This window comes from Janthinobacterium sp. J1-1 (assembly GCF_030944405.1).
GTDB lineage: Bacteria > Pseudomonadota > Gammaproteobacteria > Burkholderiales > Burkholderiaceae_D > Janthinobacterium.
Map to the genome: position 1 here is coordinate 6,484,547 of NZ_CP132339.1, position 57,671 is coordinate 6,542,217.

Annotated in this window: 33 protein-coding genes (2 of these 33 running past the window's edge); 9 read left to right on the forward strand and 24 right to left on the reverse strand. The window is 62.0% G+C overall.

From position 1 onward, the window contains the following. The 15 genes from Q8L25_RS29655 to Q8L25_RS29725 form a co-directional block, all read right to left on the reverse strand. Nucleotides 1-719: the 5' portion of a hypothetical protein gene (locus Q8L25_RS29655; protein ID WP_308922804.1), read on the reverse strand. The gene continues 43 nt to the left of window position 1, outside the view; only the first 719 of its 762 coding nucleotides appear in the window; it begins with the start codon at nt 717-719; its stop codon lies off the left edge, out of view. Nucleotides 720-1,090: 371 nt separating this feature from the next. Next, nucleotides 1,091-2,923 (reverse strand): translational GTPase TypA, encoded by a 1,833-nt coding sequence (gene typA, locus Q8L25_RS29660; protein ID WP_308922805.1) that lies wholly within the window; start codon nt 2,921-2,923, stop codon nt 1,091-1,093. A 222-nt stretch (nt 2,924-3,145) separates the two neighbouring features. Continuing rightward, nucleotides 3,146-4,015: a tRNA pseudouridine(55) synthase TruB gene (truB, locus tag Q8L25_RS29665; protein ID WP_374694332.1), complete on the reverse strand. Its 870-nt coding sequence runs from the start codon at nt 4,013-4,015 to the stop codon at nt 3,146-3,148. 68 nt (nt 4,016-4,083) lie between these two features. Then, nucleotides 4,084-4,506 carry a 30S ribosome-binding factor RbfA gene (gene rbfA / locus Q8L25_RS29670; RefSeq protein ID WP_308922807.1) on the reverse strand — a complete coding sequence of 141 codons (423 nt, stop codon included), beginning with the start codon at nt 4,504-4,506 and terminating at the stop codon, nt 4,084-4,086. A gap of 116 nt (nt 4,507-4,622) precedes the next feature. Beyond that, nucleotides 4,623-7,484, reverse strand: coding sequence for a translation initiation factor IF-2 (gene infB / locus Q8L25_RS29675; RefSeq protein ID WP_308922808.1), 2,862 nt, complete (start codon nt 7,482-7,484; stop codon nt 4,623-4,625). Between the two features lie 46 nt (nt 7,485-7,530). Continuing rightward, nucleotides 7,531-9,096: a transcription termination factor NusA gene (gene nusA, locus Q8L25_RS29680; RefSeq protein WP_308922809.1), complete on the reverse strand. Its 1,566-nt coding sequence runs from the start codon at nt 9,094-9,096 to the stop codon at nt 7,531-7,533. Next, nucleotides 9,093-9,581 carry a ribosome maturation factor RimP gene (gene rimP / locus Q8L25_RS29685; protein WP_065307322.1) on the reverse strand — a complete coding sequence of 163 codons (489 nt, stop codon included), beginning with the start codon at nt 9,579-9,581 and terminating at the stop codon, nt 9,093-9,095. The genes nusA and rimP overlap by 4 nt, the downstream gene beginning before the upstream one ends. 344 nt (nt 9,582-9,925) lie before the next feature. Further along, entirely contained in the window at nt 9,926-12,040 is a 2,115-nt protein-coding gene (rluB, locus tag Q8L25_RS29690; protein WP_308922810.1) for a 23S rRNA pseudouridine(2605) synthase RluB, read from the reverse strand. Further along, on the reverse strand, nt 12,033-12,821 hold the full coding sequence (gene scpB / locus Q8L25_RS29695) for an SMC-Scp complex subunit ScpB (RefSeq protein WP_308922811.1): 789 nt from the start codon (nt 12,819-12,821) through the stop codon (nt 12,033-12,035). Before scpB ends, rluB begins: the two co-directional genes overlap by 8 nt. A 402-nt stretch (nt 12,822-13,223) precedes the next feature. Next, nucleotides 13,224-14,243: a glucokinase gene (locus Q8L25_RS29700; RefSeq protein WP_308922812.1), complete on the reverse strand. Its 1,020-nt coding sequence runs from the start codon at nt 14,241-14,243 to the stop codon at nt 13,224-13,226. A gap of 308 nt (nt 14,244-14,551) precedes the next feature. After that, nucleotides 14,552-15,514: a VTT domain-containing protein gene (locus Q8L25_RS29705; RefSeq protein ID WP_308922813.1), complete on the reverse strand. Its 963-nt coding sequence runs from the start codon at nt 15,512-15,514 to the stop codon at nt 14,552-14,554. Between the two features lie 26 nt (nt 15,515-15,540). Further along, the gene (locus Q8L25_RS29710; protein WP_308922814.1) at nt 15,541-17,232 is read right to left on the reverse strand and encodes an ABC transporter ATP-binding protein; all 1,692 of its coding nucleotides are present in this window, start codon (nt 17,230-17,232) and stop codon (nt 15,541-15,543) included. A 9-nt stretch (nt 17,233-17,241) separates the two neighbouring features. Beyond that, nucleotides 17,242-18,354: an ABC transporter permease gene (locus Q8L25_RS29715; protein ID WP_308922815.1), complete on the reverse strand. Its 1,113-nt coding sequence runs from the start codon at nt 18,352-18,354 to the stop codon at nt 17,242-17,244. Between the two features lie 9 nt (nt 18,355-18,363). Beyond that, on the reverse strand, nt 18,364-19,302 hold the full coding sequence (locus Q8L25_RS29720; protein WP_094445700.1) for an ABC transporter permease: 939 nt from the start codon (nt 19,300-19,302) through the stop codon (nt 18,364-18,366). A 28-nt stretch (nt 19,303-19,330) separates the two neighbouring features. Continuing rightward, nucleotides 19,331-21,154: an ABC transporter substrate-binding protein gene (locus Q8L25_RS29725; RefSeq protein ID WP_308922816.1), complete on the reverse strand. Its 1,824-nt coding sequence runs from the start codon at nt 21,152-21,154 to the stop codon at nt 19,331-19,333. Nucleotides 21,155-21,499: 345 nt separating this feature from the next. Between Q8L25_RS29725 and Q8L25_RS29730 the strand changes: the two genes are divergently transcribed. The 4 genes from Q8L25_RS29730 to Q8L25_RS29745 all read left to right on the forward strand — a co-directional run bounded on the left by Q8L25_RS29730 (nt 21,500) and on the right by Q8L25_RS29745 (nt 30,566). Beyond that, nucleotides 21,500-21,751, forward strand: coding sequence for a hypothetical protein (locus tag Q8L25_RS29730; RefSeq protein ID WP_308922817.1), 252 nt, complete (start codon nt 21,500-21,502; stop codon nt 21,749-21,751). Between the two features lie 18 nt (nt 21,752-21,769). Beyond that, nucleotides 21,770-24,565: a TonB-dependent receptor gene (locus Q8L25_RS29735; protein ID WP_308922818.1), complete on the forward strand. Its 2,796-nt coding sequence runs from the start codon at nt 21,770-21,772 to the stop codon at nt 24,563-24,565. A 140-nt stretch (nt 24,566-24,705) separates the two neighbouring features. Beyond that, nucleotides 24,706-27,375: a TonB-dependent receptor gene (locus Q8L25_RS29740; protein WP_308922819.1), complete on the forward strand. Its 2,670-nt coding sequence runs from the start codon at nt 24,706-24,708 to the stop codon at nt 27,373-27,375. A 347-nt stretch (nt 27,376-27,722) separates the two neighbouring features. After that, a complete protein-coding gene (locus Q8L25_RS29745) occupies nt 27,723-30,566 on the forward strand; it encodes a TonB-dependent receptor (protein ID WP_308922820.1) in 2,844 nt (947 codons plus the stop codon). 78 nt (nt 30,567-30,644) lie between these two features. Here Q8L25_RS29745 and aroG read toward each other — a convergent pair whose 3' ends face one another. Continuing rightward, nucleotides 30,645-31,709 carry a 3-deoxy-7-phosphoheptulonate synthase AroG gene (aroG, locus tag Q8L25_RS29750; protein WP_308922821.1) on the reverse strand — a complete coding sequence of 355 codons (1,065 nt, stop codon included), beginning with the start codon at nt 31,707-31,709 and terminating at the stop codon, nt 30,645-30,647. A 116-nt stretch (nt 31,710-31,825) separates the two neighbouring features. Then, entirely contained in the window at nt 31,826-32,119 is a 294-nt protein-coding gene (locus Q8L25_RS29755) for a hypothetical protein (RefSeq protein ID WP_308922822.1), read from the reverse strand. A 291-nt stretch (nt 32,120-32,410) separates the two neighbouring features. Here Q8L25_RS29755 and Q8L25_RS29760 point away from each other — a divergent pair, with 291 nt between their 5' ends. Beyond that, entirely contained in the window at nt 32,411-35,056 is a 2,646-nt protein-coding gene (locus Q8L25_RS29760; protein WP_308922823.1) for a TonB-dependent receptor, read from the forward strand. Nucleotides 35,057-35,276: 220 nt separating this feature from the next. Further along, nucleotides 35,277-38,150 carry a TonB-dependent receptor gene (locus Q8L25_RS29765; protein ID WP_308922824.1) on the forward strand — a complete coding sequence of 958 codons (2,874 nt, stop codon included), beginning with the start codon at nt 35,277-35,279 and terminating at the stop codon, nt 38,148-38,150. 269 nt (nt 38,151-38,419) lie between these two features. On the opposite strand, the gene tldD is transcribed toward Q8L25_RS29765, so the two are convergent. Genes tldD through Q8L25_RS29780 form a run of 3 tightly spaced genes read right to left on the reverse strand, consistent with a single transcriptional unit; the run spans nt 38,420 to nt 44,911 of the window. Next, nucleotides 38,420-39,880: a metalloprotease TldD gene (gene tldD, locus Q8L25_RS29770; RefSeq protein WP_308922825.1), complete on the reverse strand. Its 1,461-nt coding sequence runs from the start codon at nt 39,878-39,880 to the stop codon at nt 38,420-38,422. A gap of 20 nt (nt 39,881-39,900) precedes the next feature. Continuing rightward, nucleotides 39,901-40,698, reverse strand: coding sequence for a carbon-nitrogen hydrolase family protein (locus tag Q8L25_RS29775; protein WP_308922826.1), 798 nt, complete (start codon nt 40,696-40,698; stop codon nt 39,901-39,903). A 31-nt stretch (nt 40,699-40,729) separates the two neighbouring features. Continuing rightward, nucleotides 40,730-44,911 (reverse strand): YhdP family protein, encoded by a 4,182-nt coding sequence (locus tag Q8L25_RS29780; protein WP_308922827.1) that lies wholly within the window; start codon nt 44,909-44,911, stop codon nt 40,730-40,732. Nucleotides 44,912-45,181: 270 nt separating this feature from the next. Here Q8L25_RS29780 and glnE point away from each other — a divergent pair, with 270 nt between their 5' ends. The 3 genes from glnE to Q8L25_RS29795 all read left to right on the forward strand — a co-directional run bounded on the left by glnE (nt 45,182) and on the right by Q8L25_RS29795 (nt 49,303). Then, nucleotides 45,182-47,938, forward strand: a complete 2,757-nt coding sequence (glnE, locus tag Q8L25_RS29785) for a bifunctional [glutamate--ammonia ligase]-adenylyl-L-tyrosine phosphorylase/[glutamate--ammonia-ligase] adenylyltransferase (RefSeq protein WP_308922828.1) — start codon at nt 45,182-45,184, stop codon at nt 47,936-47,938. A gap of 95 nt (nt 47,939-48,033) precedes the next feature. Continuing rightward, on the forward strand, nt 48,034-48,507 hold the full coding sequence (locus Q8L25_RS29790; RefSeq protein ID WP_308922829.1) for a cache domain-containing protein: 474 nt from the start codon (nt 48,034-48,036) through the stop codon (nt 48,505-48,507). Between the two features lie 31 nt (nt 48,508-48,538). Beyond that, entirely contained in the window at nt 48,539-49,303 is a 765-nt protein-coding gene (locus tag Q8L25_RS29795) for a YoaK family protein (RefSeq protein WP_308922830.1), read from the forward strand. 49 nt (nt 49,304-49,352) lie between these two features. Here the strand turns inward: Q8L25_RS29795 and Q8L25_RS29800 are convergent, their stop codons facing one another. The 4 genes from Q8L25_RS29800 to tkt form a co-directional block, all read right to left on the reverse strand. Beyond that, a complete protein-coding gene (locus Q8L25_RS29800) occupies nt 49,353-51,359 on the reverse strand; it encodes a S9 family peptidase (protein WP_308922831.1) in 2,007 nt (668 codons plus the stop codon). Between the two features lie 115 nt (nt 51,360-51,474). After that, a complete protein-coding gene (locus Q8L25_RS29805; RefSeq protein ID WP_308922832.1) occupies nt 51,475-54,252 on the reverse strand; it encodes a TonB-dependent receptor in 2,778 nt (925 codons plus the stop codon). 585 nt (nt 54,253-54,837) lie between these two features. Beyond that, the gene (gene gap, locus Q8L25_RS29810; RefSeq protein ID WP_308922833.1) at nt 54,838-55,848 is read right to left on the reverse strand and encodes a type I glyceraldehyde-3-phosphate dehydrogenase; all 1,011 of its coding nucleotides are present in this window, start codon (nt 55,846-55,848) and stop codon (nt 54,838-54,840) included. Nucleotides 55,849-55,939: 91 nt separating this feature from the next. Continuing rightward, on the reverse strand, nt 55,940-57,671 hold the 3' portion of the coding sequence (gene tkt, locus Q8L25_RS29815; RefSeq protein WP_308922834.1) for a transketolase. It continues 266 nt past the right edge of the window; only the last 1,732 of its 1,998 coding nucleotides appear in the window; its start codon lies off the right edge, out of view; the stop codon is at nt 55,940-55,942.

Consider the following 57,671-nt stretch of genomic DNA (forward strand, 5'->3'; position numbering starts at 1 on the left):
GGAGACTTACTAATATCAAGCTCGCGCTCCTTTCGTGCTAGCGCCTTATTCAGCTGAAAAACCTCTGATGGTGTGCCTACAACTCGCAAAACCATGGTAATGCCAGTCAAACCACCAGCAATATTACTCGTTACAATATCACCTGCAAGCACATCGAAAGCTTTGTGAGCGCGGAGTACTGCACCGGCCGCTTCCATGTGACTCACCACATCCTTATCAGACAAACCAGCACTCTCCATTATGGCCGCAGCCTCGCTAATCAATCCTTCAGGCATGGCGGAAATATCCAAACCCATCTCACGAGCACGCTTTAATTGATCGTTTATCATTTTGAAGGCTCCTATTTCCATCCCGGTAAGAACTCCGGTCTTGAACTCACCATTCTCTGGCTGAAGAACCTCCACAAGTATATCTAGAGCTTGGGTATAGCAACCAAGTGCAGATAGCGAAGAACACCAGTTCAGTAAAAAGGTAAGTTCACGGGAAAGCTTCAATGCTCTGTTGAAACAAGCATTTACCTCTGCTATGTCACCTGTGGTTGCATATAGCATACCCATGACAGCCCAACCGCTTGCGGCATCAACGGCAAGCAACTTCTCGCAATCACGCTTCAACTGCCTCCACGCAAACGTGTTTGGATCAGCGTAACATCCAGTGGACCGGAGTACGTTGAGGCTATCAATCAGTTCGTTGGTTTTGGTGAGTGGTTGCGCGGACATTTCATCTATTCTAATCGTTCAGCCGTGCTAACGCCGCACGACTTACATCTGTTTACCTGTTTCCAACCGATAATAACAGAAGTTAACTTCAACCGCTCACCTCAGGTCAAGATTCGATGAGAAGTAGCGACGAAACGACGGCGATTTTGGGTTACGTCTTAGCAAACCGTCCCATACTAAATTTTCATTGACCCGTCTTACCTCACCTAGTCTACCACCTATGCGTCCGGAAGAACAAGACGGATGAAGTCATGGTTGCCATGAAAACAGGGCTGCAAACGACAAACCCGCTGCGCGCATCACCGGTTAGTGTCATGCGGCGCAGCGGGTTTGGATGCAGCATGGCCCACAGGCCATGCTCGCACTACATATTACGCGTCACGCGACGCTTTTTTACGCTCGTGCTCTTTCAGGAAGCGCTTGCGCAGGCGGATCGATTTCGGGGTGATTTCGACCAGTTCGTCGTCCTCGATGAATTCGACCGCGTATTCCAGCGACATCTGGATTGGTGGTACCAGGCGTACCGCTTCGTCGGTACCCGACGAACGCACGTTGGTCAGCTGCTTGCCCTTGATCGGGTTGACGACCAGGTCGTTGTCGCGCGAGTGGATGCCGATGACCATGCCTTCGTAGACTGGATCGTTGTGCGACACGAACATGCGGCCGCGGTCTTGCAGTTTCCAGATTGCGTAGGCGACAGCGGCGCCGTCATCTTGCGAGATCAGCACGCCGTTGCGACGGCCGGCCATTTCGCCACGGCTGTTGTCGACGGCTGCGTATTCGTGGAACACGTGGCTCATCAGGCCGGTGCCGCGGGTCAGGGTCATGAATTCGCCCTGGAAGCCGATCAGGCCACGCGCCGGGATCAGGTACTCGAGACGCACGCGGCCCTTGCCATCCGATTCCATGTTCTGCAGGTCGCCACGACGACGGCCCAGTTCTTCCATCACGCCGCCCTGGTTGGCTTCTTCCACGTCAACCGACAGGTTTTCAAACGGCTCCTGGCGCACGCCATCGACCATCTTGAACACCACGCGTGGACGCGATACGGCCAGCTCGAAGCCTTCGCGACGCATGTTTTCGATCAGGATGGTCAGGTGCAGCTCGCCGCGGCCCGATACTTCGAAGATCGTGTCGTCGTCGGTTGGTGCAACGCGCAGAGCGACGTTGGCTTTCAGTTCGCGGTCCAGACGGTCACGCAGCTGACGCGAGGTCACGAATTTGCCTTCGCGGCCAGCCAGTGGCGAGTTGTTGACCATGAAGTTCATGGTCAGGGTCGGCTCGTCGACGGTCAGCATCGGCAGCGCTTCCGGGGTATCCGGTGCGCACAGGGTCGAACCGATGCCGATTTCGTCGATACCGTTGATCAGGCAGATGTCGCCGGCAACGGCTTCGTCAACCAGCACGCGCTCCAGGCCCTTGAAGTTCAGCACCTGGTTGATGCGGCCTTTGACTGGCGTTGCGCCTGGGCCATTGATGACCAGCACGTCCTGGCCGACCTTGACAGTACCGCGGTTGACGCGGCCAATGCCGATCTTGCCGACGTACGACGAGTAGTCCAGCGAGGTGATCTGCATCTGCAGCGGGCCTTCCGGATTGTCGTCACGGACTGGCACGTGTTCCAGGATGGCGTCGAACATCGGCTTCATGTCGCCGCTGCGGATATCTTCCGTCAGGCCGGCGTAGCCGTTCAGGCCCGAAGCGTAGACGATAGGGAAATCGAGTTGTTCGTCGGTCGCACCCAGCTTGTCGAACAGTTCGAAGGTCTGGTTGATGGCCCAGTCCGGACGTGCGCCTGGACGGTCGATCTTGTTGACGATGACGATAGGCTTCAGACCCAGTGCCAGCGCCTTGCGCGTGACGAAACGGGTTTGTGGCATCGGGCCTTCTTGTGCATCGATCAGCAGCAATACCGAGTCAACCATCGACAGCACGCGCTCCACTTCGCCGCCGAAGTCGGCGTGGCCTGGGGTGTCGACGATATTGATGTGGGTGCCTTCGTACTCAACAGCGCAGTTCTTCGACAGAATCGTAATGCCGCGCTCCTTTTCCAGGTCGTTCGAGTCCATGACTCGGGTGTCGACCGCTTGGTTTTCACGGAAGGTGCCGGACTGGCGCAGCAGTTGATCCACCAGCGTGGTTTTGCCGTGGTCAACGTGGGCGATGATGGCGATATTACGAATTGCGCGTTTTGTAGTAGACATGGTCGTTATATTTGCTGAAAAACTGCAGGGAGCGTACGGGGTGTACGGTGCGTTTCGATACTGGCTGAAACTGGAACCGCGTAGTATAGCATGTTGCGTTGCGGCGCCATTTAAAATTGCTGGCGGGTCCAGGCTTCAGGAATGGTTGGGTTAAAAATGCAACATAACCCATTAACGGCTGGGGTCGGACCCTGAGGGTCCGACCCCGGTACTTGCTTCGGGTTACTGGTGCGCGGTAGCAATCAAGCGTTCCGGCGCCAGGATGCTGTACTCCTGCAACTGGCCCGTGCCCAGCAGTTTGGCGTCGTGATATACGCGCACCCTGCCCGGTTCGGCTGGCACGACGACCTCTTCCTTGCCCAGCGCAATACGCTGGCCGTGCAAAAAGCGCTTGGCCAGTTCCTGCGTCAATTGCACCGCCGGAAAACTCGACAGCAAGGCGTCGACCGGAGCGAGCAAGCTCAACGGTTCGGCATGCGCCGTCAGTTCGTCCAGCGTAATCACGCCATCGAGCGTCAGTTCGCCCACCTGCGTGCGGCGCAAGGCGTTCAGGTGTGCGCCGCAACCCAGGGCATTGCCGATGTCTTCGCCCAGCACGCGGATATAAGTACCCTTGCTGCACATCACCGACAGTTTCAGGAACGGCGCTTCGTAGCTGAGAAACTCCAGCTTGTGGATGGTCACCGGGCGCGCCTCGCGTTCCAGGGTGATGCCGGCACGCGCGTATTCATACAGCGGCTTGCCGTCGCGCTTGAGGGCCGAGTACATCGGCGGCACCTGCAGGATGTCGCCGCGGAACTGCGCCAGCACGGCGTCGATCTGCTCTTGCGTGACGTTCACGTCGCGCGTTTCCAGCACGGCGCCTTCGGTGTCCCCGGTATCGGTGGAGACACCCAGGTGCACCAGCGTTTCATAGGTCTTGTCGGCTTCGAGCAAATCCTGCGAAAACTTGGTGGCCTCGCCAAAGCACAGCGGCAGCAGTCCGGTGGCGAACGGGTCGAGCGTGCCGGTATGGCCCGCTTTCTTGGCGTTCAGCACGCGCTTGGACTTGATCAGCGCATCGTTGCTGGACCAGCCGACCGGCTTGTCCATCAGCAGCACGCCGTCGACCAGGTCGCGTACGCGCTTGATGCCGGGTGGTCGTTTCGGTCCCGCCACGTTTATTGCTCGCCTGCTTTATCTTCCGGCTTCTCGTCCGGTTCGGCGTCCGCCGCGCGGGTGGCGTTGGCCTTGTCGATCAGCAGCGACATTTCCATGCCGCGCGAGGTCGAGCTGTCGTGCACGAAATGCAGCATCGGCAGGGTGTGGATGTGCAGGCGCTTGCCCAGCAGGCCACGGATGAAGCCAGCGGCGGCCATCAGGCCTTCGGTGGTGTTCTTGATGGCTTCCTTGCTGTCTTTCAACATCGTGAAAAACACCTTGGCGTGCGCGTAGTCGGGCGTGATCTGCACTTCGGTAATGGTGATCATCGTGCCAACGCGCGGGTCTTTCAGTTCGTAGGCGACGATTTCGGCCAGATCGCGCTGGATCTGGTCTGCCACGCGCAAGCCGCGCGCCGGCATGGTTTTGCTATGTTTGGCCATGATTATGGTGTCCTAAGTGCCGCAGGGCGCATGGATCAAACGGTTGCCCGTTGACCAATGCGCCCCACGTGTTGTGCGCGGACAGGGTGCTGTCCGCGCGATTGTTCTTGCTGTGATTACAGGGTACGAGCGATTTCCTGGACTTCGAACACTTCCAGGGTGTCGCCAACCTGGATGTCGTTGTAGTTCTTCAGCGACAGGCCGCACTCCAGACCGGCGCGGACTTCTTTCGCGTCGTCCTTGAAGCGTTTCAGGGACTCGATCTCGCCACTCCAGACCACGATGTTGTTGCGCAACAGGCGGACCGACGAAGCACGCTTGACGACACCATCGGTGACCAGGCAACCGGCAATCGCGCCGACTTTCGAGACCAGGATAACCTGGCGGATCTCGACCTGGCCGATGACCGTTTCGCGTTTCTCTGGTGCCAACATGCCCGACAACGCCGAACGGATCTCGTCGATCGCATCGTAAATGATGTTGTAGTAGCGAATGTCCACGCCGTTCGACTCGGCCAGCTTGCGTGCCTGGGCATCAGCACGGGCGTTAAAGCCGATGATGACCGCTTTCGAGGCGACCGCCAGGTTGACGTCCGATTCCGTGATGCCACCTACCGCCGCGTGAACAACTTGTACGCGCACTTCGGAGGTCGACAGTTTCTGCAACGAACCGACCAGCGCTTCCTGCGAACCTTGCACGTCGGTTTTGATGATCAATGGCAAGTTTTTCACTTCGCCTTCGGCCATCTGGTCGAACATGTTTTCCAGTTTCGCGGCTTGCTGCTTGGCCAGTTTCACGTCGCGGAACTTACCTTGACGGAACAGACCAATTTCACGCGCCTTGCGCTCGTCGGCCATCACGACCACTTCTTCACCGGCGACCGGTACTTCGGTCAGGCCCTGGATCTCGACCGGGATCGATGGACCGGCTTCGGCAATCGCCTTGCCGTTTTCGTCCAGCATGGCGCGCACGCGGCCATACGAGGAACCAGCCAGTATCACGTCGCCACGGCGCAAGGTACCCGATTGCACCAGGATCGTTGCGACCGGGCCACGGCCCTTGTCCAGACGGGCTTCGACCACCAGGCCACGGGCCGGTGCATCGACGGGCGCCGTCAGTTCCAGTACCTCGGCCTGCAGCAATACTTGTTCCAGCAGATCGTCGATACCCTGGCCCGTTTTGGCCGAGACCGGCACGAATGGCGATTCGCCACCGTATTCTTCCGGCACGACTTGTTCGGCAACCAGTTCCTGCGTCACGCGGTCAACGTTGCCACCCGGCTTGTCGACCTTGTTGATCGCCACCACCAGCGGTACGCCGGCTGCTTTCGCGTGGGCAATCGCTTCTTTGGTTTGCGGCATCACGCCATCGTCGGCGGCAACCACCAGAATCACGATGTCGGTCGCCTTGGCGCCACGGGCACGCATGGCGGTAAACGCTTCGTGACCCGGGGTGTCGAGGAAGGTGATCATGCCGCGTGGCGTATCGACGTGGTAAGCGCCGATATGCTGCGTAATGCCACCGGCTTCGCCCGACGCGACCTTGGCGCGGCGGATGTAGTCCAGCAACGAGGTCTTGCCGTGGTCGACGTGACCCATGACGGTGACCACCGGTGCGCGCGGCTTGGTTTCGAAGTGCGCGTGTTCGCCCACATCGGCCAGCAACGCTTCCGGATCGTCCAGTTCGGCGGCAAACGCCTTGTGGCCCATTTCTTCGACCAGAATCATGGCCGTTTCCTGGTCCAGCACCTGGTTGATGGTGCACATCTGGCCCAGTTTCATCAAATGCTTGATGACTTCGGAAGCCTTGACGGACATCTTGTGCGCCAGTTCGGCCACCGTAATGGTTTCCGGCACGTGCACATCCTTGATGACGGCTTCGGTCGGCGCCTGGAAGTTCGATTCGCGGTCGTCATGGTGCGTCGGGCGACGGCCCTTGGCACCGCCACGCCAGCTGTCACGACCCGCAGGGCCGCTGTTGCCGCGTGGCTTGGGACCACCGGTGGTGCCGCGTTTTTTCGCGTCATCGGACCAGGTGGACGACACATTGGCCGACTTGATCGATTTCTTGTCTGCCACGGCAGGCTTCTTGTCGCCCGGCTTGTCGCCAGGTTTCTTGTCGGCCGGCTTGTGCAGCGTGCCTTCCGGCGCTTTCGGCTTGACCGGCACCGGTACTGGCTCAGGTGCCTTGATGGCGCGGCGTGGCGCGTTCATCATGGCCTTGATCTGGGCGACCTCGTCCGCCACGGCCTTGCGGGCGCGTTCGGTGGCTTCGGCTTTTTCAGCGGCTTCCTTGGCGGCAACGGCAGCGGCGGCGGCTTTTTTCTTGGCTTCTTCGGCGGCGGCGGCTTTTTTCGCTTCGGCGGCGGCATCGTCGGCGACTGGCGCGGCGGTGCTGGCGACCGGCGCGGCGGCGGCCTTGGCGGCGGCTTTCTTCGCTTCGGCTTCGGCTTCTTTCTTGGCGGTCAGTTCAGCCTGTTGCGTGGCTTTCGCCTGGGCTTCTTTTTCCGCGTCGAGCTTGGCCAGGCGTTCCTGTTTCTCACGCAGATCGGCTTCCTGGCGTGCGATCAGTTCAGCTTGCTTGCGAACTTCTTCTTCACGACGCGCCACTTCGGCGGGATCGATCACCGGCGCGGCAGGCGCGACCGGTTCAGGCGCAGCGACAGGCGCCGCTTCGTCGCGCTGGACGAAGGTGCGTTTCTTGCGCACTTCCACCTGGATGGTGCGCGACTTGCCGGTTGCATCGGCTTGCTTGATTTCAGTCGTTTCCTTGCGGGTCACGGTGATTTTTTTCTTTTCTGTGTCAGCCGCTGCGCCATGGGTGCGGCGCAGATGATCCAAAAGCTTGTCCTTATCATCTTTCGACAATGGATCTGACGTCGAACTTTTCTCGACGCCGGCAGAACGCAGCTGCGTCAGCAGCAAATCTGCAGGCATCTTCAGTTCGGTGGCAAATTGGGCTACGTTGTTACTCGCCATTCAGTCCTCTTTTCTATGTGTCGCGGAGATGATAAAGATACTCAAATTAAGCCTTTGCGGATTCAGCCTGACTCCATGCCTTGGCTTGCAGCGCCTTGGCACGATCGTCGTATTTCGAGTCAACCAACTTCATCTCATCGTCGGTCACATCTTTAAATTCACTTGTAATCAGTTCACGCGCACGGTCCGCAGACAAGGCCAGGATTGCGCCAAATTCGTCGTATGCCAGTGCTGCAAATGCTTCAACAGTCTTGATACCAGCCAGACCCAGCTTGCCAGCGGTGACGCGGTCCATGCCTTCCAGACCCACCAACGCCTCGTCCATGCCTTCCAGACCCTCTTCCGAAGCGATCGCTTCGGTAACCAGCGCATCACGCGCACGGGTACGGAGTTCATTGACGGTATCTTCGTCAAACGATTCGATTTCCAGCATTTCGGAAATTGGCACGTAGGCGATTTCTTCCAGACTGGCGAAACCTTCTTCCACCAGAATGTCTGCAACTTCTTGATCGACATCGAGCTTTTCCATGAATAGGATGCGCACGGCAGCCGTTTCCTGGGCAGCTTTGTCGGCCGATTCTTCGGCCGTCATGATGTTGATCTTCCAACCGGTCAGGTCGGCGGCCAGGCGCACGTTCTGGCCCGAACGGCCGATCGCGATGGCCAGGTTTTCTTCGTCGACGACCACGTCCATCGCGTGCTTTTCTTCGTCGACCATGATCGACGACACGTTCGCCGGCGCCAGGGCGCCGATCACGAACTGCGCCGGATCTTCCGACCACAACACGATGTCGACGCGCTCGCCGCCCAGCTCACCGGTGACGGCCTGCACGCGCGAACCGCGCATGCCGACGCAGGTACCGATCGGGTCGATGCGCTTGTCGGCCGTGTAGACGGCGATCTTGGCGCGCACGCCGGCATCGCGGGCGGCCGATTTAATTTCCAGCATGCCTTGTTCGATTTCCGGCACTTCCAGTTCGAACAGCTTCATGATGAAGTCCGGCGCGGTGCGCGACAGGATCACCTGCGGGCCGCGCATGTTGCGGTCGATGCGCAGGATGAAAGCACGCACGCGGTCGCCGATACGCAGATTCTCTTTCGGGATCATCTGGTCGCGTGGCAGACGCGCTTCGATCTTGCCGGACTCGACGATTGCATCGCCGCGTTCCATGCGCTTGATGGTGCCGGTGACGAGCGAGTCGCCGCGTTCCAGGAAGTCGACCAGGATCTGTTCGCGCTCGGCGTCACGCACGCGCTGCAGGACCACCTGTTTGGTGTCTTGCGCAAAGCGGCGGCCGAATTCGACGGACTCGATCGGTTCTTCGATATGGTCATCGACTTCGATGTCGGCGATCTGTTCTTTCGCCTCGAAGTGCAGGATCTCCTGATCCGGCAACTGCAGGCCGGCTTCGTCAGGCACCACGTGCCAGCGGCGGAACGATTCGAATTCGCCCGAATCGCGGTCGATCGAAACGCGGATGTCCACTTCACCCTCATATCGTTTCTTCGTGGCTTGCGCCAATGCGAATTCCAGGGCGCCGAAGACGACATCCTTATCGACGTTTTTTTCACGCGCCAGCGCGTCTACCAATAATAAAACTTCGCGACTCATGCTTTGCGTCCCTTAAAAACCACCTGCGGCACCAAGCGTGCCTTATCCACGTCGGCGAGCGTAAATTCCAACATCGCCGGACCATCCTTACCTTCAAATTCCAACGACAAATTCTCGCCCACGGGTTCTTGCAAGATCCCCTGGAACGATTTCCGGTTGTTCGTACCCGGCATCGCCTCGCGCAGCTTGACGATGATTTCCTGGCCTGCGAAACGGACAAAGTCTTCCAGCTTGCGCACCGGCCGGTCCAGGCCCGGGGAAGAAATCTCGAGGCGTTCGTAAGGAACGTTCTCTACCGTCAACACATGCGATAACTGGTGACTGACCGTGGCACAGTCTTCGACCGTGATCGGACCTTTTTCAGCGGCATCGGCGGCGCTGAAATCAATAAAGACGCGCAGCATTCCGCGCTCGGCACGTTCGACATCAACGAGCTCGTAGCCCAGACCTGTGACTGTCTTTTCAATTAATCCCAACTGCTGCAAGAAATTCTCCAGAAATAAGGCCCGTTTTCGCCCGATATCGCGCTCGGAAGCGCCAGACACCTGCAAAAACACGCATTCAATCATATATGGCCCCTCGCGGAGCCATTACAAACGGTTCAACAAAAAAAAAATGGGCATCTGCCCATCTTCTTGTATTTCCCCAACCAGATGAAAGCACTCCCCACCGAACAACCCTGCGGAGAACTTTTATTAGGCTGCAGATTATAACCTCTTATTAACTTCGCCGCAATGCCGCGCATGCGCGCAGGACCGACTTACAACAGTTACAAGAGTGTGCGCAGCCGGGGCAAAACCCCGGTTTGCGCTACAAGAAAGGCCCTGTTTTAACCTTTGGTACGGCGGCGCGGCATGCCATCCATGCCACCGCGCGGCTGGCCACCGGAACGCACCTGGCCGGCGCCACCACCGCCGCCAGTACGGCGCGGGCCGGTATTGGCAAAGCCGAATGCCGTTTGCAGCGGATCGGGCTGGCGCGGACCGCGCTGCGGCGCACGGCCTTCGCCGCCTGGACGGCCCTGGCCACCCTGGCCGGCCACGCGCGGGGCGCGGCCCTGGCCTGGCTGTGCACCGTCGAAGGAAGCAGCCGAACGCGGCTGGCCACCCTGGAAAGGACCTTGCGGCTGGCCACGGCCAGGACCACGCGCTTCGCCCGGACGACCCATGCCGCCTGGACGGCCCTGGCCTTGCGGACGGGCGAACTGGCCCTGTGGCTGGCCACGGCGCGGCGCGACCGGGAACGGATCGGCGTTGCGATTGCTGACATCGATGCGGTTGCCGTTCGGCTCGTCATCGCGCTCCTTGCGGTCGACCTTGCGTGCTTCGCGACCCTTGGCGGCACCAGCGGCGCGCGGGTCACCCGAGGCCGGCATTTTCTTTTCGATACCGTAGGCGGCCAGCAGGTCGCGCACGGTGTTTTCATCCATCTCTTCCCAGCGGCCACGTTTCAGGCCGCTCGGCAGGGTCATCGCGCCGTAGCGGGTACGGATCAGGCGCGAGACGGTCAGGCCGATCGCTTCGAACATGCGGCGCACTTCGCGGTTACGGCCTTCGCCGATCACCACGCGGTACCACTTGTTGATGCCTTCGCCGCCGCCATCGGCGATCTTCGAGAACTGCGCCAGGCCGTCTTCCAGCTCGACGCCGGCCAGCAGCTTCTGACGCATGCCTTCTTCCAGCTCGCCCAGGGTACGCACGGCGTATTCGCGGTCGATGCCGTAGCGCGGGTGCATCAGGCGGTTGGCCAGGTCACCGGAAGTCGTGAACAGCAGCAAGCCTTCGGTATTGAAATCGAGGCGGCCAACGGCCAGCCATTTGCCGGCCTTCATGGTCGGCAGGCGGTCGAACACGGAAGGACGGCCGTCCGGGTCGTTGTGGCTGACGATTTCGCCGGCCGGCTTGTGGTACACCAGCACGCGCGGCGGCTTCTTGCTGACGCGGCGCTGGATCAATTTGCCATTGATGCGCACATGGTCGGACGGCAGGATGCGCTGGCCGATATGGGCCGGCTCGCCATTCACGGACACGCGGCCCGAAATGATCAGGTCTTCCATGTCGCGGCGCGAACCGAGGCCGGCTTCGGCCAGCACCTTGTGCAACTTCGGCGCATCGTCGTCGGAGGTCAGGTCGCGGCGCACGGCGGTTTTCTGCACGCGGCCGGCGCCGCCCTCTTCGCTGTCGAACGCGTCGGAGGTGACGAACGAGAAGATCGCATCGGCTTCGTTCAGCTTGCCCGGCGCGGCCTGGCGGCCCTTGCCTTTCTTGCGGCTCTTGCCGGCGTTCTTGCCGGTGCCCGGCATGTCGTTGCGCGGCGCGCGCGGCTGGCGTCCTTGCGGCGCCGGCGACACCAGATTGCCTTCGGCATCGAACACATCGGCGACCGGCGCGGCCGCTTCCACTGCAGCGTCCTGTGGCGCGGCTTCAGGCTTGGCGGCTTTCTCGGCCTTCGGGCGTGGCGGCTGGCGCAATGCGCGCTCGGCCTGTACACCGCGCATCTGGCGCGGACCACGGGTCGTGCGCGCTTCTTCGGTTTTTTCAGCAACAACTTGCGGAGCAGTTTCAGCTTCCACGGCGGCTTCCACGGCGGCAGCCTTGGCGGCGGCGCGGGCGCGCGGCGGACGCGGCGCCGGTGCGGCAGGTGCTGCGCCAGCATCGGCGGTCACGGCATCGGCCGGCGCTTTCGGCGCGGCCTTGGCGCGCGGTTTTTTCACGGCGGGCGCTGCCTCGGCAACATCAACGGCAGGCGCGGCGGCGGCATCGGCGGCGATCTCGGCCTTGGTGCGGCGCTTCGGCTTGGCAGCGGCGGGCGCGGCCTCGGTGACTGCCGCAACTGGCGCAGCGGCGGCAGCGGCTTCGATCTGAGCCTTGGTGCGGCGCTTGGGCTTGGCAACGATGGCTTCGTCGCTGGCGGTAACTGTCTCGGGTGTGTTCGGATTATTCATTGTTCGTTTCTTGGCTGTGCTGACCTGGCGCAGCGTCAGCCGTTAGTTCTGGCGCAGGGTCGTGAGTATAGGCTTCGTCCGTGGGCGAAGCATCGGGGCCGGCATCAGGGCTTGCTGTCACTACTGTCACAGCCGTACTGCTACCTGCACCAAGCGGTACTGCAACGTCATTCGTTGCTTTGTCAAAATTTTCTTGCAGGGCGGCTTCCAGGGCTTCGAGCCCGTTGCCCTGCATTTCGCTGATTTGCTGCAACGGCGGCAGCTGGGACAGCGAGCTCAAACCCAAGTCGTCCAAAAATTGTCTGGTGGTGGCCAGCAAGGCCGGCCGGCCCACCACGTCGCGGTAGCCGATCGCATCGACCCAGCCGCGGTCTTCCAGCATCTTGATCGTCTGCGAATTGACGGCCACGCCGCGAATTTCTTCGATGTCGCCGCGCGTGACGGGCTGGCGGTAGGCGATGATGGCCAGCGTTTCCAGGGTGGCCCGCGAATACTTCGGCGGCCGCTCGGGTGTCAATCGATCGAGATACATCTTCATTTCAGGGCGGCTTTGAAAGCGCCAGCCCGACGCCAGGCTGACCACTTCGATGCCGCGCCCTTCCCACTCCTGCCGCAATTCCTCGAGCAGCTGCTTGATCGTATCGGCGCCGACACCGACCCCGCGCACGCGGCCATTGTCATCGGCATCGACGAACAGCTTTTTCAGGCTGTGGATCGTCAGCGCTTCACGCGCGCACAGCAACGCTGTTTCGAGGACTTTCTTGGCCTCAATGGTGTTCATAGCAATTCTGTGCGGATATGTATTGCAATTCGTATGCAGAGAAAGAAATCAAAACGTTCATTTCAACGTAACAGAGGGCATGCATCGCTGACGATGTCATGCTGGGTTACAAGTTGAGGCTGTTTTTCCGACGCCTTGGCCTAAGCGCGCAAAGCGGGAGTCTTGCGGATGCGATGAAAATCCTGCGATCCATGGCGCTGGCCTTAAATAACCAGCAATGAAACGAACTCCGGAGCAGCTGCTTCGCTGATGGCGGCGTACAAGCCGGGCGCGCGAGACAGTCGTCGTTTCATCCAACGATGCCAATTGTACCTGATAAAAAGCGGAAAAGCGCAAAACCGGGCAAAACAGCATTTTGCCCGGCGTAAACGCTACAGACCGGCCCGCCTCGGGCCGGACTTCCTAGTGCGACGACAGTTTCTCGGCCAGGATGGCCGAGGTGCCGAGGAAGGCCGGGTATTGCGCGGTGATCACGAAAGTGGGTACCTGCGACACGTAATTGGCGAAGCGGCCCTTGCGCTCGAAACGGGCGCGGAAGCCCGAACGGTCGAAGCGCGCGCCCAGGCGTGGCACGATGCCGCCGCCGATATAGATGCCGCCCAGCGCGCCCAGGGTGACGGCGACGTTGGCCGCCACCGTGCCCAGCATGCAGCAGAAGGTTTCGATGACGTCGTCGCACAGCTGCGATTCGCCGGCCAGCGCGCGGCGCGTGATCTCGGCGGCCGGCAGCTTTTCGTCCGCCACGCCGGCACGGTCGGCCAGCGCGCGGTAGATCAGCTCCAGGCCATCGCCGGAAATCAGGCGCTCGGCCGAGACGTGTTCGAATTCGCGCCAGGCAAACTGCAGAATCGACACTTCCAGCTCGTTGAAGGGCGCGAAGTTGACATGGCCGCCTTCGCTTTGCAGCGCGATCCAGCCGCCATGCGAAGGGATCAGGCCCGAGACGCCCAGGCCCGTGCCGGCGCCGATCAGGCCGATGGCGGTGTTCGGACGCGCGGTGCCGGCACCCACCTGGTGCTTTTCGCTGCTGGAGAGCATCGGCACGGCGCGCGCCAGGGCGGTGAAATCGTTGACCACGTCCAAGGTGGTGAAGCCGCACTCTTCGCGCATGGCGCGGATCGAGAACGACCAGTGATGGTTGGTCATGCTGAGGAAATCGCCCGACACCGGATTGGCGATGGCGATCATGGCGTGGCGCACGGCCTGGCCACCGGCGGCGACAATCTGCGGCAGGGCCAGGTAGGCTTGCAGGGCGGCCGCCAGACTCGGATAGTCGGCGCAAGGCAGCACTTCAACCTGGCCGATCTGGCCGGCGGCCACTTCCAGGGCAAAACGGGCATTCGTGCCGCCTACATCGGCCAGCAGGCGCGGACCATCGGCGTAGGCGGAAGTGGGCAATGCGGGAGTAGACGAAGCGCTCATGATTTTAAGTGTAAGTGGGACGCATGGGACGCCAAGCTTAAAGGATGAATGAGCTTCGAGGCAAGCAAAGTTTGTAGTTTAAGTACATCAAAAGCCGCATTTATCGGTAGTTCCACTCCAAATACGACAGGCAATCACCGGGCATCCAAATGAAGCAAGCGCTCACACTTGCTGTACGCCAGCAAACCATGTTGCGCAGCAGCAAAGGCATCCTCCATCCGCCGCACGACAGGCCAGCCGTGCGCTACCGTCAGGAATGACGGATTGCCCCTGCTTTCGTAGGATTACTACCAATTCCCGACAACAAATCAGGAGGCCAGGCCTTCGTTGAGCAGGCCGGCAGGCGCCGGTTGGTCGGAGCGGTAGACGGCGTTCCAGGCATCGAGGCCGCCATGCAGGGGCTTGGCGCGGTGGAAACCATGTTCATTGAGCAGCTTGGCCACTTGCGCGGCCGTCACGTCGTTGGGGCAGCTGCAATAGACGACGATATGGCGGTCCTTGTCCAGGCCGATCAAGGCCGGCACCGGTTCCTTGCCATTGAAGAACAGGGCGCCCGGCACGGCAGGTTCGAGCGACTGCGCCGTGGCGCTGCGCGCGTCGACCAGCAGCGGCTCATGGCCCTGCTCGATCAGGTCCAGCAATTCGGTAATGCTGATGCGTTCGACCTGCAAGGCCTGGCGGAAGCGGCGGCGTTCCAGGTATTTATACAGCAGGAACAGGCCCAGCAAGGTCGCCAGCACCAGCAGCGCGGTGCTGCCCATGGTGCTGAGCAGGTCCAGCACCCGCTCCACGCTGGCATGGAAGATCACGCCGACCAGGATGCCGGTGCCGCACCACAGCAAGCCGCCCAGGCCCGCATACAGGAAGAAACGCGACGCCGGCGTGCCCATGGCGCCCGACATCGGCGCGGCAATCGTATTAAAACCGGGCACGAACTTGGAGACGATCAGGGCTTTCGGGCCCCAGCGCTTGAATTTGTCTTCCGTCTGGCTGACGCAATAATCGGGCGACAGCGAGATGCGGCACAGCAGGCGCAAGATGCGCTTGCCGAAATGGCGCCCTGCCCTGAACCAGGCCAGGTCGCTGATCAGGCAGGCCGTCAGGCCCGCCGCCAGCACCAGCGCGCCGTTCATGTCGCCATCGACCGACAGCGCACCCGCCACCACCAGGATAGGGAAGGCGGGAATCGGCAAGCCGAGCTGCTCCACCAGCACGATCCCGAAGACGATCAGGATACCGTAGTGTTCGAGCAGGAAGATAAGGTTGGGCATGGCGCTATCTTACCGCAAAAGCACGCTCAATTTTGCACACCTCTTGGTATGGCGCTCAGTAAAGTACGGGTATACGGATGGACGGGGTTGCGATACAGCTCGTCCGAATCGGCCAGTTCCACCACTTTGCCCTGATGCATCACCATCACCTGGTCGGCGATATATTTCACCACCGACAGATCGTGCGAAATGAAGATGTAGGACAGGCCGAATTCATCCTGCAAGTCCTGCAGCAGATTGAGCACCTGCGCCTGCACCGACACGTCCAGCGCCGACACCGATTCGTCGCAGACCAGGATTTCCGGCTGCATGGTCAGGCAGCGCGCAATCGCGATGCGCTGGCGCTGGCCACCCGAGAACTCGTGCGGATAGCGGTGGAAGGCCTGTTCCGGCAAGCCGACTTTATCGAGCAGCCAGTAGGCCTTGGCGATGCGCTCCTGGTCGTTCGCGCCGATCTTGTGGATGCGCATCGGTTCGAGCAAAATCTGCCCCACCGTAAAGCGCGGGTTCAGCGAGGCATACGGATTCTGGAAGATGATCTGGATCCGGCGTTTATAGGGCAAATATTCCTTGTTCGGCATGGCAATCAGGTCCTTGCCGTGGAACATGGCCGTGCCGCCGGTGGCCTGGTGCAGGCGCAGCAAGGTCAGGCCGACCGTGGTCTTGCCGGAACCGGACTCGCCCACCACGCCCAGCGTCTTGCCGCGCGGCAGGGTAAACGACACATCCTTGACGGCCTGGAACTCGCGCTTGCCAAATAAGCCTTCGCGCATGTAGAAACTCTTGCTCAGGTTATTGACCACCAGCACCGGCTCGTCGCCCGGCGTATAGCCGCGCGAGCGTTGTTTGATTTCCACACCGGGCCCCGCCTTGCCTTCCATATAGTCGGCAATCACGGGCAGCCGCCATGGCCGTTCGTCCAGGGACGGGCGGCAATGCAGCAACGCCCTGGTGTAGGCGTCGTTTGGCGCCTCGAACACCTGGCGCACTTCGCCCGTTTCGCGCACTTCGCCGTGGCGCATGACAATCACGTGGTCGGCGATCTCGCCCACCAGGCCCAGGTCGTGGGTAATGAACAGCACCGACATCTGGTGTTTCTTTTGCAGCGCGGCAATCAGGTCCATGATCTGTTTCTGGATCGTCACGTCGAGCGCCGTGGTGGGCTCGTCGGCGATCAAGAGTTTCGGCTCGCAGGCGATCGCCATGGCGATCATCACGCGCTGCTGCTGGCCGCCCGACATCTGGCTCGGGTAGGCGTCGATCTTGTTGGCGGGATCGGGAATGCCGACTTCATCGAGCAATTCCAGGGTGCGCGCGCGCGCCTGCTTGCGGTTCATGCCCATGTGCTGGCGCAGCACTTCGGCGATCTGGAAACCGACCGTAAACACCGGGTTCAAGGAAGACATCGGCTCCTGGAAGATCATCGAGATATCCTTGCCGCACATATTGCGCCGCTCGGCGATCGACAGCGTCAAGAGGTCGCGCCCGCCAAAGAAGATGCTCGATTGCGGGTCGATGATCGTGTTGTCCGGTGGCAGCAGGCCCATCACGGCCAGCGAACTGACCGACTTGCCGCTGCCCGATTCGCCCACCAGCGCCACCGTGCTGTTGCGCGGGACGTTGAAGGAAATGCCCTTGACGGCTTCGAAGGTGGTCTTCTTGTCGAGACGGAAAGTGACGCGCAGGTCGCGCACTTCCAACAGGTTATTCTGGTCCATGAGCAACTCCTATTTCACTTTGGGGTCGAGCGCATCGCGCAAGGCATCGGTAAACAGCGAGAACGCCGTCACCAGCACGGCCATCGCCGTGGCGGCGGCCGTCAGCTGCCACCATTTGCCCAGGATCAGTTCATTTTGTGCTTCGTTCAGCATGCTGCCCCACGAGACGGTACCGACCGGCACGCCAAAGCCCAGGAAGCTCAGGATCACTTCGGCCTTGATGAAGCCCACCACCAGGATCGACATCTGTACCAGCGCCACGTGGCTGACGTTGGGGAAGATATGCGAGAACATCTTGCGCCAGTGCGAAGCGCCGATGGCGTCGGCCGCCATCACGTATTCGCGCGCCTTGTGCTTGATGTATTCGGCGCGGATCAAACGGTACGGACCGGTCCAGCCGGTCAGTCCCAGGATCAGCACAATGGTCAGCACGCCTTTTTGTTGCAGCACGGCGGCGACCGTCAGGATCATCAGGATCGACGGGATCGACGTGAAGATGCTGTAGAACCAGTTGAAGAAATCGTCGACCAGGCCGCCGAAATAGCCGGAGACGGCGCCGAAGATGGTGCCCAGGACCACCGCCAGCAAGGCCGCCACCAGGCCCACCACGATCGACGTTTCGCCGCCCTTGATGGTTTTCTGCAGCACGTCGTGCCCCCATTTGTCGGCGCCGAACGGCAAGGTGGTCGCCTTGTGGGCAATCACTTTTTTCGCCTTGCCCATCGTGCCGCGCAGGGCGGTGATGTCGTCGGCCAGCGGATCGGTCACGCCGTACATGTCGACACCCGCCGACGGATCGCTTTTCAACTGCGCGCGCAGTTCGGCGATATCGTCGGCCAAAGGATCGAGCACATTGACGGGCGTCGGCAGATTGCGCTCGTCACTGACGAGAATCGCGCCGTCGACACCGGCAACCACCGGGTCGGCGCCGGCAAAGGTGGGCGGCGCATAGCTGACGGCCACTTCATCTTCCCAGTTGGCGCCCACCAGGCCGCCGCTTGATGCCAGCACCAGCAGGAAAAACGCGCCGACCACGGCCAGCGATACCATTGCAATTTTGTCGCCGCGCAAACGGCGCCACGCCAGGGCCCACAGGCCCGGCGATGTATGAGGTTTCGACATCGTCACTTTCTACTTCAGTTGGACACGTGGATCGACCGCCTGGTACATCAGGTCGGTCAGCAGGTTGAAGAGCATGGTGGCGGCGGCGACATACACGGTGATCGCCTTGATCACCGGAAAATCACTGCGCTCGACCGCCAAAATCACTTCACGCCCGATGCCGGGAATGCCGAAGAAGCGTTCCAGCAAAAAGGCCCCGATCAAGAGCGCCGGCAGATTGGACATCACGTAGGTAATGATGGGAATGGCGGCATTGCGCAGCACGTGGACCCACATGATGCGCCCTTCCTTCAGGCCCTTGGCGCGCGCCGTGCGCACATAATCCTGGTTCGCTTCGTCCAGCACGAAGGTGCGGAACAGGCGCAGGGTCGGCGCGATCGAGACGGCCAGGCCGATCAGGATCGGCAAGGTGGAATAGCGCAGCAGGTTTTCCCAGAAGCTGTCGCCCCAGCCCTGCACCGGAAATAATCCCAGTTTGTAGGCGAAGCCATACTGGAACACGATGATGTAGACCAGGATGGAAATCGACATGCCGACCGTGCAGGCGATCATCACGGCGCGGTCCGTCAGCGAACCGCGCACGAAAGCGATGGCCAGCGCCAGCGCCACGCCGAAAAACGTTTCCAGCACGGTCAGCGGAATCAGCACCATCATCGACGGCCCAAGACGGGACGTGATGATATGCGAGACGGTCTCGCCGGTGGCCCAGCTCTGGCCGAAATCAAACGTGACGATCTGCTTGATGAAGATCCACAGCTGCACGTAATACGGTTGGTCGACGCCGAGCTGGCGGCGGATATTGGCGATGCTCTCGGCACTCGACATCTTGCCGGCCAGGATATACGCCGGGTCGCCGCCGACCCAGTTGAACAAGATAAACACCAGCAGCACCACGCCCAGCATGGTCGGCAGCATCTGCCACAGGCGGCGCAGGATATAAGCAAACATAATGATTCCTTAGCGTTATAAGCTGCGTTTATTTAGCGGCTGGCGCTGGAACCGGTGCACCGTTGCTGTCGATATCCATATACGCCCATTCCTGGAACAGGATCGGATGCTTCTTGTAGCCCAGCACCGATTTTTGCGCCAGCATATTGCGATAGCGCGCGTAGCCGATCAGGGCGCCGGCGTTCACTTCCAGGCGGCGCGCCATTTTATGGTACAGCTGGTCGCGCTCGGGGCTGGCCGGCATATGCTGGCTGGCCGCATACCACTGATCGTATTCCGGGTCCTGGTAGCAGCCGTTGTTGTTCTGGTGCGTGTTCGGACCATAGAACAGCTGCATGAAGTTGTCGCCGTCAGGGTAATCCGCCAGCCATGGCGCGGTGCGCGTCTGCATCTTGCACTGCTTTTCCGTCTTCAGGATATCGGAAAAGATCATGCGGTCGTTTTCCATGCGGATGCCCAGCGAGTTATACGTCTTGCGCCACATTTCGGCCTGCAGCACGCCATTGGCTTCATTGCGCGAGGCGTAGCGGATCACCAGCGGCTTGCCGTCCGGCAAGGTACGCCAGCCGTCGGCGCCCTTCTTGTAGCCAAACTTGTCGAGCAGTTTGTTGGCCAGCACGGGATCGTATTGCAGCAGGCTCTTGTAGTGCGGATCGTAGCCGACCACGCCCGGCGGTATCGGATAGTCGAGGCGCTTGGCCTGGCCATTCCAGATGATGCGGATTTCTTCATCGATATTGTGCGCCATGGCAATCGCGCGGCGCAGGGCGATTTTTTCCTTGCTGAAACCACCGAGGATGGGGTCTTCCATATTCCAGTAGTAATAGCTGATCTCCGGGTCCAGCAGGCGCGACAGTTGCACGCCCTTCTCCGCCAGCTCGGGACGCAGCTTGCCGTTCAGCAGCGCTTTCGGCGCCAGCGGACCGTCGAGCCAGAACACGTCGGTGCCGCCGCTCTGGAACGACAGCCAGCGCGACTGGTCTTCGATCATCACGGTGATCTCGATGCGGTCGATGGCGGGGATGGCCTTGCCCTGCATCTGGCGCACGATGCGCTGGTCGTCAGGGTCGTCGCCGGCCAGGAAATTCCAGGTCTCGGGCAGGTGCTGCGGATTTTTATTCAAGACGATGCGGTTGCCGCGCGTCCATTCGCCGAGGGTGTAATAACCGGTGCCGACCGGATTCGAACCCACTTCGCCTTTCACGTCGCCGTATTTTTCCACCACTTCGCGCGCCACGGCGGCGGTCGGCACATAGGCCAGGATCATGGGGAAGTTGAAATCGGTCTTGGTCAGGGTGATGCGCAAGGTGTAGGGGTCGAGGATTTCCAGGCCCGCCACTTTCTTGCTGTAGTCGAACTTGTTGGTCTTGGCCGCTTCTTTCGCGACATCGTCGAGGCCGACGATCTTGCCTTCGAACAGCCAGCTGTGCGGCGAGGCCAGGCGCGGATCGAACAGCCGCTTCCACGAATACACGTAGTCGGCCATGGTCAGTTCACGGCGCTTGCCGCCGAACGCGGCGTCGGGCGTGTACAGGATGCCTTTTTTCAGGCGGATGGTATAGGTCTTGCCGTCGCTGGACACTTCCGGCAACGCCGCGGCCGCCTGCGGCACCACCTTGACGGGACGCGCCAGGTAGTCATAGGTATACAAGGTATCGAACACGGCTTGCGTGATGTGGTTCGAATACAGGTCGCGCGCGGTGGCCGGATCGAAACCCGTCTCGGCGGCCGGCAGGATGTAGCGCAGCGTCTTGGCCGGCTTGGCACTGGCGGGGGCGTCGGCGGCGGCCAGCAGCGGCAGGGAACTCAGGCAGGCGAGCAGCGCCAGGCGCCGCATCCATGGTGACTTCATGTAATACCCTTCATCTTGATTATCTGTCGCACCGTATTGGTGCGCTTGTACTGGCTTCGCCCTGTGATACAGGATTCCACCGCCAAAACCAGTCCATCCACGCAAGATCCATGCCTTGTCACTAGCGCCACGGCGCCCGTCTTGGCGACCCGTCCTGACTGTCCGAAAAACGCGTAACGATAACGCATATTGTGCCCACCAGGCAAAAAGCCGCGCTGCCGCGCACCGGCCGCCGCCGTGCGCCATCACTGCTGACGCAAATATTGCGCACTGCAGCATTGAAAGTTCCAGTAAGCAAAATTGCGCATATGTAGAAACCCTTACATGCAAGAATGAAAAGAATTCGTGGCCCGTCCAAGAAACCCTATATCGCACTGCAACATTCCCCACATTGTAAAAAATAAAATAAAAATATTTTCACACTTGGCTGTTGTTTCCGTGATGAATAGGCATGGCGCCGCGTTGACAGGGCTTCGCGCCAAGTGGTCTGATGACTTCCGGCGTTTTAAAAAACGCCGTGCGACATTAACGATTGCCGACGCAGCAGTCATGATTCATAACAAAGCAAAAGTTGGCCGTACATCGGCCAATCAGTGACCCTTCAGGAGATTGAGAATGATGATGGAAACAGTGATGTCCCGCTCGGTACGCCTGATCTGCTCAGGCAGCGTGGCAGCGGTCAGCCTGGGCCTGATGGCACCAGCAATGGCACAGGACGCGAACGTCCAGCGTGTCGAAGTGACCGGCTCCAGCATCAAGCGGGCGACGGCAGAGACGGCCTCGCCCGTGCAAGTGATCAGCCGTGACGACTTGATGAAATCAGGCAAGGCCACCGTGGCCGAATACCTGCAAACGCTGACCGCCGACGGCGCCGGCTCCCTGCCTACCGGTTTCGGCAATGGTTTTGCCGCAGGCTCGACGGCGATTTCGCTGCGCGGCCTGGGCGCCACCTCGACCCTGGTGCTGTTGAACGGACGCCGCATGGCGCCGTTCGCGCGTGCCGATGATGGCCAGAAAAGCTTTACCGACCTGTCCACCGTGCCGATGCAGATCGTCGAACGGATTGAGATCCTGAAAGACGGCGCCTCGTCGACCTATGGCGCCGACGCGATCGCCGGCGTGGTCAACATCATCCTGCGCAAGGATTTCCAGGGCGTCGCCCTGAAAGCGGACACCGGCATTTCCGGCGACAGTGATGCCCAGCAGCACCGCGCCTCGATGACCTTCGGCAAAGGCGACCTGGAAAACGACAAATACAACTTCGTCTTCAACGCCGAATACAGCAAGTCGGACAAGCTGATGAACAGCGACCGCGCCGACCGCAAATGGATCGGCAAGGGTGACTTGCGCGCCTACGGCTACCCGATCGGCACCCAGTTCGCCTCCGGCTATATCAGCGGCAACAACAACGCCGCCGCCAGCCCGGCCGGCTCGATCCGCGATCCGAACACGCTGAACTACGTGTCCCTGCCTGGCTGCTCGACCCTGTCGAACTCCACGCCGCAAGACCCGAATGGCGGCTGCCTGTGGCATCAGGACCAGTTCCGTTCGATGCAGCCGAAGATCGAATCGATCAACCTGTACACCCGCGGCACCTGGCAGGTCAATGCCGATACCCAGGTCTATGCGGAAGCGGGCTACTCGAAGCGCGACACGGCATTCACCCTGACGCCACCGTCGATCACGCCGACCATCGCCTTCCCGCCCAACGCCTCGAATCCGAACGGCGTGATCAACTACGGTTCGGGCGCCGGCACCACCATCGTGCTGGCCGCCAACCATCCGCAGAACCCGTACGGCGTGCCGGTACGCGTGCGCTATGCGGCTTTCGACGTCGGCCCGAGCACGCGCACGGCCAACAACGAGTTCAACCGCATCGTGCTGGGCATCAAGGGCACGGCCGCCGGCTGGGACTATGACGCCGGCTACACGCACTCGGAATCGAAGCTGCACCTCGATTACAGCAACATGCTGAACATGGCGGTCGTCAAGGATGCGCTGGGCAATCCGAACAGCCCGTACTTCCCTTACTACATCGGCGCGCAGGCCGGCAAGAACCCTGCCTCGCTGTACGCGGCGATGGTGACGAATGCCACCTCGGACTCGACCACCAAGCTCGACATCATCGACTTCAAGGCCACGCGCGAACTGATGCAGCTGCCAGGTGGCGCCATGGGCCTGGCGGTCGGCGCCGAGCACCGCCGCGACAAGCTGGACAATCCATCGCTGTCCGGCACCGCAACCGGCCAGATCAACTCCAGCTATGTGGCGGCCAAGGGCGACAGCAAGGTCTCGGCCGTGTACCTGGAAGTACTGGCACCGGTGATCAAGACGGTGGAACTGTCGGGCGCCGTGCGTTACGACAAATATGACCGTTTCTCGTCGACCACGCCGAAACTGGGCGCCAAGTGGACCCCGCTGAAAACCTTCGCCTTGCGCGGCACCTATTCGGAAGGTTTCCGTGCGCCAGGTCCGGCAGAGAGCAATGCCGACTCGCAATCGACCGGCACCTCGACCGTGCGTGACCCGATCCGCTGCCCGAACGGCACGCCGCTGGCCGGCGCGACCTCGACCGACTGCGCCGCTTCGGTGGCCGCCGTGAAGATCGGCGACCCTGGCCTGAAACCGGAACAATCGAAGGGTTACACCCTGGGCCTGGTCTGGGATCCGTTCGATGGCACCAGCCTGTCGCTGGACGGCTGGAAGATCAAGCGTGAAAACGAGATCAACCCGCTGCCGTACAACCAGGCCGCCGCCCTGCCGACCGCGATTCGCGCCGACAACAACCTGACCATCAACGGTGTCGTCGTGCCTGGCACGGGTACCCTGTTGATCACCAAGGCGCCGTACCGCAATTCCAGCTTCACGGAAATCAAGGGCGTCGACCTCGACATCAAGCAGCGCGTGCGCCTGGGCGACTACGGCCGCGCCATGTTCGGCCTGACCTGGACCCATGTCGCTTCGTGGGTACGCGCCGAGTCGGACACGGTACGCTATCAGTACGCCGGCACGCACGGCAACTGCGACACGTCGAACTGCGCCGGCACGCCGAAAAACAAGATCAACCTGACCGGTTCGTGGGACATCGGCAACTGGAATCTCAGTGGCGTCGTCAACTACCGTTCGGAGATGAAAAACACCTTGTTCTCCGGCGACCTGTGCGCTTCGCACCTGGCCAGCGGCGCCGATGCACCGAATGGTTGCAAACTGGCCTCGTTCACCACGCTCGACCTGTCGACGCGCTGGAACGTCAGCAAGCACGTGCAACTGTACGCATCGATCAACAACGTGACCGACAAGATCGCGCCGCTCGACCCGCTGACGTATGGCGGCATGAGCTACAACCCGATGGACGCCAGCGGTGCGATTGGCCGCTACTTCAAACTGGGCGCCAGCTACACCTTCAACTAAGCTGACACATCAGTAAGAAGCCTGCAAGGCGGTGAGCGATCACCGCCTTTTTTATTGCGTTAACGCAAAACCTCCTGTTGTCGCGGCTGTTAAAAGTCAGCTTTGGCCATCCGGCCGACAACCCGCAACAGGAGACTCGCATGACATGCAAGAACATCCCCTCGCCCGCTTTACGCCTGCTCTGCACGGCCATGCTGGCGGCAAGCAGCCAGGCCGCGCTGGCGCAATCGGCCGAGGAAACCACCGCACCCGCCATGCAGCGGGTGGAAGTGACGGGCTCCTCGATCAAGCGGCTGGTGTCGGAAACGGCCACCCCTTTATCCATCTTCCGGGCCGAGGATTTCGCCCGGCAGGGCTTGTCCACGGCGCAGGAAGTGCTCGGTAAAATCCCCTCGAATGCGTCGAGCATGGGCAGCGGCAACGCCGTCGGCGGCAATACCAGCGGCCTGCCCACGGGCGGCCAGGCCAGCGCCGACTTGCGCGGCCTGGGCGGCGACAAGACCCTGGTGCTGCTCAATGGCCGGCGCATCGCCAACCATCCGTATGACGGCGCCAGCGTCGACCTGAACATCATTCCGATCGCCGCGCTGGAACGGGTCGAGGTGCTGCGCGACGGCGCCTCGGCCATCTACGGCACCGACGCCATCGGCGGCGTGATCAACTTCATTACCAAGCGCTCGGTCAACACCACCAATATCACGGCCGAAGCCGTCGCACCCCAGCACCGCGGCGCGGACGAACAGCGCCTCAACCTGTCCTCCGGCATCGGCCAGCTCGATACCGATGGCTACAACCTGTTCGGCGTGATCGATTATCACAAGCAGGACGTGCTCACGTCCCAGGACCGCGCCTTTTCCAGCACCGGCATCATTCCCGGCCGCGGCCTGTCGGTCACCAGCGGCACCACCTTTCCCGGCAATTATTTTGATGCGGCCGCCAACGGCGGCGCCGGCCTGGCCGGCAATCCCTACGCGGCCAGCGGCTGCCGGCCGCCGCTGTCGGTCGCCGCCGCCAATGGCACCTGCCGCCAGGATTACACGCGCCAGATCGACGACCTGCCGGCGCAGCGGCAACTGGCCCTGTTCGGCAAGGGCAGCGTGAAGCTCGGTGGCGGCCACCTGGCCACCTTTGAATATCTGCATTCGGAGAACAAGGTCAAGGCGCGCACGGCGCCGCCACCGCAAATCGGCTTGATACTGCCGGCCAGCAGCCCCTGGTATCCGGGCAATGCGGGCGGCGTGCCGGCCCAGGCCGGTTTGTCGGGCCAGCCGCTGAGCGTCAACTGGCGCCCGGTGGAAGCGGGCCAGCGCCAGATCGACTCGCACGGCAAGGCCGACCGCCTGGTGCTGGCACTGGAAGGCGAGCTGGCCGGCTGGGATTACCAGGGCGCGCTGGTGCGCGCGGTCAGCAAGTCCTCGGAAGACTTTACGGGCGGCTATGTGCAGGACGCCTCGTTTGCCGCCGGCGTGCTGAGCGGCATTTTGAATCCCTTCGGCGAACAGAATGCCGCTGGCAAGGATTACCTGGCCAGCACGGCCTTGCGCGGCGAAGTGCAGAACGCCAAGGTCACCACCACCGGCATCGACCTGAAAGCCAGCCGCGAGCTGATGCAGCTGGCGGGCGGGCCGCTGGCCCTGGCGCTGGGTGCGGAGTTGCGCCGCGAAAAGGCGCAGTTCAATGTCAACCGCGATATCGCCGGCCAGGCCAGCAGTTCGGGGCTGTCCGGCTCGCTCTCGAAAAACGGCGAGCGCGATATCGAAGCTGTGTTCGGCGAACTGAACCTGCCGTTGGTCAAAGACCTGGAAGTACAGCTGGCGGCGCGCTTCGACCACTACAGCGACGTCGGCAGCACCACCAATCCGAAAATCGGCCTGCGCTACCAGGCCAGCGACAAGCTGGTGCTGCGCGGCTCGGCCAGCACGGGGTTTCGCGCGCCGACCCTGTTCGAGAAAAATGCGCCGCCGTCGCGCAACGATACCAACGACAGCTATGACGACCCGATCCTGTGTCCGGGCGGCGTGCCGCAGCCGGGCGCCAATCCGCTGCGCGACTGCGACCTGCAGCAGTACAAGCTGCAAGGCGGCAATGAAAACCTGCGGCCAGAGAAGTCCAAAACCTTTGCCTTCGGCATCGTGCTCGAACCGCTGCGCGAGGTCACCGTCGCGCTGGACTACTGGAATATCCACCTGAAGGACAAGATTGCCTCATTGCCCGAACAGGCGATCTTCGGCAACTATGAAAAATACAAGGCGCTGTTCCTGCGCAACCCGGACGGCTCGCCGAACGCCATCCTCGACCTGAACGACAACCTGGGCAAAGTCAAAACGGACGGCGTCGATGTCAGTGCCAACGCCCGCCTGTGGCGTGGCGCGTATGGCGAGCTCGGCGCCTCGTTCGACGGCACCTGGATCCACCGCTACGATTACCAGAACGAACGCGACGGCGAGTTCATCAACAACGTGGGGCGCTATGCGGACAATAACCCGGTGTTTCGCTGGAAACACACGGCCACCCTCAACTGGCGCCTCGGTGCTTGGGGCGCCACGCTGTCGCAAGCGTACAAGTCCGGCTATACCGACCAGAACAGTGTCGACGCGGCGTACCGGCACGACGTGTCGTCATACAGCCTGATCAATGTATCGGGCAGTTATGCGCGCCAGGGCTGGCTGCTGACGGCCGGCGTGAAAAACCTGTTCGACCGCGAACCGCCATTCTCGAACCAGGGCACGCTGTTCCAGAAAGGCTATGACCCGCGCTACACGGACCCGGTCGGCCGCGCCTGGTACTTGCGCGGCAGCTATACGTTTTAAGGGGGGGGGGCGGCGGCAGGGGTAGCAGCGGGTGGCAAGCGAGATGGTTGGAACGGTGCCAGCAGCGATGCTGAGCGCCGTTTTATTTTACGCTCCTTTACACGCCTGACAAGAGCACGCGATAGTTTATTACTGAAGCAATGTAAAACTAACAAAATAATGTTGCATTTCGTCCAAAGATAAGAGCCGAAATTGACAATTCAAACCATGAATGCTCTGATGACGGGCCTGAAAATATTCCGAATTTTCATTGGCCAATTTGGATATCAGCAAATTAATTATCATAAGACAACAAGTTATCTCAAGATAATTGCCGTGTCTATTACAAAAACAAGGAATTTCAAATCATGGTCGAAAATGTAATCGCGCGTTCGCTGCGCGTCATGTTTGCCGGTAGTCTTGCCCTCGGCATGCACGCCGCGTATGCGCAAGAAACAACAGAAGCGCCGATGCAGCGCGTGGAAGTCACCGGTTCCAGCATCAAGCGCATCGCTTCCGAAGCGTCGCTGCCGGTGCAGTCGTTCAATCAGAAAGACATCAAGAAATCGGGCGTGACCACCGTCACCGATTTCATCCAGCAAATCCCGGCCATGCAGGGCTTTTCCGTGGCGGCCGATTCGGTCGGCGGCGGCGGCGGTGGCGTGACCACGGCCTCGCTGCACGATATCGGTTCGGCTTACACCCTGGTGCTGCTGAACGGCCGCCGCCTGGCGCCTGCCAACTCGGGCACCACTATCGACCTGAACTCGATTCCCCTGGCCGCCATCGAACGCGTCGAAGTGCTGACCGACGGCGCCTCGGCCCTGTACGGCGCCGACGCGATTGCCGGCGTGATCAACTTCATCCTGAAAAAAGGCGCAGCGCCACTGGAACTGAACGCCAAGTACTCGCGTCCTGAAGAAAAAGGCGGCGCCAGCAACTCGTTCTCGATCAGCAAGGGCTTTGGCGATATCGACGATGATGGCTACAGCATTTTCGTGTCGGCCAGCCATGACGAACAGAAGGCGCTGAAAGCATCGCAGCGCAGCTTCGCGCGCAGCGGCATCATCAACTTCAACGATCCGAAGACCGGTCAGGCGCTGCAATTCATCAATGGTTCCTCGCGTTCGGCCCCGGCCAATGCCAGCGTGAACTACAACCGTACCGATGCAAACGGCAATCTGGTGATCAATCCGGAGACCAGCAAACCCTTTGTCGACAGCGTCAACCTGGCCAACCCGTATGCACTGGCCAATGGCGGCAAGTGTGCACCCAGCAATATGGACTTCTACGGCAACGGCAATTGCTATTTCGACTCGCCGGGAACCATCGAGATCAATCCGGAATCGAAACGCGATTCGCTCTTCAGTTCCGGCTCCATGAAGCTGGGCAAAACCGGCTGGCAGGGTTTCTACGACCTGGCCTACACGGAAGCGAAAATCGTGTCGAGCATTGCCCCTTACCCGGCTGACTTCTCGATCTCCCCGACTTCTCCGCTGTTCAGCAAGTATCTGGCGCCGCAACTGACCCCGACGCAGCTGGCCAATGCCGTTAGCGGCGTTGCCACCTACCGCTTGTCGGAAATGGGCAACCGCGTGTATGACTACGGCACCAAGGCCACCCACCTGGTCGGTGGCGTGGAAGGCAGCGCTTTCGGCTGGGATATCAACACCGCCGTGACCTACTCGAAAAACAAGCAGACGCAGAAATACGTCAGCGGCTTCCCACTGGCCGACCAGTTCAACGCGCAGATCGACGCCGGCAATATCGATCCGTTCGCCTACCCGGTGGGCAGCATGCCCGACGCCATGCGCCAGGCACTGCTGGGCACCGGCTTCAGCGGCACCTACAGCACGCAAACCGTGGAAATGAAGGGCATCGACGGCCGCGCGTCGCGCGATGTATTCAAGCTGCCAGGCGGTACCGCCATGCTGGGCGTGGGCGCCGACTACCGCAACACCTCGTACAAGGTGCGCCAGGCCGACGTCGCCCGTGAAGCACAGATCCTGTTCGACAATCCGCAAGTCGACAGCGACTACTCGCGCGACAATGCCGGCGCCTATGCCGAGCTGATGATGCCTGTCACCAAGAAACTGGAACTGACCGGTTCGGTCCGTTACGACCAGATCAGCGCCGTCGACAACAAGCTGACCGGCAACAAGGTTGGCAAGACCGAAGATGCAGCCACCTGGAAGATCAGCGGCAAATACTCGGCCACCAGGAACCTGATGTTCCGCGCCGCCGCCGGCACCGGCTTCCGCGCCGCCAGCATGCAGGAAATCGCCGGACCGCTGGAAGACTGGGGCGTTACCGGTGGTAACTACCAATGCCCGCTGACGGCAGCCAACGGCATGGCCGGCCACCCGCTGGCCGGCTATTGCAACAATGTCGGTCGTCAACAGTTCGAAGCCTTCCAGGGCGGCAATCCCGACCTGAAACCGGAAAAATCGAAACAGTGGAGCATCGGCACCGTATTCGAGCCATTCGACAGCCTGTCGATGTCGTTCGACCTGTGGAACGTCGAGATCCGCGACCAGGTGACCGCCGTCTCGGAAGGCCTGATCTTTGCCGATCCCGCCAAGTACGCTTCGCTGTTCACCACCAAGCACATCAGCTCGACCGGCCTGGACGTACTGGCCATCAAGCTGCTGCCAATTAATATCGGCAAAGTGGAAAACCGCGGCATCGATTACGACTTCACGCACAAGATGAAGCTGCTGGACGGCCGCCTGACCAGCCGCCTGTCGGGCACCTACCTGCTGCGTTCGCGCTACACCACGCCAGGTACCGACGATCAATGGGAAACCAGCTTGAACCGTTACGGTTCGAACGACAAGGTCAGCTTCCGCAATATCATCAAGGCCACGACCTCGTATGAAACCGCGAAGTTTACGCACACCCTGAGCGCCAGCTACCGCAACGGCTACACCGACGTCAATCAGAGCGCGGACGATTGCGCCGTGATCGTCGCCGGCCAGCCAGGCGCCTGCTACGGCGTGCAGCTGGAAGTGCCGAGCTACACGACGTTCGACCTGCAAAGCGCGTACCGCCCGATGAGCAACGTGGAAATCACGGCCGGCATCCTGAACATGTTCGACCGCAATCCGCCGTTCACGCTGCGCAATACCGGCTCGCACCAGGTGGGCTACAACCCGGCGTACTCGAGCGCCCTGGGCCGCCAGTTCTACCTGAGCGGTTCCTACAAGTTCTAAGCATTCTTTACGCTGAAAACTGAAAAGCCCGGAAAGCTTCACGCTTTCCGGGCTTTTTTCATATTGAACGTAAAGCGCTTATTCCTTGTCGCCCTGCAAGCGGCGCCGCTTGACGGCGGCGGCCAGGTTTTCCAGCACCGCCACGCTGGCGCTCCAGTCGATGCAGCCGTCGGTCACGGACTGGCCATACACCAGTTCCTTGCCAGGCACCAGGTCCTGGCGCCCCGCCACCAGGTGCGATTCGACCATCACGCCGACGATGCGGTCGTCGCCGCCGGCCACCTGCGCGGCGATGTCGGCACAGACGGGCACCTGGTTTTCCGGTTTTTTCGAGCTGTTCGCATGCGAGGCGTCGATCATCAACCGCGACGCCAGGCCCTGCGCGGCGATCGCCTTGCAGGCTTCTTCCACGCTGGCCGCGTCGTAATTGGGCAGCTTGCCGCCGCGCAGGATGATATGGCAGTCTTCATTGCCGTTGGTCGAGACGATGGCCGAGTGGCCGCCCTTGGTGACCGACAGGAAATGGTGCGGCTGCGAGGCGGCCTTGATGGCTTCCACGGCGATTTTGACATTGCCGTCAGTGCCATTCTTGAAGCCGACCGGACAGGACAGCCCCGACGCCAGTTCGCGGTGCACCTGCGACTCGGTGGTGCGCGCGCCGATCGCGCCCCAGCTGATCAGGTCGGCGATATATTGCGGGCTGATCACGTCCAAAAATTCCGTGCCGGCCGGCAGGCCCAGTTCATTGATGTCGCGCAGCAGCTCGCGCGCCATGCGCAGGCCGTCGTTGATGCGGAAGCTGTTGTCCATGTACGGGTCGTTGATCAGCCCCTTCCAGCCGACCGTGGTGCGCGGTTTTTCGAAATACACGCGCATCACGATTTCCAGCTCGCCGGCAAAGCGGGCGCGTTCCTTGACCAGCAGGCGCGCATATTCCATCGCCGCTTTCGTGTCGTGGATCGAGCAAGGGCCGATCACCACCATCAGGCGGTCGTCCTGGCCATGCAGGATGCGGTGCAGGGCCACGCGGGAATCGGCTGCCGTCTGGGCGGCAGCTTCCGAGCAGGCAAATTCGCGGATCAGGTGGGACGGCGGAGTCAATTCCTTCATTTCGCGAATACGCAAATCATCGGTGCGGGGCATTATTTTCTCCAAAATTTGAACAGGGGTAAAACATCTGGGTAAAAAAAAACCGCCATCAGTGGCGGTTTTTTAGAATTTGCTGGGATCTCGTTTTTTGCTGCTACGTGAACCGACCGCTACTCCACCGCCTTTGGGTTGGAATTGCTAAAGTAAAAATAGGCGGTAAAAAAGTGGCGAGCGAACATGCGAGTCATCCGTAAGTGATGAACGACTATAAACCCATTCTGCAAAGCTTGGCAAGCATATTTGTCGGCAAAGCCGCGGTTGGCTGTCGTTTCAGGCGGCAAAGTGGGAAGAAAACCGCAAAAAGTTGCGCGCCCTGCCCCCTCCTTACCTAACTTTACATCGCCGCCCGCCACTGTCGCCAGGCAGAAAACCACGCAAACTGTGTCCAAATGTAAGCGTTGCATTTCACATACTGAAGTTCCCCTGCACACCGCATGCCGCCAGCGCCAGCCATCCGGCAGGGTCCTGGCACTCTGCCGTCCACGGGCCATGGTGCACGAACCCTTCTTTACAGCTGTGATGTTTGGCGACTGTTGTTCGTTTTCACACTTGATTTTCTGGTCATTGCTGCGTCACTTTTCACATGTTTTGATGGCTGCGCTCGCTATCCCAGGAGGATGGCCAGCACATCGCATCGGCGACGTATCCGCCTAGCCGAACAATCAAACTCAAGAATTACCTCAGGAGTGTTAGCCATGATGATAGAAAGCGTGTTGTCCCGATCCCTGCGCCTCATGTTCGCCGGTTCGCTGGCGCTGGGCGCGCATGCCGTCCAGGCGCAAGCCCTGGTCGGCGATGCCGACGGCGAGATGCAGAAAGTGGAAGTGACGGGTTCCAGCATCAAGCGGCTGTCATCGCAGACGGCGCTGCCGATCACCTCGATCAAGGCGGAAGACTTCATCAAGCAAGGCTTGACCACCGCGCAGGAAGTGATGAACACGATCCCGATGAACCAGAGTTCGACCGGCAGCAGCCAGTCGGTGGGATCGGGCACGGGCGGCATGTCGAGCGCCGACCTGCGCGGCCTTGGCAGCGACAAGACGCTGGTGCTGCTCAATGGCCGGCGCATCGCCAGCCATCCGTTCAATGGCGCCGCCGTCGACCTGAACATCATCCCCCTGTCGGCGCTGGACCGGGTCGAAGTGCTGCGCGACGGCGCTTCGGCCATCTATGGCACCGATGCCATCGGCGGCGTGATCAACTTCATCACCAAGCGCTCGGTGCAGGGCGCTACAGTCAGCGTCGAACACTATGCGCCGACCAGGAGTGGCGGCGGCGAGGAGTCGCGCATCAACCTGTCGGGCGGCTTCGGCAACCTGGCCACCGACGGCTACAATTTCTTTGGCGTCGCCGATGTGCACAAGCAAACATCGCTGGCGGCCACCTCGCGCGCGTTTTCCAGCACCAGCGTGATTCCGAGCCGTGGCGTGGACAACAGCAGCGGCACCTCGCAGCCGGCCAACTTCTATTCCGACAACGGCCTGACCGGCAACCCGTACGCGGCATCCAACTGCCCCGGCACCGGCCTGATCACCACCGCCAGCGGCACCTGCCGCACCGATACCGTCAAGTATATCGACGACATACCCGAAACCAAACAGGAATCCCTGCTGGGCAAGGCCACCTTCAAGCTGAGCCCCGACAATATCGCCACCGTCGAGTACCTGCACTCGCGCAGCACCAGCACCAGCAGCATCGCGCCGTCGCCCTTGACCGGCATCAGCATGACCTCGGCCAGCCCGTATTACCCGGGCAACGGCAATGTGCCGGGCGTGGCCGGCCTGGCCGGCGAAGACCTGACCCTCAACTGGCGCACCGTGGCGGCCGGCAAGCGCACCGGTTTCGACACCAGCACCTCGGACCGCCTGGTACTGGCGTCAGAAGGCCTGATAGGCGGCTGGGATTACAACGTGGGCCTGACCTATTCGATCAGCAAGGCGGCCAGCGCCTTTGTCAACGGCTATACCAATGACAGCCTGGTGAAAGCCGGCGTGCTGGACGGCACCTTGAACCCGTTCGGCGAGCGATCCGCGGCCGGCGCGGCCTACCTCGACGCGGCCCAGCTGCACGGGCAATACCTGGGCGCGAAGATGACCAGCACCGGCGTCGATGCCAAGGTCAGTCGCGAAATCTACCAGTTGCCGGCCGGCGCGGTCGGCTTTGCCGTCGGCACCGAGTTCCGCCATGACGAGGCCGAGTACAAGGTCAACCGCGCGCTGGCCTCGCAGGCGCAAAGCTCGGGCTATGCCGATGCGCAGGACCAGGCCGGTTCGCGCAATATCGCCGCCGTGTATTCGGAACTGAGCGCGCCGCTGCACAAGGACCTGGAGCTGTCGCTGGCGGCCCGCTACGACCACTACAACGACGTCGGCGGCAGCTTCAATCCGAAGGTGGGCCTGCGCTGGCAGCCAAGCAAGCAGGTATTGCTGCGCACCTCGTACAACACGGGTTTCCGCGCGCCGACGCTGTATGACCTGCACGGCCCGGCCACCTCCACCTTCACCGGCAACTCGTATGACGATCCGGTGCTGTGCCCGGGCGGCACGGCCGTGGCCGGCGCCAATCCGAACGTGGCCTGCGGCCAGCAGCAATACATCCGCAGCGGCGGCAATGCCAACCTGAAGCCGGAAAAATCGAAGACCTTCAGCGCCGGCATCGTGTTCGAACCGGTCAGTTCGGTCACCATGTCGCTCGACTATTTCAATATCAAAATCCGCGACAAGATCGGCACCGTGGCCGAACAGACGCTGTTCGACAACTACGAGAAATACCAGTCGGCGTTCGTGTATTCGGCGGACGGCAAGACGCTGCAGTATGTCAACGCCGTGCTCGATAACCTGGGTGAAGTCCATACCTCGGGCATCGACACCAGTTTCACCTGGCGCCTGCCGAAGAGCAGCTACGGCAACTTCACCTTCCAGTTCGACGGCAGCTGGGTGCACAGCTACAAGTACCAGAACGAAACGGGCGGCGAGTATATCGAAAACGTGGGCGTGTATGCCGACAACAACCCCGTGTTCCGCTGGAAGCACAACGCCTCGCTGACGTGGGCGCTGGGCAAGTGGAGCGCCAACCTGTCGAACAAATACATGAGCGGCTACCGCGACCAGAACTATGTCGACGCCGGCTATGAACAGAACGTGAAAGCGTATTCCACCTTCTCGCTGTCGGGCGCGTATTCGGGCTGGAAAAACACCGATATCACGGTCGGCGTGAAAAACCTGTTCGACAAGAACCCGCCGTTCACCAACCAGGGCACGGTGTTCCAGACCGGCTACGATCCGCGCTACACCGACCCGCTGGGCCGTACCCTGTACGTAAAGGCTTCGTACAAGTTCTGATGATCTGCTGATGTACTGTCATGCCCGCAAGGTCTTGCCTTGCGGGCATTTTCTTTTGGGGCTACGGTTGTGGCCGTCGTGGCCCGGGCACCACATGCCGCGCGATATGCACAGGTCAAGCGGCGTACAACTGATGCAGATCGAATCCGGGACAGGCCGCGCCACCGAAACTCAAGGCGCATCGACGGTTTTTTCCGTCCGACCTTTTTCGGAGACCAGCATGATCCACAGTCTATCCGCACGTCCGCTTTCCTTTCCACCACCACCTCTGGGCCTGGCCCTGGCCAGCGCCCTGCTGGCGCTGCCGCTGCTGCCCATTCTGCCGGCGCTGGCGCAAGATGCGCCAACCGCGGCGCCGATCGCCAGGGTTGAAATCACCGGTTCCAACATCCGCCGCGCCGAGGCGGAAACGGCCTCGCCGGTACAAACCCTGAACGCGGCCGATATTGAAAAATCGGGCAAGTCCAGCGTCGCCGAATTGCTGCAAACGCTGGCCGTCGACAACCAGGGTTCGGTGCCCACCACCTTTGGCGGCGGCTTTGCCTCGGGTGCTTCTGGCATTTCCCTGCGCGGCCTGGGCACCTCGTCAACCCTGGTGCTGCTCAACGGCCGCCGGGTGGCGCCATATGGCCTGGCCGACGATGGCCAGAAGGTGTTCGCCGACCTGAACATCATCCCGCTCGAGGCGGTCGAACGGGTGGAAATCCTCAAGGACGGCGCCTCGGCCATCTATGGTTCGGACGCGATCGCCGGCGTGGTCAACGTGATCCTGCGGCGCGACTTCCAGGGCACCACCGTGCGCGGCAACTATGGCAAGACGAAAGACTGGGACGGGCGCGATGCGCGCGCCGCCATCACCCATGGTTTTGGCGACCTCGACACCGACCGCTACAACGTGCTGCTGAACCTCGAATACAGCGAAAAAGCCGCCATCTGGCACCGCGACCGCGCCGGGCGCGGCGCCGTCGGCCGCAGCGACTTGCGCGACCTGGGCTTCAGCGCCCAGGAATCCCTGAGCGGCGCCGGCGCCATCACCACCAACAACGCGGCCGGCAGCGCCGTCAACGGCAATGTGCGCAATCCCGCCACGCTCGACTACTACAACCGCGGCAACCTGGCCGGCGCCGGTTTTACACGCACCTTTCCCGGTGCCGCCTGCGGCAATTTCACCAGCCATCCGCAGGGCGATCCGGGCGGTGGCTGCCTGACGGATGCGGCCCAGCAATACGGCCAGATCCAGCCCAAGCAGAAGAACATCAACTTCTTCGGCCGCGGCGCCTGGCAGCTGACGCCGGCCCTGCAAACCTATGCCGAACTGAACGTGTATCACAGCGAATCGACCTCGACCACCACGCCATCGACCATCAGCGGCTCGGTCGGCTATCCGGGCGGCCCCGTCAGCAATGCGGCCGTGGCGCTGGGCGCCGCCCACCCCGACAACCCGTATTTCGGCAGCGTGGCGCGCCTGCGCTACTTGGCCGCCGACGTCGGGCCGCGCGTGTCGGACATCGAATCGACGTTTTCCCGCTTCGTGGCCGGCATCAAGGGCACGGCCGCCGGCTGGGATATCGACAGCGCGCTGCTGTACTCGGAAAACAAGGTGTCCAATGACCGCAGCGGCTACCTGCAGCGCGACGTGGCGTTTGCCCTGCTCAATCCCAGCGCGGCCAATGTGGCGGCCGCCAGCCTGAACCCCCGCTATGCCGCCCTGCCACCGGGCAGCGTGTGGCGCATCGCGGAAAACGCCGGCCTCAATTCAGCCGACCTGTACGGGGCGCTGTCGCCCACCATCTCAAACGACGCCCGCACGCGCATCGCGCAGCTCGACTTCAAGGCCAGCCGTTCCATGGCCAAACTGTCCGGCGGCGACCTGGGCGTGGCGGTGGGGGCGGAATTCCGCTATGAATCGACGCGGCTGGAGCCGACCGCCGGCACCGACCGCGGCAATATCATCGGCCTCGGTTATTCCGCCTACCGGGGCAGCCGCCGGGCCTCGGCCGTGTATGCGGAAGTGCTGGCGCCGGTGCTGGCCAACCTGGAACTGTCGGCCGCCATGCGCGCCGACCATTTCTCCAGCATCGGCAATTCCTGGACGCCCAAGGTCGGCGCGAAATGGACGCCGGTGCGCCAGTTGGCGCTGCGCGGCACGTTTGCCAAGGGTTTCCGCGCGCCCAACGCGGCCGAAAACGGCGTCGGCGGCCTGGCCGCGTTTTCCACCGCCGCCGACCCGGTGCGCTGCGCGCTGGGGGTGGAAGTGGCGTGCGATCCGGCCTCGATCGCCGTGATCACCTCGCCCAATCCGAACCTGGCGCCGGAGCGCTCGCGCAGCTACTCGCTCGGCGCCGTATGGGACCCGCTGCCGCGTACCAGCGTGTCGGTCGATTTCTGGCAGATCCGCCGCAAGAACGAAATCAACCAGGAGCAGACCGATGCCGCGATTGCCGCCGGCAACGTGGCGCGCGATCCATCCACCGCCACCGGCATCCCCGGCGACCCGGGCGCGATCACGGCCGTGCTGGCCAGCTATGTCAATTCGGCGCAAACCAAGGTGCGCGGCATCGATATCGACGGCCGCCAGCGCTTTACCCTGGACGGCGACATGGGCAACCTGACCTTCGATGTGAAATGGACCCATCTGTTCAAATGGCTGCGCATCGAGCGCGACGGCACCGAGCGCGATTTCGCCGGCACGCACGGCAACTGCGACGTCTCGAACTGCATGGGCACGCCGGACGACCGGGTCAACCTGGGCGCCACCTGGGAACGCCGCAACTGGCGCGTCTCGGCCAACGTCAACTACCGCGCGCCGCTGGACAACGTGCTGTTCAAGAACGACCCCGACGGCTGCGCCACCCACTACGCCGACGGGTCGGATGCGCCCGGCGGCTGCCGCATCGCCTCGTTCACCACGGTGGACCTGACGGGCCGCTGGCTGGCCACGCCGCAGCTGGAAGTGTTTGCCTCGGTGCAGAACCTGTTCGACAAGGTCGCACCGCTCGATCCGCTGACCTATGGCGCGACAGGCTACAACCCGCTCGATTATGCCGGTGCGGCGGGGAGGTTTATCAGTGCGGGGTTGAAGTATAAATTCTGATCAGCTTGCTTACCCCAAGCAGCAGAAATCCGGCTCGGTCGCCGACACAGGCTCACCGGGCCAAGCGGACCTGAAAAATGTCGAGGGCAAGGCGCAGTGACGAAGACAGTACGCATGTACGGCGAGGAGCTGCAACGCCGCCATCGGCATTTTCTCAGGCCCGCGTCTCCCCGGCCCGCCGTTTTTACGCCTTGCGCCTTTCAATGCGCCGGCCAGCGTCACTTGACGGCATTCAGGTTCACCCCGGGCATGCCGACCTCGGTTGCATGTCAAGCCGTGCCACCGACCGTAATGCCATCAAGCCTCAACGTCGGCTGCCCCACCCCCACCGGCACGCTTTGCCCCTCCTTGCCACACACGCCCACGCCCGAGTCCAGGCGCATGTCGTTGCCGATCATCGAGACACGGTTCAGCACGTCGGGACCGTTGCCGATCAGGGTCGCGCCCTTGACCGGGTAGCTGAGCTTGCCGTTTTCGATCATGTACGCTTCGCTGGCCGAAAAAACGAATTTGCCATTCGTGATGTCGACCTGGCCGCCGCCGAAGTTGACGGCATACAGCCCGTTTTTCACGGACGCCAGGATCTCGCCCGGGTCCTTGTCGCCACCGAGCATATAGGTGTTGGTCATGCGCGGCATCGGCAGGTGGGCGAACGATTCGCGGCGCGCGTTGCCCGTCACCGGCATCTTCATCAGGCGCGCGTTCATGGTGTCCTGGATATAGCCCTTGAGGATGCCGTCTTCGATCAGGGTGGTGCACTGCGTGGGATTGCCCTCGTCGTCGATATTGAGCGAGCCGCGCCGGCCTTGCAAGGTGCCGTCGTCGACCACCGTCACGCCTTTGGCCGCCACCCGTTCGCCGATGCAGCCGGCAAACGCGGACGATCCCTTGCGGTTGAAGTCGCCTTCCAGGCCATGGCCGATCGCTTCGTGCAGCAGGATGCCGGGCCAGCCCGGCCCCAGCACGATGGTCATCGGACCGGCCGGCGCGGGGCGCGCCTCCAGGTTGACCAGGGCCGAGCTGACGGCGTCGGCCGCATATTGTTCCAGCACGGCGTCGGTAAAATAATCATAGCTGTAGCGCCCGCCGCCGCCGGCCGAACCGGTTTCGCGGCGGCCGTTCTGCTCGGCGATCACGGTCAGCGACACGCGCACCAGCGGGCGTATGTCGGCCGCCAGCACGCCGTCGCTGCGCAGCACCAGGACCACGTCGTATTCGCCGGCCAGGCCCGCCATCACCTGCACCACGCGCGGATCTTTTGCGCGCGCCATCTTTTCCACGCGTTCCAGTAGCTGCACCTTGGCGGTGGCGTCCAGCGAGGCCAGCGGATCGCTGGGCAGGTACAGGGAACGGCCGCCCTGCGGCTGCATGCTGCCGGCAATCTTGATCTTGCCGGTGCCGACTCTTGCGATCGTGCGCGTGGCGGCGGCCGCTTCCAGCAGGGCCTTTTCGGAGATCTCGTCGGAATACGAAAACGCCGTCTTGTCGCCCGACACGGCGCGCACGCCGACACCCTGGTCGATGGAAAAACTGCCGGTCTTGACGATGCCTTCTTCCAGGCTCCAGCCTTCGCTGCGGGTCGACTGGAAATACAGGTCGGCGTAATCGACCTTATGGGTGAACATCGTGCCCAGCGCCTTGAGCAGCTTGTCTTCGTCGAGGCCGAACGGCGTCAGCAGAATGTCGCGCGCCACGGCCAGGCTGGACAGATTCGGTTCGAATGGGATCATGGTTTGACTCTCCAACAAGATTACATGGTGCGGTGTGCCAGCGCGGGCAGCGATTCGCGCACGCCGGCCAAAAATACCGGATCGATCTGTCCGCTCACCACGCCTTCGCCTTCGTCCAGCACCGCCTTGACTTCGCCCCAGGGGTCGATCAGCATGCTGTGGCCCCAGGTGCGGCGGCCGTTCGGATGCACGCCGCCCTGGGCCGAAGCCAGCACGTAACACTGGTTTTCGATGGCCCGCGCGCGCAACAGCACTTCCCAGTGGGCGCGACCGGTGGTGTGGGTAAATGCGGCCGGCACCACGATCAGGGCGCAGTCGCCCAGCGCCCGGTACAGCTCGGGAAAGCGCAGGTCGTAGCAGATCGACAGGCCGACCCTGCCCAAGGGCGTATCGACGCTGCGCACCTGGGCGCCGGCGACGATGGTGCGCGATTCATTGTAGGACTCTGCGCCACGGGTAAAACCGAACAGGTGGATCTTGTCATAGCGGCCGGCCGGCGCGCCTTGCGGGTCGTACACCAGGGTGGTGTTGAGGACCTTGCCAGCCTCGGGCGACGCCAGGGGCAAGGTGCCGCCGATCAGCCATATGCCGTGCTCGCGCGCCATCTGCGCCATGCCGTCCTGGATAGGGCCGCTGCCGGGCTGCTCGGCGTGGCCCAGCTTGTCCGTTTCATGCTGGCCCATGATGGCCCAGTACTCGGGCAGCACCACCAGCATCGCGCCTTCGCTGGCCGCCTGCGCCACCAGGCGCCTGGCGGTGGCCAGGTTTTCCGTGATGGACGGCGTGGAAATCATCTGTATTGCGGCGACTGTGTGCATCGATATCCCCTGTGTTCGACTATTGCCTGGTCTATTGCGCCGCGGCCGGCACGGACGCCGGCAGCGTGATGGTGGGCTCCAATTTACCACTATCGAGCTTGGTCACCACGGGCGACTTCCACGGTCCGGCGATCTGCATATGATAGGTCAGCGCCTTCATCACGGGCGCGCGCAGGAACAATTGCGCCAGGAAGCTGCCGATGCCGATCACCGGATTGACCGCCAGCGCATACACCAGCGGCCCCGTGCCCAGGTTGAATTCGGGGATCACCACCACGTGCAGATTGGTGGTTTCGTTGGCGATATCGGCCGTGCCGTCCATCAGCACGGTGGCCGCCACGCCATGCATTTTGAGGTTGTCGGTGGTCACCACGCCGCGCTTGATGCTGGCGTTGGCCGTGATGCCGTCAAACGCCAGCCCTTCCGAAAACACATCGTGGAAATCGAGTTTCAGCAAACGCGGCAAGGCTTGCAGGCTGAGCACGCCCAACAGCTTGGCCGCGCCCGGATCCTGCTTGAGGAACTGGCCCGATTCCACGTTCATCTCGATCTGGCCCGACAGGGTGGGAATGTCGAGCGAATACGGCAAGCCGTTCCAGGCGATGTCGCCACTCAGTTTGCCCTTGCCGCGGCGCACGGTGTCGGCAAAGCCGAAACGGTCGAGCAGCTTGCCTGCATCGACGATATCGAGGCCGAAGCGCAAGCTGGTGGTGCTTTGCCCATCCTTGACCACCCATTTGCCGTTGCCGCTGAGGGCGCCATCGGCATTGGCCAGCAGCAGCTTGCCGACCCGCCACTCGCGCCCGCTGGCGGCCATGGTGTTATAGGCCTGCAATTCCAGCCGGCCGATCTGCTTGTTGAATAACTCGAAACGCTCGGCAACGATATCGAGCGAAGGAATCGATTGCGCGCTGCTTTTACCTTCGAGCAGGCTTTTCACGTCATTCGCGGCCGACTCGGGAATGATCAGCGACGACAGCCGGGCCGTCATCTTGCCCAGGCCCGACGGCGTTTCCAGCCAGGTGACGTAGCCCGACACCTGCTTGGCGTCGATATTGGCCTGCCATACGTCTTTCTGATGGGTGGCGCCGACCACGACGTTTTCCAGCTTGCGCTCGCCCAGCATCAGTTCGCCGGCGCGCGCGGCCATCATGTCGGGCACCACATACTGGGCGATATCGGGCGCGTCGTCATCGGCTGCGGCGTCGGCCGGCGCAGCGCCGCTGCCGGCAATCGCGCTGCCGGCGGCGATCCAGCTGTCGACATCAAACGTCTTCAGGTTCACATTGAGCATCATGCCGGTGTCCGGTTCGGGCGCTGGCGTATTCACGCCGATGCCGCCGTGCACCAATCGCCATGGTTCCTTGCCCTGCTTCTGGCGCTGGTAGCGCGCGGCCAGGCCGGTCCCCAATGCGATGCGGATCTCGTCGGTGCGCAAGCCGGCCGCATTGGCGGCATTCGCGCTCAAGGTGAATTTCACGGGCATGCTGTCGGCGGCCGGCTTTTTCAAGGGCGCCGGGAAGTCCAGGCCCAGGCCCGCCAGGCTGCTGTCGACGCTGACCACCAGCTGATGGTCGCGCGCCGTGATCAGGCCGCTGTAACGGGCGCCGCCATTCAGGTGTTTTGCCAGCCGCTGCAGCACCGGCGCGGGGTAGGTTTTGCGCAAGCCGTCGATCGTCATGGCGCCGCCTATCTTGACCTGGATCGAGTTGTCGGGCTGGGTGCCGCCCGAGATGGCCAGCGGCCCGCCGAGCAGGTTGCCGTTCAGGCCATTCAGGTTGACGCCTTTTTCATTGAACTCGATCTTGCCCTGCGCGCCCAGCACCGGCGGCAGGTCGTTGAACAGCACCACGTCGTTGCCGGCCAGTTGCAGGCCGCCCTGCACTTTCGCTTCCAGCATGCGCTCGATCGGCAGGTGAAGTTTCAACGCCAGCTTCGCATTGCCGGTGGCCGTGGTCTCGTCGGTAAAATGGTCGATCCAGGCCAGCACCGGGCTGGCGCTGACGTATTTGAGGAATTCCTGCATCGGGCCAGCCGCATTGCCTTCGATATCGAGCAGGGTGTCAAAGACGGTCAGGTCGGGTATCACGGCTTTCACGTTGGCCAGCGCCACGCCGCCGGTGGTGGCCGTGTCGCCGCGAATTTCCATGCGCGCGCGCTCGAACACAAAACTGCCCTTGATCTTTTCCGCTTGCGGCCACAGCGGCGCCTTGCCTGCCAGCGGGCCGCTTTCGGCAAATTCACCGGGCGCATAATTGAGCGTGCCATTGTCGATCTTGCCGGCCACGCGGAACTCGCCCTGCTTGCGCTGGGCGGGCGTATCGGCCTTGAACGGAAAGTGTTCCAGTTCGCCGCGCAAACGCAAGGTGACGTCGCGCGCCACGCCGCCTTCGAGCGCGCCGGTCAGCCAGTGGCGCAGGTGCTCCGGTGTCTGCAGCGGCAGGTAGCGGCCGATGGTGTTGATTTCAAAATTGTCCAGGGTGCCGGTCAGGTCGACCTGGCCCAGGTTCTTGCCGTCGAGCGGCATGCGGTGCGTGCCGCGCAGGTTGGCGCGCAAACCTTGCTGGTTGAACGCCAGCTGCGCCAGGTCCACCTGCAGCATATTGTCCGCTTCGAAGGCCCAGCGCGCCTTCATCTGGAATTGTTCGAACGGCAAGACCGGCTCCGGCAGATAAGAAGGAAACTGCAGCAACAAGTCCTGCGCGTCGATCTCGATCTGGCCGCCCTGCTCGCTGGCGTCGATGCTGCCGCTCAGATTCTCAAAGCCGGGAATCGCGGGCGCCGCCGCCTGTGCGGGGCTGCTGGCGGTTTTTTCCATCGCCAGGCGCGCCGGCTGGGCGTTCAGCCCCAGTCCCAGCAGGCGGCCGCGCAGCCGATAGCTGCTGGCGCTGGCGACATCGCCCTGCCACTCGGCCGAAAAATCCTGCAGGCGGCCGCGCGGCGCCAGTGCCGCCAGCTGGGCGCGCTGCGCCACGCTCAAGGGCAATTTTTCGGCCAGCGCGGCCAGGGTCTGCAAATCCAGGGCCTTGGCCGTGATCTGCGTCTGTGCCGGCTGGCGTTTGGTGGCGGCCACATAGCGTTCGGACAAGGTGGTCGGTGGCAGGCTCAGGCCGTCGCGCGTTTCCAGCGCAAAATTGGCCAGTTCCACCTGGTGGCCGTTGGCGCCAAACGTCGGCTTGCCGTCCGGCGCCGAGGCCGACAAGGTCTCCTTGGCCGATACACGCCCGCTGACGCTCAACAGGTCGAACGCGGGAATGTCCTTGCCCAGCCGGGCTTGCACATCGGTCAGGCTGGCATCGGCCGTGAAGCCGGCCAGGCGCGCATGGTCGAGATTGAACCAGGCGCGCAAGGCGCCCTTGCCCTGGCTCAGTTCGAACGGGTAGTCGAGATAGGCGCGCCAGGCGGCCAGGTCGGCATTCTTCAGGTCGGCGTACAGTTCGCCCTTCCACATCGACACATCGGAAATGCGCGTGCTGAAGGCGGGATGGGTGAAGTGGGCGCGCACATCGACGGGCGCGGCCAGGCTGACCGGCGGCGTGGCCTGCAATCCCAGGCGGTGGCTGCGCCAGCGGTTGCGCAGCAGCAGGTTGACCTGCCCGAGCGCCAGTTCGGGCGTGCCGCGCAGCTCGTCCGTCCAGCGCACGCGGCCGTCGCGGATGATCACGTCATGCTGCGACAGCAGCCAGTCGGCGCCCTTGCCATCGCCTTGCGCCTTGTTATCCACCAGCACACCGGCCACATACAGGGCGCCATCCTTGCTGCGCCGCACATCCAGGTCCGGGCGCGTGATTTCCAGCCGTTCGAAACGCACCGAACCGAGCACGCTCCACCACGACACGGTGGCCGAAATACTGGGCACGCTCAAGGCCGGCCGGCCCGCCTGGTCGCGCAGGGTGACGTCGCCGAGGAACAGATTGGGCCGCAAGCCATGCCAGGAGGCATATACGCGGGCGATGCTGACGGGATTGCCCAGCGCGCGGCTGGCGGCCTGTTCGATATCACCTTTGTAATAATCGATATTCGGCAGGATGGCGTAGCGCAGGAACAGGAACAGGATGGCAAACGCGAAATACGCCAGCACCACCGCCTTGACGGCAAAACCGAGCGCATGGTGGGTGGCCAGGTTGGCCATGCGCCAGGCGGCACGCAGCCGCCGCCAGCGCAGGGCCAGCGGCATATGTTCTGTCGGGCTTGCTTCTGGCGATTTTTGCATCAATAAGCTAATAAACTGGCCTGGCGTCAAATAATGGCAAAATCGCCTGGTTTCCTGGGGCTTGCCATGCTGCTGGCGTCAGCCTTGCACTTGCATCCGGACTGAGCCTCCCTTACCATCGTCCGTGAGAGCACGCACACTGCCAGGCAGTGCCGGGCAAACTGTGCAGCGGCCCAATTTTACCGCATCCCCTGCCGTGCGCAGGCAAGCCCGGCGACAAAGTACGCACTTTAGCCACGATAACCGATCAACACCATAGAAATCGCCACCATGAGCCACCCGTCCCTGACTTCCGCCTCGCGCTTTTACCAGCGCTGGCTCAATGCCGCCCCGGAACGCGCCGCGCAAGCCGCGCAGCTGGTCGGCATGCCGCTCGACGGTCTCGATTTTGCCGCTGAACTGGCCCGCCTGGCCAACGCCGCCACGCCGCCGCTGCCGCTGGAACGCGCCATGCGCCAGCTGCGCAACCTGCTGGTATGCGGCCTGATCGCGCGCGACCTGGACGGCCAGGCCGACCTGCACGAGGTGGTCACCGCCATGACGGGCTTTGCCGACTTCGCCATCGGCCGCCACTGCGACGCCATCATGGCCGAGATGGTGGCCGCGCACGGCATGCCGGTGGGCGAGGAGTCGGGCCAGCCGCAGGAACTGATGGTGCTGGCGATGGGCAAGCAGGGCGGCGGCGAACTCAATGTGTCGTCCGACATCGACCTGATCTTTGTCTACCCGGAGGATGGCGATACGCAAGCGACCCAGCCGGGCCAGCGCAGCCTGTCGAACCACGAGTTTTTCATTCGCATGGGCAAAAAGCTGATCGCCGCCCTGGCCGAAATCACGCAGGACGGCTTTACCTTCCGCGTCGACATGGCGCTGCGGCCGAACGGCAACTCGGGGCCGCTGGCCGCCAGCCTGGGAATGGTGGAACAGTATCTGATCGTGCAGGGCCGCGAATGGGAGCGCTATGCCTGGGTCAAGGCGCGCGCCGTCACCGGCAGGCCGGAGGACATCGCCGCGCTGGACGCCATCGTGCGCCCCTTCGTGTTCCGCCGCTACCTGGACTTCGGCGTGATCGACGCGATCCGCAACATGCATGGGCAGATCCGCGCCGAGGTCAACCGCCAGGAGCGGCTGCACCCTGACCGCAGCAACAACGTCAAGCTGGGCCGCGGCGGCATCCGCGAAATCGAATTCCTGGCGCAGGTATTCCAATTGATACGCGGCGGGCGCGACGCCGAGCTGCGCGAACGCTCCACGCGCGCCACCTTGCGCACGGTGGCAGAGAAAGGGTATCTGGAGCCGGCCATCGTGGAAAAACTGCTGGCCTCGTATTCCTTTTTGCGCAACCTGGAACACCGGCTGCAATACCTCGACGATGCGCAGACCCACACCCTGCCCGCCAGCGAGGCCGACCGCCTGGTGGTGGCGCAGATGATGGGTCTGCCCGATACGGCCACCCTGCTGGCCCAGCTTGAAGCGCACCGCGTGTTCGTCGCCGGCCAGTTCGATGAAATGTTCAGCGACAAGACCAGCGGCGCGCCGCCGGCCGACACCGGCATCGACCCGCAGGCCTCGAACGACTGCGCCGCCTCGGACCAGCAGGAAGCCATCGAAGCGCGCTTCGCCGCGCTGGGCTTTCACGAGCCGGCCGCCTGCGCGCGCCGGCTGCTGGCCACCTGGCAGGCGCCGCGGCTGCAGTCGCTGCCCGAAGCGAGCCGCACGCGCCTGGTCGCGCTGGTCAATGCCGCCCTGCCGTTGATCACCGACTGCTCCATGTCCAACGGCAACGCCAGCCAGCTGGCCACCCTGGGCCGGCTGCTCGATTTCCTGGAAGCGATCGCGCGCCGCTCGGCCTATCTGTCGCTGCTGACCGAATACCCGCATACCCTGGAACGCGTGGTGCGCATGGTGTGCGCCAGCGGCTGGGCCGCCACCTTCCTCACGCAACATCCTATCCTGCTCGACGAACTGCTCGATGAACGCATCCGCCACAGCGTGCCCGACCCCGCCGCGCTGGCGCTCGACCTGCAGCGCCAGCTCGACGACGCGCCCGGCGACACCGAGCGGCAGATGGATATTTTGCGCGAAACCCATCACGCGCAGCTGTTCCAGTGCCTGGCGCAGGACCTGGCGGGCGACCTGAGCGTGGAAAAGCTGGCCGATTATCTGTCGCAGCTGGCCGACATCATCGTCGCCGCCACCGTGCAGGCCGTCTGGCAGACCCTGCCCACGCGCCACCGCGAAGTGCCGAAATTCGCCGTCATCGCGTATGGCAAGCTGGGCGGCAAGGAACTGGGCTATGTATCCGACCTCGACGTCATTTTCCTGTTCGATGACGACGACCAGGAAGCGCCCGGCCTGTACGCCAAGCTGGCGCAGCGCTTTATTACCTGGATGACCTCGCATACCTCGGCCGGCATCCTGTTCGATATCGATATCGCGCTGCGCCCGGACGGCGCGTCGGGCATGCTGGTGTCCAGCGTGCAGGCCTTCGAGCGCTACCAGGGCAGCGCGGCCTGGGTATGGGAACACCAGGCGCTGACGCGGGCGCGCTTTTGCGCCGGCGACGTCACCATCGGCAAGCATTTCGAGCGCATCCGCGACAGCATCCTGCGCAAGGAGCGTCCCGAAAACGGCCCGCTCAAGGGCGAGGTGGTGGCGATGCGCAAGCGCATGATCGACGCCCATCCGCCGCGCCCCGGCAGTTTTGACCTGAAGCAGGACCCGGGCGGCATGATCGATATCGAGTTCATGGTGCAATACCTGGTGCTGCAGCACGCGGCGCGCTATCCGCAGCTGACAGCCAACGCGGGCAATATCGCCCTGCTGCGTTTATGCGGCGAACTGGGTCTGATCGACGCCACCCTGGCCGCCGGCGTGGCCGACGCCTACCGCGCGCTGCGCAAGCTGCAGCACCAGCTGCGCCTGCAGGGGCAGGACCTGGCACGCGTGGCGCCCGAGCGGGTACAAGTGCATGCCGACCATGTGATGCGTTTATGGCACACCATCTTTGCCAGCGTGATTGCATAACCAATATAGCGGCGTATGATACGAACAGGCAACTCCACCTCCCAGTAGTGCCGCACAGGCCGCGCCGGGGTTGCCCATCATCCCAGGAGACAGCAATGATTACCACTGTAAAAGCGGGCGTGCACGCCCTTCTCGCCGGCTTCATGGTGTGCGCCAGCGCGGCGGCATGGGCGGCGCCCAAGGGCACGGCCGATGAAGCCATCGCCATGACCAAGCGCGCCGTGGCCATGATCAAGGCCGACGGCAAGGACAAGGCCTTTGCGGCGATTTCCGACCCGGCCAACACCAGCTTCCATGACCGCGACCTGTATATCTATGTGTATGACATGAATGGCGTGACCCTGGCACACGGCAACAATCCCAAGATGGTCGGCAAGAACCTGATCGATATGAAAGACAATGAAGGCAAGGCCGTGATCCGCGCGCTGATCGCCACCGCCGGCAGCAAGGAAGGACGCGGCTGGGTCGACTTCAAGTGGCCCAACCCCACCACCAAGGTGGTCGAGCAGAAGTCGGGCTATATCGAACGGGTCGACAACATGATCGTCGGTTCCGGCATCTACAAGTAACCAGCGGCATAGCGGCGGCGCGCGTTCCCGGATGGCCCTCGATTACCTGACACGGCTGAGCGGTGCAACGCGCGATGCGCAAGCGAACTTGCAACTGGGCTGCGTGCTGGCGCTGGTGGCCGGCGCCGTCAATGCGGGCGGCTTTCTCGCCATCGGCGGCTATACCTCGCACATGACGGGCATTATCTCGGGCATGGCAGACGACCTGGCGCTGGGTAATGTGACGGTGGCGCTGGCTGCGTTCGGCGCCTGGCTGGCGTTTGTCAGCGGCGCGGCCGTGACCGCCATCATGGTGAACTGGGGCCGCCGGCGCCAGCTGCACAGCCAGTTTGCGCTCAGCTTGCTGCTCGAAGCGCTGCTGCTACTGGTCTTCGGCCTGACGGGCAACTACCTGGCGGCCATGCCGAACGTGCTGGGCCCCGTCACCATCTTGCTGCTGTGTTTTGTGATGGGGCTGCAAAACGCCATCATCACCAAGATCTCGGGCGCCGCCATCCGCACCACGCATGTGACGGGCCTGTCGACCGATATCGGCATTGAAATGGGAAAGATGCTGTATTACAACCGTCGTCAGTTGCCCGGCGACATGGTGCGCGTCAACCGTGCCAAACTGATCACGCATGGCGCCCTGATCGCCTGCTTTTTTGGCGGTGGCGTGAGCGGCGCGCTGGCCTTCAAGCATATCGGTTTTCCCGCCGCCACCATCATCCTGGCCGGCGTGCTGGCCACCCTGGCCGGCATGCCCGTCTGGCATGACCTGCGCATGCTGTGGCGGCAATACCGGCGGCGCGGCTGACGCCGGGAAACGAATCCGGCGCCAGCCGCGTACCTGCTTACCTGCCTGCCTACTTCTGCGCTGTCGCCGTCGCGGCTGCCGGGCCGATATAGCGGTTGATGAAGCGGTACACGGTTTCGCCCCACAGGATATTGTTGCTTTCCTTGGACCAGCCATGCCCCTCGCCGGTCATCACCATCCATTCGACGGTATTGCCCTGCTTGCGCAACACGTCGCGCATTTTTTCACCGTGGATCAGCGGCACGCGGCGGTCTTCGCTGCCGTAGGCCATCAGCACCGGCGCCTTGATCTTGTCGGCATGGTCGATCGCCGACACCTGCCTGAAATAGGCTTCATCGGTTTTCGGATCGCCGTGCATCTTGGTGCCGATATTGTCCATCACCGGACCCGACACGTCGGACCAGTTGACGGTAAATAGCATCTTGACGTCCGTCACGCCGACCCAGTTGATGCCGCACTTGTACAGGTCGGGATTCTTGATCAGGCCATACATGGTGGCATAGCCGCCATAGCTGGCGCCGATGATGCACACGCGGTTGCGGTCGACCACGCCCTGCTTGACCAAGTCCTCGATGCCGTCGGTGATATCGTCCTGCATCGCCAGGCCCCATTGCTTCCAGCCGGCCGTATGGTGTTTCCAGCCGAAGCCGGTCGACATGCGGAACTGCGGCTGCAATACCGCAAAGCCGCGCGAAGCCAGCATCTGGGTGATCGGATCGAAGGTGTAGGCGTCGCGCGCATGCGGTCCGCCGTGGATATACGCCACCAGCGGCAGCGCTTTCGGCGTGCGTCCTTCCGGCAGGGTCAGGTAGGCGGGAATTGTCAGGCCGTCGCGTGCCTTGTAGTGGATCACGCTCTGCTCGGACAGCTTCTTGCCGTCGAGTTCGGGCTTGACGCTGTACAAGGGTTCCAGCGTCTTTTTCACCGTATCGAAGTAATACAGCTTGCCGACGTTATTGACGCCCGTGGTCGTGACCACGGCACGGTTGCCGCGCCACTGGAAGTTGACACGTTCATTCGGCAAGCTGGCGTCGAGCGAGGCCTGCAGGCGCGCATAGTCCTCGTCGAAATAATACATTTCCGGCTTCATGCCGTTGACGGCCACGCCCACCACTTTCTTGCGCGCCTCGTCGAAAATCAGGCCATCGCTGATATCGGCTTCGGCATGTTCGGCGATCAGCTCACCGACCGTATTGTTGGCGCTGTTCCAGATATGCACGCCAGCCTTGTCGCGGCCGTTGAAGCGGCCGGCGACAAACAATGTCTTGTTGTCGAAATCGAAGCCCAGCGGATTCATTTCCTTGCCTTCATCGAGATAGGCCTGGTAGATGGTTTTCCATGGCGCTTTTTCATCGTCGCGCAGATACACTTTTTGAATGATGCGCTTGCTGCCCGACTCCACCGTCATCGACGAGGCGACGCGGATCACATTGTCATGGTCCAGCACCCAGCCGCTGACGGCGCCGGGATTGTTAAACGTCAGCAAGGCCATGCGGCCATTGGTGGTGTCGAGGCGGAACACATCGCTGGCGCCCAGGTCCGCATCGCGGCCGCGTTCGTTATTCACCACGATCAGGTCATTGCTGTCGCCGCCCACCCGTTGCAGCACCGACACCGGCTTGTACGGCATGTTCGTGCTCATCGCCTCCTTGACGCTGATCACCAGCTTGCGAAATGCGCTGCCGTCGCTATTGACGGCAAACAGGCCACCACCGGTCTGTTTTTCCATCACTTCTTCGCTGCCCTTGGTGATGCTGAACACCAGGCGGCGGTTGTTGACCCACATCGGGTTGGTCACGTTCCAGTCGGGATCGGAGGCCACCACGGTCGAGGCGCGCGTGTCGAGATTGATGACGGCCAGCACGAAGCGGCCATTGCGCGGCGTCAGCACGGCCATGCTCTGGCCGTCGGGTGACAAGATCGGGCGACCGCTGAATTCCGCTTTCTTGAAGAAGTCGGCAATCGGAATGGATTCGTCGGCGCGGGCGCTGGCGCCCCACAGGCCGGTACTGAGCAAGATGGTGCTGAGCACGAGAGGAATAATGCGTCGATTCAAGACAGTCTCCTTCGGTATAAACATCAATGGCCGCGGCGCTCGGGCAAGCACCGCGGCCAGCTGGAAAAAAGGCGCCGTTACCTTGACGGTCACGGCGCCTTTTCGTCATGCACGATTACTTGAAGCTGTATTCGGCGGTGACCTGGAAGTAGCGGCCCATCGCGCTATGCAGCGGCGCGTAGTAGTTGGCCGTGCCGTTCGGGTGGAAAGGCGGTTTGCGGTCGAAGGCATTCTGGATCGCAAAGCTCAGCTTGGTGTTCTTGATGCCGCTGTAGCTGCCGCCCAGGTTGACCACGGTGAACGAAGGAATGCCCGTGCACAGCTCGGGGAAGCCTTCGGTGGCCAGCACGCATTCCTGCGTACGGTCGGCAACCGACGCCATCTTGCTGACAAATACCGTATCGGCCGACAAGGTGTATGCCGCCTTTTTCCATGCCAGGCCCAGGTTGGCCTGTACCGACGGCGTGCCGCGGGTGCCGGCGTACTCGATCAGGTCGTCGGTAGGCGACGGCGCATTCTTGTACGACTGCATGTGGCTGACGTTCAGGGTCGGCGTCAGGGTGCCATATTCGCCGAGGTTGATGCGGCCCGTCAGTTTCAGGTCGACGCCACGGATCTTGGTCACGGCCACGTTGGTCAGCAACATCTTGATGTTGGTGATCTCGCCCGCCGTCGCACCGGCGGCCTGGTCGGCAGCGGTCAGCGCGGCGCGGGTGATGGCCACGGCAGGATCGCCGGCATAGCGCGATGGGTCCTGCAATACCTTGTCCAGGTCGTAGGTGCTGATCTCGTTGACGCGCTTGATCTGCCACAGGTCCAGCGTTGCCAGGAACGACGAGCTAGGCTCCCAGGCCAGGCCCAGGGTGTAGCTTTTCGCCGTTTCCGGTTTCAGCTCCGGATTGGCGCCGCTTTCATATGGCGACGATGTCGAGCAGCCGAGCGTGTAGCGCGCGTTGCAACGGAACGGATCGCGGATCGACACGAAGGCGTTGCGCACGTCGGTCGAGTTCTCGACCAAGGTTGGTGCACGGAAACCTTCAGCATAGGTGCCACGCACCATGAAGGCCGGCGTGGCGCTCCACTTCAGGCCCACTTTCGGGGTGGTCGAATTGCCGTAGTCCGAATAGTGGTCGTGGCGCACGGCGACGTTCGCTTCCAGCGATTTCAGCAGTGGAATCGTCGATTCGGCGTAGATCGAGGAAATATTGCGGTCGTTCGAAAAGCCTGGCGGCAATTGCGCCTGGTGATAGAACTCGCCTTCCACCGCGATCGGATCGGGCATGGTGCTGAGGCTCTCGCGGCGGAATTCGGTACCGACCGCCAGGCCGACGGCGCCTGCCGGCAGGTTGAACAACTCACCCGAGACCTTGCCGTCGATTTGCGTCAGGGCCGACTTGAACACGTTTTTCGAATTGGCCGTGATCGAATCGTACAGCGCCTGGTTGGAGGCGCCGCCACCGAAGATGAAGGTGCCGTTGGTGTAGGCGTTGACGAATGGCGTCAGCAGGATCGCGCTGGTATTGCGCGAGGTGACTTTGCTATCCGTGCGCAACAGGGCGGTTTCCCAGTCCCAGTTCTTGTAGTCGCCCTTGACACCGACCAGGTAACGGCCGAAGTCGGTCGTATTGTCCTGGCCCTGGCCCGGGAAGTCACGCAGCGAAGCGCGCACGCGCACGGTGCCGTTGCCGCCAGCCAGGGTCTTGCCGTCAGGTCCGATCAGCTCTTTCGGATACTGCGGATGGGTGATCGGCAGCGCCGGCGTCGGCTGGCCGGTCTGGCCTGCCACCCAGTGCAGCAGGCCGGTCACGGTGGCCTTGTTGCGGTTGAACATCAGTTCGCTGAAGACGGTGGTATTCGCGGTCGGCTGCCAGGTCAGGCGGCTGGTCAGGCCGAAGCGGTCGGTCTTGCCGGCCGAGTTGATCGAGCTGTCCTGGAAGTCATCGAACACGCAGGCATTGCCCTGGGCGCCAGCGGCCAGTACGCCGGAAGCGGGAACCAGGCGGTCGGCCGGGCAGTTATTGTCCAGGGTACGCGACACCAGCGTATTGGTGGCCTTGTCGGTCCAGTAGATGTTGCCCGGGTAGGTGTACAGCGAGCGGCGGTCCTTGTAGCCATAGGCGCGCAGATCCTGCGTGCTCAGGTAGCCGTCGCGCTTGCGGATGTACATCGGATCGCGCTGGCGCACGTCTAGGGTGACATAGGCGTTGAAGTGATCCTGTACCAGGCTGCCTTTGCCGAAACTGATCGTGGCGCGTTTCTGTTCGCCATCGCTGCGGCTGGACTGGCCCAGCGAGCCGCCCAGTTCCAGGCCTTCGAAGCTGTCGCGCAAGATGATGTTGACCACGCCGGCCATCGCTTCCGAACCGTAGATCGCCGAGGCGCCATCTTTCAGGATTTCAATCCGTTCCACCGCGCCCACCGGAATCGAGTTCAAATCGACAAAGGTGGTCTGGAATTCAGGCTGGGCATACGGCGCCAGGCGGCGGCCGTTGATCAGGGTCAGGGTTGCCTGGCTGCCGAAACCACGCAAGTTCAGGCCGGCGGCGCCCGCACTGAAACCGTTGGTGCGGTTTTCATCGATACCGCCCACGTTGGAAGAAATCGTGCGCAACACTTCGTTGAGCGAGGTCGCGCCACCACGCGTGAGTTCGTCGCGGGTAATGATTTGCACGGGCGAGGCCGATTCAAGGGTAATGCGGCGTACGTTCGAACCCGTGACATATACCTTCTGGACTTTGTCCGAGCCATCGACGCCAGGCGTGGCCTCGGCCTGCGCTTGCGGCGCCAGGCTGGTTTCCTGGGCGTGGGCAAATTGGGCCAACAGGCCGGTACCGGCGAGGGTACCGATGGCCAGACGAACTAGGATGACACTGGTTTTTTCTTTTAAAAACATCACTCTTCCTTTTGTGCTTTTATACAACCGGTTTTTTATATCCAACCCCTTCAAGCAGCCGCCCCCATGGCACTATCGTGCCAGGCAACACGGACAGTGCGACACGACAATGATGGCGTGACAGCAAGAAAAGCGATTATGCATGGAAGGAGTTTCATTTTGTTACAAATGTTATTAAATGTTGCAACAAAACGACTTTGCGGAATAAGGCAATATAAATAACGAAAATTTCAAAATTTTATTTATTTAAAATTGATTAATGCCACATAAAAATTAACGATATAAATAGTTTTCAGAAAGGTGTTTACCTGAAGAAAAGAATACGCTAGCCAATATAAAAATTTGTTTCTTTTTAACTTTTTTTAAAGATAAAAATTGCAATACTTATTGCCTGAAAATGCCCTGCTATGGTGCATATATGAAATGTCAAGCGCCCTGTTTTGACACATGTAACAAGATGCAACGAGATGTAACGGCGGCGCTGCCGTTGGCGGTCCCCATACTGGTGCGCGCGGGCAAAAAAAAACCGCCCTGCGAACAGGGCGGCATTACGCCCCGCAGGGCGTGTCAACAGCAGGAAAAGACTTACTTGGCCGACATCAGCGCAACGGTGGTGTCGAGCATGCGGTTCGAGAAACCCCACTCATTGTCGTACCACGACGATACTTTCACCAGGCGGCCCGACACTTTGGTCAGGGTCGAATCGAAATTCGACGAAGCCGGATTGTGGTTGAAGTCGATTGATACCAGCGGTTCGGTCTGGTACGTCAGGATGCCTTCCAGCGCGCCTTCGGAAGCGGCCTTCATCAGGGCATTGACTTCTTCCACAGTAGTGTCGCGCTTGGCGATGAACGACAGGTCGACCAGCGAAACGTTGATGGTCGGCACGCGGATCGCGAAACCGTCCAGTTTGCCGTTCAGCTCAGGCAGCACCAGGCCGACCGCGGCGGCGGCGCCGGTCTTGGTCGGGATCATGCTCATGGTGGCCGAACGGGCGCGGCGCAGGTCTTCATGCATCACGTCGGACAGTACCTGGTCGTTGGTGTAGGCGTGCACGGTGGTCATCAGGCCGGTTTCCAGGCCGATCGCGTCGTTGAGCGGCTTGACCAGCGGGGCCAGGCAGTTGGTGGTGCACGAAGCGTTCGAAATCACGGTGTCGGTCGATTTCAGCACGTCCTGGTTCACGCCGAACACGATGGTGGCGTCGACGTCCTTGCCGCCTGGTGCCGAGATGATGACTTTCTTGGCGCCGCCCTTCAGGTGAGCCGACGCTTTTTCCTTGGTGGTGAAGAAGCCGGTGCACTCGAGCACCACGTCCACGCCCAGCTCGCCCCATGGAATTTCAGCAGGATTGCGCTGCGCGAACACGCGGATCGGATCGCCATTGACGATCATGTTGTCGCCTTCGACGGTGACGGTGCCCGGGAACTTGCCGTGCGCGGTGTCGTAGCGGGTCAGGTGGGCGTTCGATTTGGCATCGCCCAGGTCGTTGATGGCAACGATCTGGATGTCCTGTTTCTTGCCGCCTTCGTAGAAAGCGCGCAACACATTACGGCCGATGCGGCCGTAGCCATTGATTGCAACTTTGATCGTCATACTCTGCTCCTGATTGAAATAGAAAGACTTGGCACATTAAAAAATCTGCTGCCGCCGCGCCCATCTGCGGGACGCTGGCGGCGTTACTGCTTTACCCTGCGATCACGGCCTTGACTTTGGCCACGACGTTTTCAACGGTGAAACCGAAATGCTTGAACAGCACGCCGGCCGGCGCCGACTCGCCGAAGGTATCGATACCGACCACGGCGCCTTCCAGGCCGACATATTTGTACCAGAAGCTGGTCACGCCCGCTTCGATGGCCACGCGTGGCACGCCTTTGGTCAAGACGCTGGCCTTGTAGGCGACGTCCTGGCGGTCATACACGTCGGTCGACGGCATCGACACCACGCGCACATTGATGCCTTCCGAGGCCAGCGCGCTGGCGGCGGCAACCGCCAGTTCCACTTCGGAACCGGTGGCGATCAGGATCGCCTTGGCATCGGCCACGTCGTTCAGCACATAGCCGCCGCGGAAGATGTTGGCGATGGTGTCGTTCGAGCGTTCCTGGTACGGCAGGTTCTGGCGCGAGAAGATCAGGGTCGACGGGCCATCCTTGCGGCGCACTGCCGCGCCCCAGGCCACGGCCGATTCGACCGTGTCGCACGGACGCCAGTTGTCCAGGTTCGGGATCAGGCGCATCGACGAGACATGCTCGACCGACTGGTGGGTCGGGCCGTCTTCGCCCAGGCCGATCGAGTCGTGGGTAAACACGAAGATCGAACGCAGCTTCATCAGCGCGGCCATGCGCAGCGCGTTGCGGCTGTAGTCCGAGAACGTCAGGAAGGTGGCGCCGAACGGGATGTAGCCGCCATGCAGGGTGATGCCGTTCATGATGGCGCTCATGCCGAATTCGCGCACGCCATAGTTGACGTGGTTGCCCGGTTTGCCCGAACGCACGGGAATCGATTCTTTCCAGTTGGTCAGGTTCGAGCTGGTCAGGTCGGCCGAGCCACCGAGGAATTCCGGCAGCGACGAGGCCAGCGCCTGGATCGCGTTCTGGCTGGCCTTGCGGGTGGCGATGTTTTCTTTTTTCTCGACGCAGGAAGCGATCGCGGCGGCCAGCGCGGTTTCAAACGCTTCCGGCAGGTCGCCCTTCATGCGGCGCGACAGCTCGGCTGCCTGCTGCGGGAATTCTTTGCTATAGGCGGCGAAGCGCTCGTTCCAGTCGTTTTCCAGCACGGCGCCTTGTTCCTTGGCATCCCAGGCCGTATACAGGTCGGCAGGGATCTCGAACGGAGCCGAATCCCAGCCGATGTATTCGCGCACGGCGGCGATTTCCTTGTCGCCCAGTGCGGCGCCATGGACCTTGTCGCCACCTTGCAGGTTCGGCGAACCCTTGCCGATAATCGTCTTGCAGCAGATCAGGGTCGGTTTCGAAGCGGACTTGGCGGCGGTGATGGCGGCGTCGACAGCGGCGACGTCATGGCCGTCGACGGCGCGGATCACGTTCCAGCCGTACGCTTCGAAGCGGGCCGGGGTGTCGTCGGTGAACCAGCCTTCGACCTTGCCGTCGATGGAAATCCCGTTGTCGTCGTACAGGGCGATCAGCTTGTTCAGGCCCAGGGTGCCGGCCAGCGCGCATACTTCGTGCGAGATGCCTTCCATCAGGCAGCCGTCGCCGACAAACGCGTAGGTGTAGTGGTTGACGATGTCGTGGCCCGGTTTGTTGAACTCGGCGGCCAGCAGTTGTTCGGACAGCGCCATGCCGACGGCGTTGGCGATGCCCTGGCCCAGCGGACCGGTGGTCGTTTCAATGCCGGGCGTGATGTCGACTTCCGGGTGGCCCGGGGTTTTCGAATGCATCTGGCGGAAAGCCTTGATG

Excerpts from the sequence above, each read along its gene's own strand:
- Q8L25_RS29755 (WP_308922822.1), bottom strand. The coding sequence starts at position 32,119 with ATGCAACGCTTACATTTGGACACAGTTTGCGTGGTTTTCTGCCTGGCG.
- truB (WP_374694332.1), bottom strand. The coding sequence starts at position 4,015 with ATGGACAAGCCGGTCGGCTGGTCCAGCAACGATGCGCTGATCAAGTCC.
- Q8L25_RS29735 (WP_308922818.1), top strand. The coding sequence starts at position 21,770 with ATGATGATGGAAACAGTGATGTCCCGCTCGGTACGCCTGATCTGCTCA.
- Q8L25_RS29725 (WP_308922816.1), bottom strand. The coding sequence starts at position 21,154 with ATGAAGTCACCATGGATGCGGCGCCTGGCGCTGCTCGCCTGCCTGAGT.
- Q8L25_RS29805 (WP_308922832.1), bottom strand. The coding sequence starts at position 54,252 with ATGTTTTTAAAAGAAAAAACCAGTGTCATCCTAGTTCGTCTGGCCATC.
- rluB (WP_308922810.1), bottom strand. The coding sequence starts at position 12,040 with ATGAATAATCCGAACACACCCGAGACAGTTACCGCCAGCGACGAAGCC.
- tldD (WP_308922825.1), bottom strand. The coding sequence starts at position 39,880 with ATGATCCCATTCGAACCGAATCTGTCCAGCCTGGCCGTGGCGCGCGAC.
- scpB (WP_308922811.1), bottom strand. The coding sequence starts at position 12,821 with ATGAACACCATTGAGGCCAAGAAAGTCCTCGAAACAGCGTTGCTGTGC.
- Q8L25_RS29780 (WP_308922827.1), bottom strand. The coding sequence starts at position 44,911 with ATGCAAAAATCGCCAGAAGCAAGCCCGACAGAACATATGCCGCTGGCC.
- Q8L25_RS29790 (WP_308922829.1), top strand. The coding sequence starts at position 48,034 with ATGATTACCACTGTAAAAGCGGGCGTGCACGCCCTTCTCGCCGGCTTC.
- Q8L25_RS29715 (WP_308922815.1), bottom strand. The coding sequence starts at position 18,354 with ATGTCGAAACCTCATACATCGCCGGGCCTGTGGGCCCTGGCGTGGCGC.
- infB (WP_308922808.1), bottom strand. The coding sequence starts at position 7,484 with ATGGCGAGTAACAACGTAGCCCAATTTGCCACCGAACTGAAGATGCCT.
- Q8L25_RS29700 (WP_308922812.1), bottom strand. The coding sequence starts at position 14,243 with ATGAGCGCTTCGTCTACTCCCGCATTGCCCACTTCCGCCTACGCCGAT.
- rbfA (WP_308922807.1), bottom strand. The coding sequence starts at position 4,506 with ATGGCCAAACATAGCAAAACCATGCCGGCGCGCGGCTTGCGCGTGGCA.
- typA (WP_308922805.1), bottom strand. The coding sequence starts at position 2,923 with ATGTCTACTACAAAACGCGCAATTCGTAATATCGCCATCATCGCCCAC.
- Q8L25_RS29795 (WP_308922830.1), top strand. The coding sequence starts at position 48,539 with ATGGCCCTCGATTACCTGACACGGCTGAGCGGTGCAACGCGCGATGCG.
- Q8L25_RS29745 (WP_308922820.1), top strand. The coding sequence starts at position 27,723 with ATGGTCGAAAATGTAATCGCGCGTTCGCTGCGCGTCATGTTTGCCGGT.
- aroG (WP_308922821.1), bottom strand. The coding sequence starts at position 31,709 with ATGCCCCGCACCGATGATTTGCGTATTCGCGAAATGAAGGAATTGACT.
- Q8L25_RS29765 (WP_308922824.1), top strand. The coding sequence starts at position 35,277 with ATGATCCACAGTCTATCCGCACGTCCGCTTTCCTTTCCACCACCACCT.
- glnE (WP_308922828.1), top strand. The coding sequence starts at position 45,182 with ATGAGCCACCCGTCCCTGACTTCCGCCTCGCGCTTTTACCAGCGCTGG.
- Q8L25_RS29705 (WP_308922813.1), bottom strand. The coding sequence starts at position 15,514 with ATGCCCAACCTTATCTTCCTGCTCGAACACTACGGTATCCTGATCGTC.
- gap (WP_308922833.1), bottom strand. The coding sequence starts at position 55,848 with ATGACGATCAAAGTTGCAATCAATGGCTACGGCCGCATCGGCCGTAAT.
- Q8L25_RS29720 (WP_094445700.1), bottom strand. The coding sequence starts at position 19,302 with ATGTTTGCTTATATCCTGCGCCGCCTGTGGCAGATGCTGCCGACCATG.
- Q8L25_RS29775 (WP_308922826.1), bottom strand. The coding sequence starts at position 40,698 with ATGCACACAGTCGCCGCAATACAGATGATTTCCACGCCGTCCATCACG.
- Q8L25_RS29710 (WP_308922814.1), bottom strand. The coding sequence starts at position 17,232 with ATGGACCAGAATAACCTGTTGGAAGTGCGCGACCTGCGCGTCACTTTC.
- Q8L25_RS29740 (WP_308922819.1), top strand. The coding sequence starts at position 24,706 with ATGACATGCAAGAACATCCCCTCGCCCGCTTTACGCCTGCTCTGCACG.
- nusA (WP_308922809.1), bottom strand. The coding sequence starts at position 9,096 with ATGAGTCGCGAAGTTTTATTATTGGTAGACGCGCTGGCGCGTGAAAAA.
- Q8L25_RS29760 (WP_308922823.1), top strand. The coding sequence starts at position 32,411 with ATGATGATAGAAAGCGTGTTGTCCCGATCCCTGCGCCTCATGTTCGCC.